The 57,671-nt window shown below is 45.2% G+C and carries 49 protein-coding genes and 1 tRNA gene (1 of these 50 running past the window's edge); 19 read left to right on the top strand and 31 right to left on the bottom strand.

Annotated features, from left to right (window positions below; all coding sequences use genetic code 11):
* Together D0C36_RS16855 and D0C36_RS16850 are read right to left on the bottom strand one after the other, a co-directional pair.
* Positions 1 to 671 carry the 5' end (the start) of a M1 family metallopeptidase gene (locus tag D0C36_RS16855; RefSeq protein ID WP_117392839.1) on the bottom strand. 1,723 nt of this gene lie to the left of the window's left edge, so 671 of the gene's 2,394 nt are visible here — the first part of the coding sequence; it begins with the start codon at positions 669 to 671; its stop codon lies beyond the left edge, outside the window.
* Positions 672 to 703: 32 nt separating this feature from the next.
* On the bottom strand, positions 704 to 1,282 hold the full coding sequence (locus D0C36_RS16850) for a HupE/UreJ family protein (RefSeq protein ID WP_117392838.1): 579 nt from the start codon (positions 1,280 to 1,282) through the stop codon (positions 704 to 706).
* A 55-nt stretch (positions 1,283 to 1,337) separates the two neighbouring features.
* Between D0C36_RS16850 and D0C36_RS16845 the strand changes: the two genes are divergently transcribed.
* A complete protein-coding gene (locus D0C36_RS16845) occupies positions 1,338 to 1,871 on the top strand; it encodes a DUF6702 family protein (RefSeq protein ID WP_147322027.1) in 534 nt (177 codons plus the stop codon).
* Positions 1,872 to 2,343: 472 nt separating this feature from the next.
* Here D0C36_RS16845 and D0C36_RS16840 read toward each other — a convergent pair whose 3' ends face one another.
* Together D0C36_RS16840 and D0C36_RS16835 are read right to left on the bottom strand one after the other, a co-directional pair.
* Complete coding sequence (locus D0C36_RS16840; protein WP_117392836.1) at positions 2,344 to 2,826, bottom strand: Lrp/AsnC family transcriptional regulator; 483 nt, start codon at positions 2,824 to 2,826, stop codon at positions 2,344 to 2,346.
* Between the two features lie 369 nt (positions 2,827 to 3,195).
* Complete coding sequence (locus tag D0C36_RS16835; RefSeq protein WP_117392835.1) at positions 3,196 to 4,053, bottom strand: sigma-70 family RNA polymerase sigma factor; 858 nt, start codon at positions 4,051 to 4,053, stop codon at positions 3,196 to 3,198.
* Between the two features lie 388 nt (positions 4,054 to 4,441).
* Here D0C36_RS16835 and fbp point away from each other — a divergent pair, with 388 nt between their 5' ends.
* The 4 genes from fbp (at position 4,442) to D0C36_RS16815 (ending at position 7,837) form a co-directional block, all read left to right on the top strand.
* The gene (gene fbp, locus D0C36_RS16830; RefSeq protein ID WP_117392834.1) at positions 4,442 to 5,488 is read left to right on the top strand and encodes a class 1 fructose-bisphosphatase; all 1,047 of its coding nucleotides are present in this window, start codon (positions 4,442 to 4,444) and stop codon (positions 5,486 to 5,488) included.
* Between the two features lie 39 nt (positions 5,489 to 5,527).
* A complete protein-coding gene (locus tag D0C36_RS16825) occupies positions 5,528 to 5,914 on the top strand; it encodes an acyl-CoA thioesterase (protein ID WP_117392833.1) in 387 nt (128 codons plus the stop codon).
* A 107-nt stretch (positions 5,915 to 6,021) separates the two neighbouring features.
* Positions 6,022 to 6,840 (top strand): SDR family NAD(P)-dependent oxidoreductase, encoded by an 819-nt coding sequence (locus tag D0C36_RS16820; RefSeq protein WP_117392832.1) that lies wholly within the window; start codon positions 6,022 to 6,024, stop codon positions 6,838 to 6,840.
* Between the two features lie 103 nt (positions 6,841 to 6,943).
* Positions 6,944 to 7,837, top strand: coding sequence for a helix-turn-helix domain-containing protein (locus D0C36_RS16815; RefSeq protein ID WP_117392831.1), 894 nt, complete (start codon positions 6,944 to 6,946; stop codon positions 7,835 to 7,837).
* Between the two features lie 9 nt (positions 7,838 to 7,846).
* Here D0C36_RS16815 and D0C36_RS16810 read toward each other — a convergent pair whose 3' ends face one another.
* Together D0C36_RS16810 and D0C36_RS16805 are read right to left on the bottom strand one after the other, a co-directional pair.
* The gene (locus D0C36_RS16810) at positions 7,847 to 8,290 is read right to left on the bottom strand and encodes a hypothetical protein (protein ID WP_233524513.1); all 444 of its coding nucleotides are present in this window, start codon (positions 8,288 to 8,290) and stop codon (positions 7,847 to 7,849) included.
* Entirely contained in the window at positions 8,280 to 8,846 is a 567-nt protein-coding gene (locus D0C36_RS16805) for a hypothetical protein (protein WP_117392830.1), read from the bottom strand. The genes D0C36_RS16810 and D0C36_RS16805 overlap by 11 nt, the downstream gene beginning before the upstream one ends.
* Before the next feature lie 172 nt (positions 8,847 to 9,018).
* Between D0C36_RS16805 and D0C36_RS16800 the strand changes: the two genes are divergently transcribed.
* Both D0C36_RS16800 and D0C36_RS16795 read left to right on the top strand, forming a co-directional pair.
* A complete protein-coding gene (locus D0C36_RS16800) occupies positions 9,019 to 9,603 on the top strand; it encodes a TetR/AcrR family transcriptional regulator (RefSeq protein WP_117392828.1) in 585 nt (194 codons plus the stop codon).
* 58 nt (positions 9,604 to 9,661) lie between these two features.
* On the top strand, positions 9,662 to 10,720 hold the full coding sequence (locus tag D0C36_RS16795; RefSeq protein WP_117392827.1) for an aldo/keto reductase: 1,059 nt from the start codon (positions 9,662 to 9,664) through the stop codon (positions 10,718 to 10,720).
* A gap of 55 nt (positions 10,721 to 10,775) precedes the next feature.
* Here D0C36_RS16795 and D0C36_RS16790 read toward each other — a convergent pair whose 3' ends face one another.
* Positions 10,776 to 11,315 carry an HD domain-containing protein gene (locus D0C36_RS16790; protein ID WP_117392826.1) on the bottom strand — a complete coding sequence of 180 codons (540 nt, stop codon included), beginning with the start codon at positions 11,313 to 11,315 and terminating at the stop codon, positions 10,776 to 10,778.
* 140 nt (positions 11,316 to 11,455) lie between these two features.
* Here D0C36_RS16790 and D0C36_RS16785 point away from each other — a divergent pair.
* Positions 11,456 to 11,527: transfer RNA gene (locus D0C36_RS16785), tRNA-Arg, on the top strand.
* A gap of 45 nt (positions 11,528 to 11,572) precedes the next feature.
* Here D0C36_RS16785 and D0C36_RS16780 read toward each other — a convergent pair.
* Positions 11,573 to 13,591: a M13 family metallopeptidase gene (locus D0C36_RS16780; protein ID WP_117392825.1), complete on the bottom strand. Its 2,019-nt coding sequence runs from the start codon at positions 13,589 to 13,591 to the stop codon at positions 11,573 to 11,575.
* A gap of 255 nt (positions 13,592 to 13,846) precedes the next feature.
* On the opposite strand from D0C36_RS16780, the gene D0C36_RS16775 reads away from it, so the two are divergent.
* Positions 13,847 to 14,230, top strand: a complete 384-nt coding sequence (locus D0C36_RS16775) for a response regulator (protein ID WP_117392824.1) — start codon at positions 13,847 to 13,849, stop codon at positions 14,228 to 14,230.
* A 3-nt stretch (positions 14,231 to 14,233) separates the two neighbouring features.
* Here the strand turns inward: D0C36_RS16775 and D0C36_RS16770 are convergent, their stop codons facing one another.
* Entirely contained in the window at positions 14,234 to 15,256 is a 1,023-nt protein-coding gene (locus tag D0C36_RS16770) for a class I fructose-bisphosphate aldolase (RefSeq protein WP_117392823.1), read from the bottom strand.
* 157 nt (positions 15,257 to 15,413) lie between these two features.
* Between D0C36_RS16770 and D0C36_RS16765 the strand changes: the two genes are divergently transcribed.
* Positions 15,414 to 17,441, top strand: a complete 2,028-nt coding sequence (locus tag D0C36_RS16765; protein ID WP_117392822.1) for a beta-L-arabinofuranosidase domain-containing protein — start codon at positions 15,414 to 15,416, stop codon at positions 17,439 to 17,441.
* 55 nt (positions 17,442 to 17,496) lie between these two features.
* Here D0C36_RS16765 and D0C36_RS16760 read toward each other — a convergent pair whose 3' ends face one another.
* From D0C36_RS16760 to D0C36_RS16735, 6 genes are all read right to left on the bottom strand, one after another.
* On the bottom strand, positions 17,497 to 17,940 hold the full coding sequence (locus D0C36_RS16760) for a carboxymuconolactone decarboxylase family protein (RefSeq protein WP_117392821.1): 444 nt from the start codon (positions 17,938 to 17,940) through the stop codon (positions 17,497 to 17,499).
* Between the two features lie 205 nt (positions 17,941 to 18,145).
* Positions 18,146 to 18,718, bottom strand: a complete 573-nt coding sequence (locus tag D0C36_RS16755; protein WP_233524512.1) for a Crp/Fnr family transcriptional regulator — start codon at positions 18,716 to 18,718, stop codon at positions 18,146 to 18,148.
* Positions 18,719 to 19,114: a hypothetical protein gene (locus D0C36_RS16750; protein WP_117392820.1), complete on the bottom strand. Its 396-nt coding sequence runs from the start codon at positions 19,112 to 19,114 to the stop codon at positions 18,719 to 18,721.
* 174 nt (positions 19,115 to 19,288) lie between these two features.
* Positions 19,289 to 20,230 carry a sugar phosphate isomerase/epimerase family protein gene (locus tag D0C36_RS16745; RefSeq protein WP_117393592.1) on the bottom strand — a complete coding sequence of 314 codons (942 nt, stop codon included), beginning with the start codon at positions 20,228 to 20,230 and terminating at the stop codon, positions 19,289 to 19,291.
* An 84-nt stretch (positions 20,231 to 20,314) separates the two neighbouring features.
* Positions 20,315 to 21,520, bottom strand: a complete 1,206-nt coding sequence (locus D0C36_RS16740; protein WP_117392819.1) for a GAF domain-containing sensor histidine kinase — start codon at positions 21,518 to 21,520, stop codon at positions 20,315 to 20,317.
* 224 nt (positions 21,521 to 21,744) lie between these two features.
* Complete coding sequence (locus D0C36_RS16735; protein WP_199502052.1) at positions 21,745 to 22,134, bottom strand: plastocyanin/azurin family copper-binding protein; 390 nt, start codon at positions 22,132 to 22,134, stop codon at positions 21,745 to 21,747.
* Between the two features lie 290 nt (positions 22,135 to 22,424).
* Here D0C36_RS16735 and D0C36_RS16730 point away from each other — a divergent pair, with 290 nt between their 5' ends.
* Positions 22,425 to 23,084: a phosphatase PAP2-related protein gene (locus D0C36_RS16730; RefSeq protein ID WP_199502051.1), complete on the top strand. Its 660-nt coding sequence runs from the start codon at positions 22,425 to 22,427 to the stop codon at positions 23,082 to 23,084.
* A 77-nt stretch (positions 23,085 to 23,161) separates the two neighbouring features.
* The gene (locus D0C36_RS16725) at positions 23,162 to 24,280 is read left to right on the top strand and encodes a twin-arginine translocation signal domain-containing protein (protein WP_117392818.1); all 1,119 of its coding nucleotides are present in this window, start codon (positions 23,162 to 23,164) and stop codon (positions 24,278 to 24,280) included.
* Between the two features lie 653 nt (positions 24,281 to 24,933).
* Here the strand turns inward: D0C36_RS16725 and D0C36_RS16720 are convergent.
* The 11 genes from D0C36_RS16720 to D0C36_RS16670 form a co-directional block, all read right to left on the bottom strand.
* Positions 24,934 to 26,967 (bottom strand): glycoside hydrolase family 65 protein, encoded by a 2,034-nt coding sequence (locus D0C36_RS16720; RefSeq protein ID WP_117392817.1) that lies wholly within the window; start codon positions 26,965 to 26,967, stop codon positions 24,934 to 24,936.
* Positions 26,968 to 26,978: 11 nt separating this feature from the next.
* Positions 26,979 to 28,307, bottom strand: a complete 1,329-nt coding sequence (locus D0C36_RS16715) for a vanadium-dependent haloperoxidase (protein WP_117392816.1) — start codon at positions 28,305 to 28,307, stop codon at positions 26,979 to 26,981.
* A gap of 47 nt (positions 28,308 to 28,354) precedes the next feature.
* Positions 28,355 to 31,675 carry a VCBS repeat-containing protein gene (locus D0C36_RS16710; RefSeq protein WP_117392815.1) on the bottom strand — a complete coding sequence of 1,107 codons (3,321 nt, stop codon included), beginning with the start codon at positions 31,673 to 31,675 and terminating at the stop codon, positions 28,355 to 28,357.
* An 18-nt stretch (positions 31,676 to 31,693) separates the two neighbouring features.
* A complete protein-coding gene (locus D0C36_RS16705) occupies positions 31,694 to 32,614 on the bottom strand; it encodes a hypothetical protein (RefSeq protein WP_117392814.1) in 921 nt (306 codons plus the stop codon).
* Positions 32,615 to 32,700: 86 nt separating this feature from the next.
* Positions 32,701 to 34,257, bottom strand: coding sequence for a RagB/SusD family nutrient uptake outer membrane protein (locus D0C36_RS16700; RefSeq protein ID WP_117392813.1), 1,557 nt, complete (start codon positions 34,255 to 34,257; stop codon positions 32,701 to 32,703).
* A gap of 22 nt (positions 34,258 to 34,279) precedes the next feature.
* Positions 34,280 to 37,198: a SusC/RagA family TonB-linked outer membrane protein gene (locus D0C36_RS16695; protein ID WP_117392812.1), complete on the bottom strand. Its 2,919-nt coding sequence runs from the start codon at positions 37,196 to 37,198 to the stop codon at positions 34,280 to 34,282.
* A 462-nt stretch (positions 37,199 to 37,660) separates the two neighbouring features.
* Entirely contained in the window at positions 37,661 to 39,280 is a 1,620-nt protein-coding gene (locus D0C36_RS16690; protein WP_117392811.1) for a DUF6377 domain-containing protein, read from the bottom strand.
* A 220-nt stretch (positions 39,281 to 39,500) separates the two neighbouring features.
* Entirely contained in the window at positions 39,501 to 39,872 is a 372-nt protein-coding gene (locus tag D0C36_RS16685; protein WP_117392810.1) for a hypothetical protein, read from the bottom strand.
* A gap of 121 nt (positions 39,873 to 39,993) precedes the next feature.
* Positions 39,994 to 42,456 carry a glycoside hydrolase family 31 protein gene (locus tag D0C36_RS16680; RefSeq protein WP_117392809.1) on the bottom strand — a complete coding sequence of 821 codons (2,463 nt, stop codon included), beginning with the start codon at positions 42,454 to 42,456 and terminating at the stop codon, positions 39,994 to 39,996.
* 325 nt (positions 42,457 to 42,781) lie between these two features.
* Positions 42,782 to 43,309, bottom strand: coding sequence for an adenine phosphoribosyltransferase (locus D0C36_RS16675; protein WP_117392808.1), 528 nt, complete (start codon positions 43,307 to 43,309; stop codon positions 42,782 to 42,784).
* Positions 43,306 to 44,133 (bottom strand): helix-hairpin-helix domain-containing protein, encoded by an 828-nt coding sequence (locus tag D0C36_RS16670; RefSeq protein WP_117392807.1) that lies wholly within the window; start codon positions 44,131 to 44,133, stop codon positions 43,306 to 43,308. Before D0C36_RS16670 ends, D0C36_RS16675 begins: the two co-directional genes overlap by 4 nt.
* Before the next feature lie 69 nt (positions 44,134 to 44,202).
* On the opposite strand from D0C36_RS16670, the gene D0C36_RS16665 reads away from it, so the two are divergent.
* Complete coding sequence (locus tag D0C36_RS16665) at positions 44,203 to 45,957, top strand: lysophospholipid acyltransferase family protein (protein ID WP_117392806.1); 1,755 nt, start codon at positions 44,203 to 44,205, stop codon at positions 45,955 to 45,957.
* 351 nt (positions 45,958 to 46,308) lie between these two features.
* On the opposite strand, the gene D0C36_RS16660 is transcribed toward D0C36_RS16665, so the two are convergent.
* On the bottom strand, positions 46,309 to 47,442 hold the full coding sequence (locus D0C36_RS16660; protein ID WP_117392805.1) for an acyltransferase family protein: 1,134 nt from the start codon (positions 47,440 to 47,442) through the stop codon (positions 46,309 to 46,311).
* Between the two features lie 150 nt (positions 47,443 to 47,592).
* Between D0C36_RS16660 and D0C36_RS16655 the strand changes: the two genes are divergently transcribed.
* The gene (locus D0C36_RS16655) at positions 47,593 to 47,865 is read left to right on the top strand and encodes a hypothetical protein (protein ID WP_117392804.1); all 273 of its coding nucleotides are present in this window, start codon (positions 47,593 to 47,595) and stop codon (positions 47,863 to 47,865) included.
* Complete coding sequence (locus D0C36_RS16650) at positions 47,862 to 48,623, top strand: MBL fold metallo-hydrolase (protein ID WP_117392803.1); 762 nt, start codon at positions 47,862 to 47,864, stop codon at positions 48,621 to 48,623. Before D0C36_RS16655 ends, D0C36_RS16650 begins: the two co-directional genes overlap by 4 nt.
* Before the next feature lies 1 nt (position 48,624).
* Here the strand turns inward: D0C36_RS16650 and D0C36_RS16645 are convergent, their stop codons facing one another.
* Positions 48,625 to 49,083 carry a hypothetical protein gene (locus D0C36_RS16645; protein ID WP_117392802.1) on the bottom strand — a complete coding sequence of 153 codons (459 nt, stop codon included), beginning with the start codon at positions 49,081 to 49,083 and terminating at the stop codon, positions 48,625 to 48,627.
* Between the two features lie 132 nt (positions 49,084 to 49,215).
* On the opposite strand from D0C36_RS16645, the gene D0C36_RS16640 reads away from it, so the two are divergent.
* From D0C36_RS16640 to D0C36_RS16630, 3 genes are read left to right on the top strand one after another with little or no spacing between them, the layout of a single operon-like run.
* A complete protein-coding gene (locus D0C36_RS16640; RefSeq protein WP_117392801.1) occupies positions 49,216 to 50,511 on the top strand; it encodes an alkaline phosphatase family protein in 1,296 nt (431 codons plus the stop codon).
* On the top strand, positions 50,508 to 51,011 hold the full coding sequence (locus D0C36_RS16635) for a hypothetical protein (protein WP_117392800.1): 504 nt from the start codon (positions 50,508 to 50,510) through the stop codon (positions 51,009 to 51,011). The genes D0C36_RS16640 and D0C36_RS16635 overlap by 4 nt, the downstream gene beginning before the upstream one ends.
* A gap of 40 nt (positions 51,012 to 51,051) precedes the next feature.
* Positions 51,052 to 51,570 carry a hypothetical protein gene (locus D0C36_RS16630; RefSeq protein ID WP_117392799.1) on the top strand — a complete coding sequence of 173 codons (519 nt, stop codon included), beginning with the start codon at positions 51,052 to 51,054 and terminating at the stop codon, positions 51,568 to 51,570.
* Here the strand turns inward: D0C36_RS16630 and D0C36_RS16625 are convergent.
* The 3 genes from D0C36_RS16625 to D0C36_RS16615 all read right to left on the bottom strand — a co-directional run bounded on the left by D0C36_RS16625 (position 51,558) and on the right by D0C36_RS16615 (position 57,003).
* The gene (locus D0C36_RS16625; RefSeq protein ID WP_158557137.1) at positions 51,558 to 53,408 is read right to left on the bottom strand and encodes a DUF2961 domain-containing protein; all 1,851 of its coding nucleotides are present in this window, start codon (positions 53,406 to 53,408) and stop codon (positions 51,558 to 51,560) included. The genes D0C36_RS16630 and D0C36_RS16625 overlap by 13 nt on opposite strands.
* A gap of 7 nt (positions 53,409 to 53,415) precedes the next feature.
* A complete protein-coding gene (locus D0C36_RS16620) occupies positions 53,416 to 55,473 on the bottom strand; it encodes a hypothetical protein (protein ID WP_117392797.1) in 2,058 nt (685 codons plus the stop codon).
* A gap of 132 nt (positions 55,474 to 55,605) precedes the next feature.
* Positions 55,606 to 57,003, bottom strand: coding sequence for a helix-turn-helix domain-containing protein (locus D0C36_RS16615; protein ID WP_158557136.1), 1,398 nt, complete (start codon positions 57,001 to 57,003; stop codon positions 55,606 to 55,608).
* A gap of 179 nt (positions 57,004 to 57,182) precedes the next feature.
* On the opposite strand from D0C36_RS16615, the gene D0C36_RS16610 reads away from it, so the two are divergent.
* Complete coding sequence (locus D0C36_RS16610; RefSeq protein ID WP_117392795.1) at positions 57,183 to 57,578, top strand: helix-turn-helix domain-containing protein; 396 nt, start codon at positions 57,183 to 57,185, stop codon at positions 57,576 to 57,578.
* The last annotated feature ends 93 nt before the right edge of the window (positions 57,579 to 57,671 follow it).

Below are 57,671 nucleotides of genomic sequence, written 5' to 3'. Positions count from 1 at the left end.
AGGCGTGGGTACCACTGCGTCATGGTGAACAGGTAGTTACCATCCTCAGGGAAATACTCATAACCACCACGACCACCAACGGTCATGCGGTCAGATATTTTATAGTTCCAGTCAACAGTGAATACAAACTGCGCGCCCGGTTTTAGCGGAGCAGGCAGATCAACACGCATCATGGTTTTGTTGATGGTGTAGTTTAGCTTTTTGCCGGTGGCATCAACCAAACGGGTAATGTTATCGCCAAGACCGTTATCATAATCACCTGCACGTACTTCGGTTTTATCAACACCTTGCGTAGTGCTTGCCTTTGGCATGGTTGAACTGGTTTGGTAGCCGCTGTTACGTTGGCTGCTGTGCTCGTTCTCGTCCAATTGTAACCATATATAGGTTAATGGATCGGGCGAGTTGTTGAAATAGGTAACCGTTTCAGTACCGGTAAGCTTCAGATTTTTCTCATCAAGCTCGCACTTAATGTTGTAATCTGCACGTTGCTGCCAGTATTTAGCGCCGGGTGCACCGCTGGCTGTACGTTGTTCGTTAGGTGTACTAAGGATAGTGCCTAACTGCTCAAACTTATTACCGTGGTTACTGCCGGGGTTGTTTTGTATATCCTGCGCAATTGCTGCACCGGCTACACTCACCGTAAGTAGAAAGCTGGTAAATATTCGCTTCATGTTTGTATGTGGGTTAATGGATCAAATTTAAACTAAAAAGGCAACCTTTCAAGGGCCATTTGTACTGATAATGCAAATACACCGGCCGAGATAAAAAACACCCAGTCGCGGCGGGCGGTACGTAATATATTGATGAACAGCGCGGCTAACACCAATATAATGGCTACCACCACTATCTGCCCTGCCTCGAGGCCCAGGTTAAAGCCCAATAGCCCCCAGCCTATGCTTTGGTCTTTAGCCAGCATAATGCGGATACTGTTGGCAAAACCCATCCCGTGTATCAGCCCGAACAATAAGGCAAGCCAGTAATTTACATTAACGCTGCCGTTCTTTTTATTTACGCGCCAAAGGTTGTTAATAGCCGTAAGAAAAATGGTGCAAGGGATCAGGAACTCTACCCATTTGCTTGGGAACCTTATCACATCCAAAACACTTAAAGCCAGCGTAAGCGAGTGCCCGATGGTGAAGGCGGTAACCAGTATCAGTACCTGTTTTATATTACTAAAAGTATAAACCGACGCCAGCGCCAGTATAAACAGCTGATGGTCTAAGGCATCAGTACTGATAATGTGTTTCCATCCCAGCCCGAAATAAAAACCAATATCAGACATAATAAATCTTGAATGAAACCGTAAATTTAGCAGCTTTTAGCTATAAATGAACGCCATGGCCGCTATGACCTCTTTTTTAGGCAAATCTCTATTATATTGTTACATACTTGTTACACCGCTGTTTGTTAAAGCACCGGCAAAGGCAAATTTCCACCCGCTGCATGTTAGCACCAGCGATATCAGCTTTAACAGCACCGATAAACAGATGGAAGTAATATGTACCATTTTTACCGATGATTTTGAGTTGGCGCTGGAGAAACAGTTTCATACCAAAACAGATCTTAGTCGCGAGGATATGCACAAGGCAATGGATGAGCTGGTAAAAAAATACATTAATGCTCATCTGCAGTTAAAAGCCAATGCCACCGCCCTACCGCTCAATTACCTCGGCTTTGAGATCAATCGCGAAGCGGTAAATGTATACCTTGAATCGGGTAAGATAGCGCAGCCTAAAAGTATTGATGCGCAGGTAACCCTATTGCAAAGCCTGTATGATGACCAGCTGAACATTGTGCACATGACAGTGAACGGAAAGCGTAAGAGTACAAGGCTGGATGCGCCGGCGAAAGTGGTGAGCCAGACGTTTTAGAAGTTATCATATCTCCACGCGTCATTGCGAGGTACGAAGCAATCTCCCTTTTAGCATTTCATTAGGAATGGCAGTGAGTAATATGGATCGTCAGTGGATGTTACTTTCTTTTTTCCGCTAAAAAGAAAGTAACCAAAGAAAAAACTCGCGACTTGGTAACGCGCTATAACGGTTCTGCGTTAGCAATGCCTGTGCTATCCGCACGTTACACTATGTCGCATTTTTCGGTGGCGTTGGGTTCGTCACTGTTGTTATTTATATCCGCCTGTCATGCTGAGTAACGAAGCATCCTTAGCTGTACAGAGAACGCGATTAGATTCTTCGCTACGCTCAGAATGACAAAACATCACAATACAATCTGTCATTTCGAACGAGGAACGAGGAGAAATCCTGTTATTAATGCTAAGCTGAACTTACAGCTTAACAAGATTTCTCTTCGCTGACGCTCATTCGAAATGACATCCCTGTAGTATCACTTCCCTTTCGGCATCGTTATGGGGAAACTTGTTTCCCGTTTAGCTTCCTTCAACACAAACGTACTTTGCACCGATCCTAACGGCACTACGTTAAAAAGCTTCTTCATCAAAAAATCGTGGTAGGTATCCAGGTCTTTTACAGCTACACGCAGGAAAAAATCAAACCCGCCCGACATCTGGTAGCACTCCAGCACTTCTTCAAAAGTTATCACTTCCTCAACAAAATGGTTAAGGTTCTCGGCCGAGTGGTCGCGCAACTGCACCTGGGTAAAAGCCATCAGGCCGCGGTCAATCTTTTTATGATCAAGGATGGCTACATAGCCTTTGATGTAGCCTTGCTCCTGTAGTTTTTTAATGCGCTCGTAAATTGGCGTGGGCGTTTTATTGAGCCTTTCGCCAATTTCTTTGTTCGTAAGTCGGGCATTTTCCTGTAAAAGCTGCAGTATACGGATGTCGGTACTATCGAGTGAATTAAGCATGGGCAAAAATTTTATTCTAAAAGAAGACAATTCCGCCGCTATGGCCTGGAATAATTTTCCATTAAGATAGGTGTTTAAAGATTAAACATCCAAATTTATAAAATATTGCAGAACACATCGCTTTTAACTGCACCTTTGCACCACTCAATCAGATGGGAGTAGTTAACCCAATGGCCTGATAAGAGTTGATTAAGCTTTTAGCTTAAAAGAGTTAGTTTTAGTTTAGTAAATAGTTTAGTTAGTTAGACAAAGGGCTGCCACGACAAAACGTGACAGCCCTTTTCTTTTTTACTCAAATACCATCCACAAAAAAAGGCTGCTGCAACCACGCAGCAACCTTCCAGTATAGTTCAGATCAGTTAGTTTCTCTTAATAAAACAGCGCCATTTTGCGCGATGCCAGCTCGGTGAGTTTGCTCATGCCCGAGTTTTTTAACTGGCGCACCCGCTCTGATGAGATACCAAAGTTGAGTGCGATATCAATAGGTGTTAAGCTATAATCGCCTTTTAGGCCAAAGCTCAGCTCAATAACCGCACGCTCTTTATGGCTCAGTTGCGACATCAGTTGTTCAACATAATAAGTGCGCGATTCGGTTGCCATATCGCCAAAATCAACTTCTTCAGCGTTTGTTAAACGGTCTGATAGGGTAAAGTCGCTATCGTCGCCACCTATCGGGGTATCCATGCTAACGGTACGGCCGCTGTGCATTACCGAATCTTTTACTTTATTGGCGGGCACCTGCATGCATTCGGCCAGTTCTTCGGGGCGCGGGTCGCGTTGCAGTTCCTGTTCCAAAGCGCTTTCGTATTTGCGCATTTTGGTAAGCATATTGATATGATTATCGGGCAAACGCACGGTGCGGGTTTGCTGCGAAATGGCATCCATTATTGCCTGGCGGATGTACCATACCGCAAACGAGATAAACTTAAAGCCCTTGGTTTCATCAAAACGATGGGCGGCCACAATAAGGCCGGTATTGCCCTCGCTAATCAGATCGGCCAGCGGCAGGCCCTGGTGCTGGTATTTTTTTGCTACCGAAACCACAAAGCGCAGGTTAGCTTTCACCAGGCGCTCCATAGCAGCTTTATCCCCCTGTTTAATTTTGCGGGCAAGCAGCACTTCTTCTTCAACGTTAATCAGGTCTACCTTAGCAATATCTTTAAGGTAGCTCTCCACCACTTGCGATGAACGATCGGTAATCGTTTGAGTGATCTCCAGGTTTCTCATAAAAAATATCTATTTAAATGTACCGCCATTGGGTTAGCGTATACCGTTATCAAATAGTTAATTAGGTGATTGGTTAAAATCAAATGTCAGCATCAGCAGAAACACATGCTACTAAACTCTTAAACTTTGGATGATTAACCTGTTTATATGGCCTTTTCGAAATATTTTTCCAAAACATTTACCATTTCAATCTAAAAACAGAAAAAAAATCTTTGCAAGCTTATAAAAAAGGCTACAAAAGCATAAATTTTCGATACACTAAGCATCACAACAGCCAAAATTATCCTCAATTCAAAATCACTCATACAAACTTGTTTACAAGCGTTTAATATCCCTAAGTTTAACCAACACCAGGTTAAATAATATTGTATTTTATACACTAAGCATCATGAACGAGGTAAAAACATTAGGGCAGTTTATTATAGAAAAGCAGGCCGATTTCCCCTATGCTAAAGGCGAGCTATCGCGGCTGCTGCGCGATATTGGCATTGCCGCCAAAATTGTGAACCGCGAAGTGAACAAAGCAGGCCTTATGGATATACTTGGCCAGACAGGAAGCACCAATATACAAGGCGAGCACCAGCAAAAGCTGGATATATTTGCTAACGGGCAATTCATAAAAGCCCTTACCAGCGGTGGCGAGTGCTGTATTGTAGCATCGGAAGAGAACGAGGACATTATTGTTATAGATTCGCCTGTTGCACATAACGCTAAATATATTGTGGCAATAGACCCTTTAGACGGCTCATCAAACATTGATGTGAACGTAGCAGTGGGCAGCATTTTCTCCATCTACAGAAAGATAAATACCGATGCACCTGCTACTATTGTTGATGTTTGCCAGCCAGGCAAGCAACAGGTTGCGGCAGGATATGTTGTTTACGGCTCATCTACCATGTTGGTGTATACTACGGGCAAAGGTGTTAACGGCTTTACACTTGATCCGTCTATAGGCGAATTCTGCCTCTCGCACCCTAACATGCGTATCCCGGCTGACGGGTGCATCTACTCGGTTAACGAAGGCAATTATGTACATTTCCCAAAAGGCGTTAAGCAATATATTAAATATTGCCAGGTTGAGGATAGCACTACAAACAGGCCATACACTTCGCGCTACATTGGCTCTATGGTGGCCGATCTGCACCGTAATCTGATAAAAGGCGGCATATTCATTTACCCGGTTACGGCCCATGCACCGCAAGGCAAACTTCGTCTTGTTTATGAGTGTAACCCCATGGCCTTTATTGTAGAACAGGCAGGCGGCAAAGCAACTGATGGCCTAAACCGCATCATGGAATTGCCGGTGACAGAGTTACACCAGCGCTCGCCCATATTCATCGGCTCAAAAAATATGGTTGATATGGCCGAACGTTTTATGCATGATGCAGGCATACTATCTTTTGCAGAAGCAGAGCCCTTGTTAAGTGCGGGGTAAGATAACAGCATTCTGTTTACTAATACCTACCTTTACTGGATGACCATCGAAGAACGCATTAACGCCTCAGAGACCCGTATATTCAAAACTGTATTCCCCAACACCACCAACCACTACGATACGCTTTTTGGCGGCACGGCCATGCACATGATGGATGAAGTTGCCTTTATAGCTGCCACCCGTTTTAGCCGCCAGGTAATGGTAACCGTTAGCAGCGACAGGATAGATTTTAAAAAGCCCATACCGGCAGGTACCATTGTTGAACTGATAGGCCGTGTTAGTGAAGTAGGAAATACCAGTTTAAAAGTTAACGTTGACATTTTTGTAGAACAGATGTACGCCGAAGGCCGCGAGCTGGCCATACACGGCAGCTTTACTTTTGTGGCTATTGATGAGCATAAAAAACCGGTGCGCATTATTAAATAACACCACATCACGGCGCTTTCCTTAAAATGTATCTGCATTGCCTTGTTTTGTGCAAACCGCTTTGCGCAAATCGCCCCACTTTTGGATCAACAAAAAGATTCAAAAAAATGGCAAAGACAATTTTTATAACAGGCGCTTCACGTGGTTTTGGAAAACTATGGGCCGAAGCATTTTTAAAACGCGGCGATAATGTTGTAGCAACTGCACGCGACACCAACACATTAAATGATCTTACTGCAGCCTACGGCGATAAAATATTGGCCCTGCAGTTGGATGTAAATAACCGTGCTGATGTTTTCGCGGCTATTGAAAAAGCTACCCAAAAATTCGGCAGCATTGATACGTTGATCAACAACGCAGGTTACGGACTCTTTGGCGCTATTGAAGAAACTACCGAGGCCGAAGCCCGCGCACAAATTGAGACCAATGTTTTTGGTTTGCTATGGGTAACCCAAGCTGTTTTACCGGTAATGCGTAAACAAGGCCATGGCCATATCATCCAGCTATCGAGCGTAGTGGGTGTAGCAACCCTTCCCATCCTCGGTGTTTACAACGCATCAAAATTTGCGGTTGAAGGTTTAAGTGAGACTTTGGCTACCGAGGTTAAAGGTTTCGGCATTAACGTGACTATCCTTGAGCCAAACGGTTTTGCTACCGATTGGGCCGGCGCATCTGCAGCAAGCACTACCCCTATGGATGTTTACCAGCCGGTAAGAGATGCTTTCCAGGCCGGCTTAACCGACGATATTTTTGGTGTGCCCGAAGCCACTACCGATGCCGTATTAAAACTGGTTGATGCAGAAAATCCGCCGCTACGCTTATTCTTAGGTAAGATAGCCCTGCCTTGGGTTAAACAGGTATATGCCGACAGACTGGCTACCTGGGAAGAATGGAACGACGTTTCAGTTGCCGCCCATGGTAAATAATATTTGTTGATGAGTGATGATGCAGGGGCGGTAGTTGTGCGCCCCTGCATTTTTATAATTGCGTGACCGTGAATTATTTATTTAGCTCTAATTTTAACATATCATGAAACATTATAAAAGCCTGATTGACCTTAGCCGCATGGCTGGTGCCCCTGCCCCGCGCATCCCTTTAATGAATATTGTGGAATGCAACAAGGTATGCTCATTGGGCGAGGAAGAGTTTACCGGCGATTTTTACATGATAGGCCTTAAGCGCTTTGTATCGGGTATGTTTTTGTACGGGCGTACAAGGTATGATCATGATAACGGCTCCATGTCGTTCATAAAACCGCGGCAAGCTTTGGCTTTAAATAAGCTGGAGTTTGAGGAGAACGGCTTCCTGATATTCATCCACGAGGACTACCTTACCGGCCACGCCTTGTATAACGACATAAAAAAATACGGCTTTTTTGAATACGACGCCAACGAGGCCCTGCACCTGTCGCCACAGGAAGAGCAAACCATGTGGGACCTGTACCGCAAAATAGAAGCCGAGTACAACAATAACCACGATGAGTACAGCCGCGATATTATCCTTGGCCATGTAGATACCATCCTTAAATATTCGCAGCGTTTTTACAAGCGCCAGTTCATCAACAGGCAAAACCTGTCGGGTAATACGGTGTCTAAGTTTAACGATGCCTTATCTGCGTATTTTGATAATGGCTGGCTGCAGGAGAAAGGCTTGCCTTCAGTAAAACAGATGGCCACGCAGCTCAACATCTCACCGGGCTACCTCAGCGATCTGCTTAAACAAGAAACCGGCAAAACTGCTATCGAACTCATCCACCTTTTCCTGGTATCCGAAGCGAAGAACCTGCTGAAAGGATCTGACGATAATATTGCCGAAGTGGCTTATAAGCTCGGTTTTGAGAACCTACCCTATTTTTCCAGGCTGTTTAAACGCGAAGTGGGCTTAAGCCCGGTGCAATTTAAACGGAGCACAGTATTGAATTAAGCACAGTTGTTACCTGCGCGAGAAAATCATCTTCTTGATCTGCTGAAAGCCACTGGTTAGTTTCCCCTTGATATTAAGGAAAGGCAAACTAAGCACCACAAGTACCGATATGGATGCTGCTGTACCCAAGGCACCGCCGTAACCGTTAAAGAACTTACTGGTATTTAAGTAGATGATACTGAAAACCAGTGCGGCCATGCTTAGCCGTAAATAACCCGAAAGCAGCTTTGCCGACACCATGCCAATAAACGAACCGCCTATAAATACCACCGGTATATTTTTCACCAGCGCAGGGCTCAGAATATGCGGGAACACCGTAAAGAAACACGCAACCAATAACGATAAGCCTGCAGATGAACGCACAGGGCCTTGCTTTAAACGCTCGTTAACGTAGAAGGTTAAGTTGGCTGCTATTACCGCCGTGCATATCAAAACAATGTTATTAATCGGCATAGCTGCTAATTAAAAATAAAACCACCGTAGCAATTACCACACCCGAAAAAGCCACCAGCCCCAGCCTGCCACCCATACCATTGAACAGGCTTTTGGAGAGCACCAGCCCTATGGCCGCAAAAACACTCGCCGCCAGCACAAACAGAAAACCATTAGCCACCTTAAGGTTTGACATGCCAATGAATGCCCCGCAGTAAACAGCAGGTGGCAAATGCTTCAAATAATCAGATCGTTTATTAATGGCGGGGACAAAAGATGCTGTTGTACCCACAATACCCGCGGCAATTACCGGGCCCAGGCCAAGCGTATGGTTTAACCAGTAAGAAGTTATGGCACCTATCGGGATCCATACCGCTACAAATACGTTCTCGTACAAATGATCATCGTGATGCAGGGGGGCGCGAAAATGGGCTACGGCCACCAGCACCAACAGTACAATAATGGTGATGCTTATCCAGCCTACATGCCGGTTTTCCTTAAATATCATGAACAGGAAAAGCGCCTGTATCACAGTAAGGATGATCCACGAAATACGGCGGTTAAGCTTACGTAGCATCAGTTATCTGTATTTTTTTGAGCCGCAAAGGTAAATATCGCACATTAAATCGCCACCCTCAATTTTAAATATCCGCCCACAGGCGGGTTTTATCTTCATTACAATGTCAATTAGTATTTTTATTATTGTACTAAATAGTACATAATAATAAGTTTGTATAAAATAATTACCAATGGCAGGCAGGCCCAGAATATATAACGACGAAAACATTATCGATAAAGCGATAGAAGTTTTCAGAGGTAAGTGCTTTGATGCAGCATCTACTGATGAGCTTTTGGCTGCCATGGGCATTGGTAAAGGTAGTTTCTACCTCAACTTTAAAGGCGGTAAAGAAGAACTTTATCAGCGCAGCCTAAAACGTTTCGCCGAAAACCTCAACCGCAAGATGGAAGCCGAGATGGAGAGATCAGGCGACGCCATGGGTTATATAAAAAACCTGTTCTTAAAAATGGCTAACATCCCATCGGCACAAAAAGACAGGGGCTGTTACTATGGCGATGCGCTTGTACAACTTTCTGCAAAAGATAAGGCAAATAAAGAATTGGCTGTTTACCTGCTTAAAGACCTTCACCGCATATTTACCAGCGCCGTAAAAAGCGGCCAGGAACAGGGCAAAGTGGCGAAAGATAAAGACCCCGAAACTTTGGGCTGGTATCTTATCAACTTCTGGAATGGCATCCACATCACCAAACGCATGGAGAAATCGCCTGAAATACTGAAGAGTATCATCGAGGGCAATTTTAAACTTTTAGAATAAACATTTTTTTTAATCAATATTGTACCATTTAGTACAATATTAAAAATCAACACATATCATGAACTACAAAATTTTTGGAAGCAGATCGGGTCTCAGAGTATCAGAGTTAGCCTTAGGCGCAGGTACGTTTGGCACCCGTTGGGGTTATGGCGCACAGCCTGATGAAGCAAAAAAAATATTTGACAGATACATTGACCTGGGCGGCAATTTTATTGATACGGCAGATGGTTACCAATTTGGCGAATCGGAAGAATTGCTGGGCCAGATGATAGGCGATAAACGCAACCAGATAGTGCTGGGCACCAAATATACCGGCGGCGGCAAAGAACTGCTTACAACCGGCAACAGCCGCAAAAACATGGTACAATCTGTAGAAGCCAGTTTGAAACGTTTAAAAACAGATTATATTGATGTGTATTGGGTTCACCACTCTGACGGACAAACGCCGACCGAAGAAATTATGCGCGGCCTGGACGACCTGGTGAGGGCGGGCAAGATAGTTTACGGTGCGTTCTCCAACTTCCCTGCGTGGCGTATTGCCAATGCTTCGTTGATGGCCGATCTTAAAAACTTTGCCCCGCTTATTGCCATCCAGATAGAGTATAACCTGATAGAACGCAGTGCCGACAGGGAACTGTTGCCTATGGCCGAAGCACATGGCTTGGGCGTAGCATTTTGGTCGCCAGTAGCGGGGGGCAGTCTAACGGGCAAATACCGTAACCAGGCAAACCAACAAAACACGCGCAAGCAGGAATGGAACGGCTTCTTGTTAAAAGATGAAACCGGCGAACGCGAAACCGCTATATTAGATACCCTGGAACAAATAGCCGGCGATGTGAATGCCAAAGTTGGCCACGTAGCATTAGCCTGGCTGCGCCAAAAGCATCAGCATACAAGCCTGTCAACAGTTACCATTCTGGGAGCTAAGAATGTTCAACAATTAGATGATAACGTGGCATCGCTTAACGTAAAACTAACCGATGAACAAATGGAAAGGCTTAACCAGGTAAGCCAGATAGCATTAGGTTCTCCGCATCAAATGATAGCAGAAACCCAAGCCAAGATGTTGTTTGGTGCAGCATCGGGCCTGGTAGAATTAAAGCATCCGGTTGCTTAAGCAAATTAACAATGGTCTTGTTCTGGTATTTAACAACCAGAACAAGACCATCAATTTATATATAAGCCTGATAGTCGGTCAGCTTTTGGTGTAAACGCTGCTCCAGGTAAGCATTTGCGCCTTTTAATTCGGTTAAGATCAATTCCGCTTCTTTCAGATAAGCCTCTTTCTTTGGCTTATCCCAATGCTTTGGCGGTTCCTGCAGGTTGGTGATGCGGTCAGCCAGTTTAACTACCCATACTTCTTTGGGGGAATTTTTGATGCGGGCTAAACTATCAGCCATGCGGTCGGTTTTGGGTAGTTCTTTGTTCTTGGTGAGGGCTGCAACACCGGCGGCTACCCGGTCGCCAAAGTGCTGTTGTAATTCATCAAAGGTAACATCGGTATCTTCCAGCGTATCATGCAGCAGGGCCAGTTGGATAGTAAAATTTATATCAGCAATAGGTTCAGCAGCATGAGCGGTCAGTATCTCCATAGCCACATTACTTAAATGTACCACATAAGGCAATTGGGTACCGGGAATGGTTTGGTTAATGGCGGCATGTTTGGCAGCCGCAAATTTGATAGCGTGTTGGTAAGTTGATTGCAGATCCATAAATGAGGTTTGGGTGATATAACAATAACGGCTAATAAAGCATAACATTATCCGCAGGAAGCACTTAAGGCGCCGGCCTAAATTATTTACGGCAGCGGCCTGCCAAAGCGAGGGTAAATCAACTATATTTGCAGGCAATTGCACCCGTAGTTCAATGGATAGAATGTCAGATTCCGGTTCTGATGATATGAGTTCGAATCTCGTCGGGTGCACTAATTAAAAAGGCCTTTAACAAATGTTAAAGGCCTTTTTTATATCTACCAGATCCTTACTCGCTGCGCTTCGGTCTTGTAATTCTTTTCGCCGGGCTGCAGGTTAAATGCTTTGTAGAAAGGTGCAAAATTCATCAGCGGCCCGTTAACACGCCACATAGCCGGCGAGTGCGGGTTGGTGTTCACACAGGTGCGCAGGAACGCGTCTCTGGTTTTCACTCTCCATATACGCGCTATCGACAGGAAAAAACGCTGATCGGGTGTAAAGCCGTCAATCTTTTCATTGCCCTTGCCCTGTTCCGTCATTTTGAAAGCATCATAGGCAATAGCCACGCCGCCGTTATCTGCGGTGTTCTCGCCAAGGGTTAAAAGGCCTTTTACATGCACAGTATCCAAAACGGTAAAAGTGCTGTACAGGGCAGCCAACTGCGAGGTTTTGTCTTTAAACTTGCTCAGGTCTTCTTTTGTCCACCAGTTTTTCACGTTGCCGTCTTTATCAAATTGTGCGCCCTGGTCGTCAAAAGCGTGGGTCATTTCGTGGCCTATTACCATGCCTATACCGCCGTAGTTAATGGCATCATCGGCCTCAAAATCAAAGTACGGGTACTGCAAAATACCGGCAGGGAACACGATCTCGTTAACGGGCGGATTATAATAGGCCGTAACAGTTGATGGCGTGGTCATCCATTCGGTTTTATCTACCGATTTCTTCAGTTTATCCAATTCGTGCTGATAGTCGTTACGATTAAGCGACAGCAGATTTTCAAAGTATTGATTTCTGTTGATGGTTACCTTGTTATAATCGCGCCATTTATCAGGATAGCCTATCTTTTTGGTGATAGTGTATAGTTTCTCTTTTGCTTTTTGTTTGGTGCTGTCACTCATCCAATCCAGTTGGTTAATGCGGTTCTCGAACGATTTTTGCAGGTTGTTCACCAAAGCGAGCACGCGCTGTTTGGCAGCTTCATTAAAGTAGCGTTTCACATATAGCTGCCCCAGGGCCATTCCCAGGTTGTTGTCAACACTGGCCACCATCTGCTGCATGCGCGTTTTTTGTTTATCCTCGCCCGATAGTTCTTTATTGAACGCGAAGCTGGCATCCACAAAAGGCTGACTCAGCCTGTCGGCATAATTTTGCAGGGTTGCGGCTTTAAGGTAAGCTTTCCAGTTGCTGATACTCACGGTTTTCAGCATCGTGTTCAGCTTATCGTAATAAGCAGGCTGCGCCATATCTATCGAGTCGGTAGCGGCGCCTATATTTTTCAGGAAGCTAACCCAGCCAATGTTTGCTTGTTTTTTGCTGATCTGCGCAACGGCCATCTTGTTAAAATTTGCGTTAATATCGCGTAGCTCAATGTTAGTTTTGCTGCCGGCAGCTAATTGTTTCTCGATGCCGTAAACCGTTGCTGCTTTGGCCTTAGCTACAGCAGCGTTGCTTCCGGTTAGCTTGAATAGCTTCGTTAGGTAAGCCTGGTAAGCCCGCTGAACGTGCAGCGTGGCCGAATCTGTTTTAAAATAGTAGGTTTTCTCCGGTAAGCCGATGCCCCCCTGGTAAACGTGCGCTATGTTAATAGAACTATTTTTATTATCAGGCGAAATCCCAAAGCTGATCACCGAACGATTACCCGTTTTCATTTCATCAGCCAAAAATTTAAGCAATGCTGGTACGCTGTTTATAGCGTCAATCCGTGCCAGTATAGGTTTAACGGGCGCATAACCGCGGTGGTTAATAGTGGCCATATCCATACCCGAGGCATAAAAATCACCCACCTTTTGCTCAATACTACCAGGGGTATTCTTAGCTTTTGAAACACTATCCAGAATGTTTTGCAGTAAACGTTTTTGCGGGATATTAAGGAACGAGTATGAACCTACACCCGCCTGGTCGTTTGCTATTTTCACGGTATCGTACCATTTGCCGTTCACGTATCGGAAAAAGTTATCTCCGGGCTTAACGGCAGGGTCTAATCCCGGTACATCAACATAAGCTCTCTTTTGGGCTTGTGCCTGGTTGCAAACGCCAAAAAGCAGAACGGCAGAACAAATGGCTAACAGTTTTTTCATGCCTTAAAGGTAATAAACATCTTTTTTAATGGCTTAAAGCCAATCAGATAATATTATTTCAGGATGAGCATCAATAGTTAATTATTATTTAACTATTAATATATTTGAAATCTAATGAATTAATTTTACCTTTATCATGTATGGTTTAAGGACCTGATCCCGGTCAATTTGCGAAGATGGGCATTAGCATCGTTCTTCCGCGTGACTTCATCGCTTTCAGCTTTTTGAGCAAACCACCATACTGAAGGCGTTTCCATGAGTAAAATTTTGTTATTGGACGATAACCCTGATATAGTTGGGGTTGTTGAAGAAGTACTTTCTTACGAAAACCATACGGTTAAAAGCACCCAAAAAAGTGAGGGGTTTCTCGCTATTGCCCAGCAATTTAAGCCAGATGTGATCATGATGGATTTTAAGCTGGATGACGGCGATGGCGGCGAACTTTGCCGCAGCCTAAAAGAACATCCTACGCTTAAATACATCCCTGTCATCATCTTTACCGCCTATAACAAACCAGGGCTTGATTATAAAAGTGAATACGGCTGCGACGGTTTTATAGCAAAACCATTCGATATCGATGTAATGTTAAAAACCATTAATGAAGTAATATCACCCAAAAGCGAAGCATTTAGCGCTTAACCATTATTCCGTCTCCATATCCGGCGTGTACTCTCCCCTGCGGGCCAGGTTGTTCAAACGCGCACGGTTTACCAACAGCTTTTGCGCTTCGGCAACATTGGCATCATTACCGGCCCATTTATCTAATGCAGGTTGTTGTATAGCCCTTGAGAAAGAGAAGGTTAAAGCCCATGGCATTACATTATCATATTGTACATGCATGGCATTAAGGCGTTCGGTAGCCAGTTCGGCTTCTTGCCCGCCCGATAGGAAAGCTATGCCCGGAACAGCGGCAGGTACTGTACGCAGAAAACACTGTACGGTAGCATCGGCAATTTCTTTAGCACTTGTTTGGTTAGCAGCTTTTAAGCCGGGCAGTATCATGTTAGGCTTTAAAATCATGCCTTCAAAAGCAACGTTTTGCTCATAAAGGGCATTGAATACAGCATGCAAAACTTCGGTAGTTACCTCAAGGCAGCGCTGTAATGAGTGGTCGCCATCCATTAAAACTTCGGGCTCAACAATAGGTACAATACCTGCCTGCTGGCAAAGCGATGCATACCGGGCCAACGTAAAGGCGTTAGCCTTTATAGCGGCTGTGCTTGGTGTTTTCTCGGTTATAGAGATCACGGCACGCCATTTGGCAAACAGCAGGCCTTGCTCATGGTAAGCTTTTAAACGGTCAGCAAGTCCGTCCAGTCCTTCGGTGATAGTTTCACCTGGAAAACCATCAAAGCCTACTGTTCCTTCATCTACCTTAATGCCCGGCACTATCCCCTGCTCTTTCAGCACATCCAAAAACAGGCGGCCATCATCAGTTTTCTGGTGAATGGTCTCATCAAATAAAATAGCCCCGCTGATGTACTCGCCCAGGCCGGGCGCCGTAACGATGAGCTGGCGGTACTTACGGCGATATTCCTCAGTAAGCGGAATGCCCAGCGGCTCAAAACGTTTATTGGCTGTAGGAATGCTCTCGTCCATGGCCAGCAGGCCTTTATCAGGAGCCATCAATCGGCTGGCGGTGTTTTTCAGTTCGGCTAAGTTCATTTTTTGGTAGATGAATTACGCTAAAGAAACGATGCTGACGCCGCCTTGTTTTAGTGTTAACATATTATAACATTTTCTTACAATGTAAAGACGTATTGCTTTTAACTGTCGGTTTGACTATTATTGTGTCATCCAATTAAGCTAAAACCATTTACAAATGAGACTGAAGTTTATCCTGCTCCTTGCGCTGGCAGCGTGCGGCCTTACAGCATCGGCACAAAACAATAACTCAAGTGCTGCTTATGTGCAGGCCAAAGCGCCGCTTCGCCAAAACCCTTACATCGAGTTGCCCCTGGGTGCCATTAAGCCGCAAGGCTGGATGCGCGAAATGCTGGTACGTGCCAAAAACGGTGCAACCGGTAACCTCGATAAACTTTACCCATTAGTAATGGGCAAACGCAACGGCTGGCTTGGCGGCGACGGCGACCGCTGGGAACGCGGCCCGTACTGGATAGATGGCTTGCTGCCGCTGGCCTACATCCTGCAGGATAAAGAATTGATAGCTAAAGTAAAGCCCTGGATAGAGTGGAGTATAAAAACCCAACGCCCTGACGGTTACTTTGGCCCGGCAAATGATCTTGGGCCCGAGCGCGGCATACAACGCGATAACGCGCAGGACTGGTGGCCAAAAATGGTGATGCTAAAGGTATTGCAGCAATATTACTCGGCCACGGGCGATAAACGCATCATTAAACTGATGACCAATTACTTTAAGTACCAGTTAAAGGAACTACCAACCAAACCTTTAGACCACTGGACATTTTGGGCACGTTACCGTGGCGGCGATAACCTGGCCATGGTTTACTGGTTGTATAATATTACCGGTGATAAGTTTTTATTAGACCTGGGCGAACTGCTCCACAAACAGACGTTCGATTATACCAACGCTTTCCTGAACACCGACCTGCTATCTACAGATTACAGCATCCACGGGGTTAACCTTGCCGAGGGCATGAAAGAGCCTATTGTTTACTATCAGCACCATCCCGAGGCACGTTATGCTGATGCCATGACCAAGGCTTTTAAAGACCTGCGCAAGTTTGACGAATCGGTACCCGGATTGTTTGGCGGTGATGAATCATTGCACGGTAACAACCCAACGCAAGGCTCGGAGCTTTGTACTGCCGTAGAGATGATGTACACACTGGAGAACGGCCTGGCCATAAGCGGAGATGTTAGCTATGCGGATCATTTGGAACGTATTGCCTTTAACGCCCTGCCTACCCAGATAAACGAAGATTATACCACGCACCAATACTTTCAGCAGGCTAACCAGGTGATGCTTACCCGCCAAACCCGCAATTTTGACGTTAACCACGATGGTACCGATCTTTGCTACGGCCTTTTGACCGGCTATCCCTGCTGCACATCGAACATGCACCAGGGCTGGCCAAAATTTGTGCAGAACCTTTGGTACGCCACACCCGATAAAGGCGTAGCCGCACTGGTATATACCGCCAGCGAGGTAGATGCTTATGTGGCGGATAACCAAAAGGTAAACATCAAAGAAGAAACGAATTACCCATTTGATGAGCATATTAAATTCACTGTAAACTTTGCTAAGAAAGGTACATCGGCAGTATTTCCGCTCCATTTGCGTGTACCAAAATGGTGTGCCGTTGCCAGCGTAAAAGTGAACGGAGCTGAAGTACAACAGGGCAAAGCCGGCGAAATTGTAAAACTGAACCGTACCTGGAAAAGCGGCGATGTGGTAGAGCTAACCCTGCCCATGCACATTTTTAAAAATACCTGGTACGAGAACTCTATGTCGGTTGAGCGCGGGCCTATTGTTTATGCTTTGAAGATAGGTGAGCAGGAAAAACAGGTAACCAACACCAAAGACCCGCAGGAGTACGGCGATACCTACCTTGAAGTGCGCCCCACCACCCCGTGGAACTACGGCTTGATCCGCACCGATGACGACAAACTTGCAGGTGCCTACAAAGTGGAGAACGTAAAACCGGCAGGCAATTTTCCTTGGACACAGGCGGCCGCCCCTATCCAGATCAAAACAAAAGGCAGGCGTATCCCAACCTGGCAGTTATATAATGAAATGGCCGGCCCGCAACCCTACGGCAATATCTGGAACTTTGTAACCGACAAACAAGAGGAAGAACTCACTTTGATACCCTACGGTTGTACAAGGCTGAGGATCTCATTATTCCCCGTGATAGACAAGAAATAAACAGAAAAGGCTCCCGTTTATGCGGGAGCCTTTTTACTTACAATAATAAGCTAAATTACTTCTGCAAAGCAGGTTGCATGTGCGTGCTGATGGCGATGCGGTTCCAGGCGTTGATAACAACCGCCGCTGCAATTGCTTTGCCTACATAATCATCACCCAAAACCTCGACAGCTTTGTTGTAGGTAGCTTCAGATACGCCACCTTTGCTTATCAGTGTCACCTCTTCGGTAAGGGCTAAAATGGCCTGTTCTTTCTCGTCGAAGAACGGGGTATCTCTCCAGGCGTTAAGGGTGTAGATACGTTGCTCGGTCTCACCTAATTTACGGGCATCACGGCTATGCATATCCAAACAGTACGCGCAACCATTTATCTGCGAAGCGCGGAGCTTTATCAATTCATAGTGAATTGGCTCAATACCGCTATCTTTAACCGCATTCTCTAAACCTAACATAGCTTTGTATACTTCGGGTTGTGTTTTAAACAGATTTACTCTTTTCATGGCTTTATTTGTTTGATTTGTTATCACAAAGTTGCACACAAACAAGCCCTCAAAAAATGAACTAAGGTTAAGAAAAAGCCTGGAAGAGAGTCAAGAGATAAGAGTCAAGAACCAAGATTTACCTTGCATATTTATTTGCGAACAAACATCAGAATTTTCTTCTGTCTTGATTCTTGATTCTAATATCTTGATTCTAATGTTGATTCTATCCTTTCGCTCTTATCCTACTCAAAAACTGTGGCGTAAAACCAAGGTATGATGCCAGCATGTATTGGGGTATGCGCTGTACAAAGCCGGGGAACAGGCTAATGAAGTAGCGGTAGCGTTCTTCGTCGGTTTGGTTAAAGATGAAGCCTATGCGGCGCTGCGAGGCAACAAAGGCGCGCTGCATCATTATCCTGAAATAGGTTTCCAGCGCAGGTATTTCTGCCAGCAGCCTGTCTTTATCTTTGGCGGGCAGTAACAGCACTTCACTGGCCTCAATGGTTTGGATATAGGTAGTGGCGGGCACGTTGTTCACCAGGCTGTCGTGGTCGGCCATCCACCAGTTTTCAAGGGCAAACTGCACTATCTGTTCGTTCAGTTTGGCGTTTACGTAGTATTGGCGCAGCAGTCCGCTCAGCACAAAATACTCGCCTTTGCAGTGTTTGCCCGGCTCCAGTATGATCTCTTTCTTTCTAAATTTGAGCAACTGAAGGCTGTCGCAAAGCAAAATTTCCTCATCGGGCGTGAGCTTTACATGGCGGTTTATGTGGGCTATAAGCTGCGGGTAGATCATTTACGGCAGTTTAAACCAAAAGCGGAAGGCAACATTTTCGCCGGCTTGTGTCTGGTCGGTTATGGCTTCGCCGTCAACCTTTACAATGGTGTGCAGGGTGCTCTTAAGTGCTCTTTTTGGTAATTTGGCATCTATTGTAACTTTGAGTTCTTTACCGGATTTAATGGTGAAAGTTTTATCGAACTTACCCGTAAGCGATTCTTCGAAGTATTGAACATTATCGGCGCCTATGTAATACATTTTAGCTTTACCGCCTGGGGCAACCTCGGTGATATACTGTACCTGGTAAGTATCTTTTTTAGGGATACGAAGCTCACCGCGGTTCATGTGGTAAATGGTTTTACTGCAACCGGTGGCAAATAAAACAATAGCTAAAAGGTATAGGAGTTTTTTCATGTGCCGAAGATAAATAAAAAAGCCATGCTGATATAGTTAGCATGGCTTTTTAGCGTTTCACGTCGTTGCGAGGTACGAAGCAATCTCTTGAAGCAAATCCGGAATGCAAGGCGTTAACCTGTCCTAAAGAGATTGCTTCGTACCTCGCAATGACGCGTGGGTGAATACTTTTTCTTACTTCAGCGCATCCGCAGCATAGGCGCGGCATTTTTTAACTTCGGCAACGGCATCAGAGCCGGCCGGGATATTGTATTCCAACTCAATAGTAGCCGGGAATTTATATTTGTTTTTCTTCATCAGCTGCAGTACCTCTTTTATTGGGGTATCGCCCTCGCCCCATGGTGCATTAGGGCCATCGTGGAACTTGCGGTCTTTGATGTGCATGCTGGTAATGCGGTCGTGGTATTTCTCGATGAACGGCACAGGGCTGCTGCTGGTACCTGATGCGTAATGGCCGATATCCAAATTGATGCCGTTATATTTAGATTGGCTTAAGGCGGTATCCCACAGTGTAGGTGTAGCTTGCGTATGTGCGTGGTAACCTACCATCATTTTGTGTTTGGCAGCCAGGTCGCCAAGGCGTTTGGTTTGGGCCTCATCTGGCAGCTCAACCGTAACATGATTAGCGCCAAGAGCTTTACCTGCATTAAAAGCGTAATCTATCTCGGCATCAGTATTTTTAGCGCCAAGGGCATTGGGTTTCCAGGCGTAGATGGTAACACCTGCATCGTTATACATTTTGCGCAGCTCTTTAAACTTATCCATAGATACAGATGCGCGCCACTCAGCCAGTTTAGGGGCAAAATCCTGCCAGCTTTGTGAAGCATCCCGTTTTGGCGCACCGGCGTAGGCCTCGGCAGCATCGCCCATCAATTCAATAGCGTTAATGTTGGTATCGATGCAGTATTTAAGCAAGTCTTCGGCAGTGCCCGGCATGCTGCGGAACGAGTAAGTGATAACCCCTATTTGTACGCCGTTAATAACCGAGTTTGGTTTAGCCCAGGCACCGGCAACCAATGATGCCGCTTTGCCCGCTTTTGAGGCTAACAATAAACCACCCGCTGCAAATGCACCGGTAGCAATAAAGCGGCGCCTGCTTAAATGTTGTTTTTCCATGAAATGTGTTTTGTGAGATTTAATAATCTGGTTTACACCAAAGTTATTAAAATAAAGCATCCGCCAAAACGTGTATTAAAAGTGTTACTTCGCATGCGCCTGTGGCAGCAGGATCTCAAAACTGGCCCCGTTACCGGCCTCAGAATAAATATTCATGCTGCCTTTTAATGATTCTACCAGATGTTTCACCAGCGCCAGCCCGAAGCCATAGCCCTGCTCGCCACCCGTGCCATCAGTTGATCTTGCCGTTCCGCTCAGTATCTTTTCAATAGCTTCCCGGCTAAGGCCTACACCGGTATCTGAAACGTTTACCTGCAGTATATTTTCCGTAGTGCCTTGCTTCAAACTAAGATCAACCGAGATCTTGCCATGGGGCGGGGTAAACTTCATGGCATTTGAGATGAGGTTACCGATGATCTGCAACAATTTATTGCGCGAGAACGGAATATTGGCCGAATCAATAGAGGTATTGATGGTAAAACCAATACCCTTGGTACGTGCCTGCGGAGTATATAACTGCTCCAGTTTTTCTTTTAATACCAGCAGGTTAAACTCGTCACTTTTCAGTTCACGTCTGGGGTTATCAACGGTAAGTATCTCATCGGCCAATTCCAGTAATGAGCGACCGCTGCGTTGTATCAGGTTAATAAACTCCAGCACCTCATCCAGTTCGTTCTCGTGCCCCTGGTCGCTTATTACCTGCGCCAGGCCAATTATCCCGCCCAACGGACCGCGGATATCATGTGCTACTTTCTTTTTAGTTTCGTTGGCTTCCTGCAGTTTACTTTTAAGCCCGCTAATGATCTTGTGGGCACGCAGGCGGTTCACTATCTCGTTAGCGATGATCTTCAGTAGCTCAACCTTCTCGGGCGGTAAGGCTCTTGCATCTTTATCCAATACACATAAAGCACCAAGATTATTACCATCCTCAGTCCGCAGCGGAACGCCGAAATAATAACGCAGTTTGGGTTCATCGGTTACATAACCTTTATCTTTAAAACGATCATCGGCAGCAAGGTCCTGCACTTCAAAAGGGTCATCGCCTAAGATAGTATACTGGCAAACAGTTTCTTCGCGGGGAGTGGGTTCGGTTTCCAAACCGTGGTTAGTGATACTCCACTGGGTAAAAGAATCGATAAGGTTTACCAGCGAGATCTCGGTACCGGCAACTTTGGCGGCCAGTTTGGCCAGATCTTTAAAACTATCCTGAAAGCTGGTATAATCGAGGTCGTAATCGGAAAGTTCTAAAACCCTCTCCATTTCGTTATGTGGTATCGGCTGCTGTTGCATGGTATAATTTAGATGTCTCTAATTTCTGTTATTGGCCGGTATTTCAAAATACCCTTACCAACAAAAACATTATTTTTTTGCGTAAAGTTTGCCTTTGGGCATAATAGAGAGTTGAGCAATAACAATACCAGCAGCAAAATGAGGTGATAACCTCAAATAAAAGAAGCCCCTTGCGGGGCTTCACACTATCCAATATAACACATCCTAATCAACGTATTCTCCTATTAGTCGGTAACTATTACCTTGGCATTTACCATGTTGCTGTGGAAGGTACAGTGGTAGGTAAATGTGCCCGTTGCAGCAAATGATTTGCTGAACTTAGCACCGGTAGCAAGGCTGCCGCTATCAAACGCACCGGCATCTTCGGTAGCGGTGTGCGGTGCCGAATCGCTGTTTGTCCAGGTTACACTCTCGCCTTTTTTAATGGTAATGGTAGCCGGCGAAAAGGCAAAATCTTTAATACTTACTGCATTGGTACCACCAGTTGGGTTTGTTGGGTTGGTGGGGTTAGTTGGGTCGGTAGGCGTAGGGTCGCTTTTTGATTTTGAGCATGCCGCAATAGCAATTACAATTACAGCGAACATCATGGTGATGCCTAAAACGTACTTTTTCATATCAAATGTATTTGGTGTTGTTTTGATATGATTACGCTGGCATGGTTAAGGATGGTTGCCTGAGGAGCAAAAAAAAGTTGACTCACCCCCTGCCCCTCTCTGAAGAAGCCCCACCCAAACCCTCCCCGGGAGGGAGGGCTTAAAGAAGAATGTTTTAAAGTCTCCCCTATTGGGGGGGGGGGGGAGATTTAGAGGGGGCTCAAATATGACACTAACCTCAACTTTATATTAAAATAACCCCTAATTAATACTGATGCTTTTTTTAACTTTGCGCTCCTTTAATTTATATAGTGGTAACGAAACGGAAAAGGACAATTAAAGAAGCTTGGGTAGCTGCCCTGCAATCGCCAAAAAAGCGCGATAAATTGCTTATAGGCTCGGCTATTATTGCTGTAATGCTGTTGGGCATGCCGTTCTTTTTCAACTATATCCAAAACCGCCAGGGCGCTTTACTTAACGATTGGGTGCTGGAGCATCTCCCGGCTCATGATGTTTCTCCTTACATTTTTACGCTGATATGGGGCATGGGCCTGCTCATCCTTATAAGAGCTATGTATAACCCGGTTATCTATATCAACTACGTATGGTCGCTGATATTTATTAACCTTACCCGGATGCTCACCATCCTGTTTATTTCCTTAGATCCGCCAAAAGGGCTTATTCACTTGATAGACCCACTTACAAGTGTTTTTTACGGCAACACCGATATCACCCGCGATCTGTTCTTCTCGGGCCACACCTCAACCATGGTGCTGATATTTCTTTGTTTAGAAAAACGTAACGACAAGATACTGGCCTTTATCTCAGCAGCTATCGTGATGGTTTTACTGCTGGTACAACATATCCATTACACGGTTGATGTGGTGGTTGCGCCCGTTGCCGTTTACATTATCTACAGGCTGGTTCGCCGCATTTTTAAGATAGACCGCCTAACCAACTTAGAAGATTAACTTCCGGTTATTTCATTTTAAACTTGTGTAAACAGGCAATACCTGTATTTTTGGGTTGATACCAATCATACCTGTTTATGACTACCCATAACCCACGCAGAAACTTCCTTAAAACCGCTGCCATTGCCACCGTTGCTGCAACTGCAGCACCTGCTGCCAAAGGTTTCACCATATTACATAAAGACAAACCCGCCGACGAGCAATTGATAGGCCACAACGGTTTTACCTACAAGGTTGATAAGAGCTGGGCTAAGATAAGCGTAAACAATACCCCGCTGGCTAACTGCCACGAGATGGTGCAGGACAGCAAAGGCCGCCTCATAATGCTGGGCGATCATACACATAACAACGTGCTTATTTTTGATAAATCGGGCAAGTTGCTTGATTATTGGGGCACATCGCTACCAGGCGGTCACGGACTCACCATCAGCAAAGAGGGCGGTGAAGATTTTCTATTACTAACAGATTGCGGCTGGGCTTTAGACCGCACGGGCAACACCTACGGGCAGGCAGGACAGGTTTTAAAGACCACCACGGATGGTAAGCTGATTTTCGCTATAGGCCACCCGCGTACCATTGGTATTTATAAGGATGATGAACCTTTTAAACCTACCGAAACGGCCGTTGCCCCTAACGGTGATATTTATGTGGCCGATGGTTATGGTTCAGATTATATTATCCAATACGATGCAAAGGGTAAGTATATCCGTCACTTCGGCGGGCACCACAACAGCAATCCCGACCATAACCTGCGCAATGCTCACGGCATAACCGTTGATACCCGCGATAAGAATAACCCTACCCTGATATGCACATCCCGCGAGGAAAATTGCTTTAAGTTATTCACCATGGATGGCAAATTCATTAAACGCATAGATATGCCGGGCATGTACGTTTGCCGTGCCGTGATAAACGACAGCAACATTTACGCCGGTGTATGCTGGTCAAAAAATGCCGAAGGAAAGCAGTTTGACGGCTCGGGCTTTGTTACTATTCTGGATAAGGATAACAGAGTGATCTCTAACCCGGGTGGTATGGCACCGGTTTACAAGAACGGTGTACTACAGCAAACCCTGCAAGCCAAAAATGCCACCTTTATGCACGGCCATGATGTATGCATTGACGAAGATAAAAGCATCTATGTTTGCCAGTGGAATGCCAACCATACCGCGCCGGTGAAGCTGACGCGGGTGTAGCCTTGGATCGCTTTATTATCAGCATTCCATTAGGAATGTTGGTGATTGATATGAGCCGTCAGTGGATGTTACTTTCTTTTTTTCCGCTAAAAAGAAAGTAACCAAAGAAAAAACTCGCGACTTGGTAACGCGCTACAATGTTTCTGCTTTAGCAATACAGTGCTATCCGCACGTTACGCTATGTCGCATTTTTCCGGGAGCGTCCCGTCCGTGCTTTTTCTTTCCATTTTGCGCGTCAGCAAAAAAGCTTCGGACAAAAGCGGGCGGAACAATGGTGGCCTCGTGCGTGGTAAGGGCATAGCAATACTTGCCTGAAGCGATGGCCAGATGCGAACGAAGTTGCGGCAAGATTTTGCAGCCCGTGGTTCCGACCGATTTGCAGGGAAAAGGCCTTGTGCGAAAAGAAGCCTCTTTGCTGTATGATTTTTTGTTACTTTTTCATCAAGGAAAAAGTAATAGGCCCCTGCGGCTATGAGCAGACTGACGTTAACTTTTCACACAGACTTTTCCTAAAGAGATTGCTTCGTTCCTCGCAATGACGCTTGGGATTAGCATCGGGATTAAACAAGTAGAGACGCGGGGTATCGCGTCTCTACAATATCTGTAAATACTGACAAAATCCTGTCAGTCACCTTAGACCAGTGTTTATTTCCTCATTTCACCTTATAAGTTTTCTTCTCAACCCCTACGCCGGTAATTTTTAACGATTTCCAGTTAGATGGCAGTGCGCTTTTTATCTGAGTGATCCCTGTCGGGGTAATGTCCAGCCCGCCGAAGCCCATTAGCATAGCCTGGATAATGCCGCCTGCACCTGTAGCAAAATACGGATTAGTGCCACCCTTGGTCTCCGCTATCACACGGAACGGCGGGTTAAGGTTTGGCTCGTATGCATCCTTAAACCAGTGGTAAGCTTTCTGGCCGTTGCCGAGGCGAGCGTATAACAATGCGAATACACCCTGGGTCATGGCTGGTGTGCCTTCGTTAGGTACTCGGGTTTCGTAGTATTCCAGGTCGCGTTTTATTTGGGCAGGGTCGGTAATGGTTTTAAGCGGATAAGCCAGCAGGTTCACATCGGCTTGTTTAATACCTTCGCCTTTGTATTGGGTATGCTCTTGCGTAACGCCGTTGCTCATTTTAAGGATCGGGATATTGTTGGCTACATGTACCCAATCGCTATCGGCCTGCAGGCCCAATATCTGCGCAGCAGCAGTGGCATTCATCAGATTAGCTTTGGCAGCAGCGTTAGTGAATGCGTTGTTATCGATATTCTCGGCCCATTCATCGGCAGCTACTACGTTTTTGATATCGTAATGACCGGCACCGTTGCGTTCTACCCTGCTTGCCCAGAAATCGGCCGTGGCAGATAGCAACGGCCAGCCGCGATCGCGCAGCCATTGTTTATCCTGCGTAACGCAGTAATACAACCATGCAGCGTTGGCCACATCGGCACTGATGTGGTGCTCAAACGGACCGCTCAAAGCCCAAACAGGCGTTTCCTCTACCCCACTGTCGGCACTTTCCCACGGGAACATTGCGCCCTTATAACCGTGCGAGAAAGCATTTTTGCGGGCATTCTCCAAACGCTCAAAACGGTACTCCACCATTGATTTCGCTATCTCAGGATGCAGCACCAGCATGGCGGGGTACATCCAAAGGTCGGTATCCCAAAATACGTGGCCGTTGTAACCTAAGCCCGATAAGCCCATGGGTGATGGCGACAAAGCCGTTCCGGCACGCGAGAACGAATACAGGTGATACAGCATGCTGTGTACATCCTGCTGGGCTTGTGCATCGCCTTCGATCTGGATGTCACTTTTCCAAAGATCATCCCAAGCCTTATTATGGAACTGGATGAGCCTGTCTTTTCCTTCCAGCTTGGCGAAGATGGTTAAACGCTCGGCTTCATTCAGCGGGTCGGCATGGTGGGCCGAGGTGATGGATGAACCGGTAACACCATACTTGTAGGTTTGCCCGGCGCTCATGGCCTTGCTGAATTTCATCAGGTGCATGTTGTTGTCCCACATCTCGTGAATAACGCGCGGCTCTTTACCATGCTCCTCGTTAAATAAAAATGATGTTGATGCACAAAGCTGCAGTTTACCCGTAGGCGATTTTGCGGTTGAGGTGAGCAGGCTGATGGTAACATGCGGGCGGTCTATCTCGTTGTAATAGTTCTGCACTTCTTTCAATGCATCCGGTGCTTCCATTACGCTGGCAGCGGTAATGTTGATGGCCTTTTTGGCGGTGATGCTTACATCAGTTAAAACGGTAAACGGCAGCTGGCGCAGCGAGTAATACGTGTATTTGATGGTTGCTTTATCGCCATAATCAAAAGTGGTGGTCATGGCGGCGTGCTGCATATCCAGTTCCTGGCGGTAGTTGCTTACCATTTTGCCATCGAGGCGCTTACCATCCACTTCAAGGTACATATTCAACAGGTTAAAGCTGTTGAGGAAATTGCTAACACGGCCACGGCCATAAAGGTCATACGCACCGGCCAGCACTACGTTCTTCACCTTAAAAGGCTCGGGAGACGATACAATGCCTATCATGCCGTTGGCAACGGTGATGCCGTAATAGTTGTTAGGGTCTATCTTATCTGCTTTTATCACCCAGGGGCTAACGTTTTGTGCGTACACACCTGCGGCTAAGGCCATGCCGCTAAGCAAAGCAAAAAATCTTTTCATATAAGGTTAGTTTACTTGATCTTCAGTTGTAATTTTTGGTTCACCAGGTCGCCAATTTTTATACCTGTTTGGGTACCAATACCGCAGGCTATTTTGTAGTGGATACCACCATATACGCGCGACATTGAGGCTTCCTTAGCCGCATCCCTAAATGACTTGAATGACCGTGCAGGAATCCCAAATTCAGTCTCAGATGAATCGGTATAAGGCTTATTATCGCCAAAGCTATCAGTCAAAGTCTCGGCCGCAGCTGCTGAGATAACCGCGTGCCCACTGATATACTCAGGGAATGGTGGTGTTTGGATATGCGGTTTCCAGTTAGGATCGATCAGTTTGTTGATCACCGTTTCGGGGCGCACGCTGTTGGCTTTATATTTTACGTACCAGCAGTTGATAAAAGCATCAAACAAAGCAATCGACGCTTTGGTATAAGCGGCAACCGTAGTATTAAAATCCGCCTTTGCCATTTTGGAACCGATGCCGGCAATGTTCATCCAGTGCCCTGCGGGACCAAACTTTTTGGTAGCAAACTGGGCATGACCTATCACATTCAGCTTAAAGGCGTTATCATCCCAAAAATCGGCCATGTGGGTTTGGTCGGCGGTGAGGCTGTCAACTTTGCCTTTTACGTACATTACGTTTTTATAGAACACACTGTTCTTATCTGTCATGTTATATGCCGGTGGCTCGGGTGCAGGTATTTGTGAAGCCGAATCCAGCGCCATCGGGCGGATCTCGCCCCAGTGCGGCTCAAGCGCTTGTGCGTACATGGGTGGAGTAGGGATCCAGCGGCCATCCTTGCGTACCACATTGTATTTACTGGCCGATCGGGTGGCGGCGTAGTTATCCTTTTTGCTCCATTTCATGATGGCTTTGGCAACCGTATCAGAGTATGCTATCGAGTTTTCGAACACTTCAGAGGGCATGCCTGCATCTTTAATTTTGTTCTTCAACTCATCCACATATTTGAACATGCTTCCTTCGGGGAAGGTAACAGCGTTGCCCACGTAGCAGAACGAGAGTAAAGAAGCAAAATGGAAATCTATCTCCTTACCTTTCTCCGGCTTTGGCATGGCGGGCATGTGTTTTATCTGGCCTGCTAATGAGCGGTAATGCTCAGGGTCGCCGGCGGCGATAACCTCATAGGCGGCAATATTGGCGTATACATAGTTGCGCGATGCAATTACCGGCGGGAAGTTATTTTCCAGCACAATATCATTCAACCGTTTTACGGTAACACGGTAAAGTTCAGGGTCGTTGGTAACCTTTTTATAGTCAGCGTTTTTGCATGATGCAAATAGCAGTATCGAGGCGGCAAATAGTATCAGGAAACGTTTCATAGCTACAGGGTTTTAACCTTTTCTATATTGGCGTTATTAAATTCAGTTCATTTGGTAACCAGCATGAGTTTGCCATCATAAGTAACGGCAATAAAGCACGTACCTGTGGTTGTTTTGTACGGATAAATGCGGGTTAATTCCTGCGAGTTCAGCAGATCATTCAACCAATACTCCGGCTTAGCGAATTGCTTTGTGGCTTTATCGTAATGCGTTGTAACCAAACCTAAAGCATCATACCGGCCCTCGTAAGGCGGCACCTGCCAAAAGTTGCCACTCAGCAAAATATCCCCTTGTTTGTTGTTCAGCGGTAATATGTTACGTACAGGGGCTTGCTGATACAAGTATGGCAGAGCCACAGCTGCTTTTGCGTTCAGCACGTTGCTCATGAACATGGTGCTGAACTGGTTGGCTTCCATCCTACCCTCGTCTGATAGCTTATCTTTAAAGATCTCATCGGTGGTTTTATCGGCCATTTTCTGGTAACTCAAAAACTCTTTTTTAATAAATGGCAGCTCCATCTCCAGATCATTCTTAGGCCTGAATGGATAGTACTTGCCCTGATAAAAATAAGACAGGATCAAATCGTTCTTTTCATTCTTATCCAGGTCGGTATTGTAGGCATACAGCGGCTGCTGCGGGTTAACGTTGTATTTGTTATTAAGTCCCCAGTTGCCTGCCAGCAGGTCGGCTTTGCCGTCGCCGTCAATATCCGTTACCATGGCGCTTTGCCACCAGCCTTTTTGTGCATCTACAACAGGATTGGCTTGTTTAACCAGCTTCTTATTCTCGTTCAGGAAGATCTGCACCGGCCGCCACTCGGCAGTGATCACTACATCCTGTTTACCATCGCCATTTACATCAGCGGCGTTAACACTGGTGATGTGTTTTATTGAGGTGATATCCTTGTAGGCGTCTTTTGGCGCTAAGGTAAAATTGCCGCCTCTTGTGTTCAGCAACACTACAGATTCGGCTTCGGCAGTGTAATTTTCAAAGTTTATTCCGTTCACTAATAACAGATCTTGCAAGCCATCGCCATTAAAATCATAGGTAAATAAGGCCGAAGGTTGCACGGTAACCATCGGCAAGGCCTTCGCCTCGAACTTGAAATTGCCTTTGTTAATATACAACCTCGGCTGCTTGCGTTTGCTCACATCAACAAAAGGGTTATCAGTGCTTAGCACCACAATATCCTGCAGGCCGTCGCCGTTTACGTCCAGCCAGCGGGCATCAACATCGGCCAGATCTTTTGAGGCCGCAAATGCATCAACCACAACTTTTATAAAAGTGCCATCCCTGGTGCCTGCCAGCAGGTATTTCTCTTCGCCGGCTATGCCGCCAACGTAAATATCATCAATACCATCATTGTTCGCATCGGCAACTGCAATAGCGGGTACATGCGGCATGTAGCCGTGCGGCAGCAAGCCATAGTGATTAAAATCAAGCGATTCGGATGGCTTAACGCTGCCGAGTGTATCAGCCTTAACATCAACATAGGTAAACTGCTTATCCTTGCTGATAAACTGGTTTATCACAACTCCTATATCTGCGGTTGTTTGCGTATTTTCTTTTTTGTACCCGATAACAGATTTCTTACCTGTTGTAAAATCTTTCACCAACTGGTATGAGTTATCGGGCCATATCACCAGCATCTCTACCGGTTTATCCCCTTTTGGGAAAGTGAACAACAGGTTGCTTTGCTGGGTGCTTGCGTAGGCCGTGCTGGTTTGTATCTCCTGGTGATCTACCTGTTTTTGCGAGCGTACAAAAAATTTAGCACCTATGGCATCGGGATTTTGTTTGGTGTATTTGGTGCTCAGTTTTATGTATGATGGTTTGGCCTCTTTGGCATTCTCCATCGTCATGTTTTGGTAAATGAATGCGGGCTCATCCATGTTGTTGGTTACCAGTTCAAGGTCGCCATCGTTATCCAGATCTACAGCCACGGTACCTGATGACATGGACGGATCAACCATATCGTTACCATCAGATATATCGTCAAATTTCAGTGTATCATTACCATGGTAAAGGTAGCTGTGTACCTTACCGCCTGGCATCAGGTTTATTTTTTCGCTATCAAAAAAACGGCTGGTTTTAAAATCCCCGGCTACACTTGGGTCGTTAAGATATTTAAGGTAATCGATATCATTCAACCGCTTTTTTATCCCGTTTGAAAAAAACAGGTCTTTGTACCCATCCATGTCAAAATCCTGCATAATAGGCGACCATGTCCAGTCTGTAGCCGATACACCTGCATACAGGCCTATATCCACAAACTTTTTGCCGTTGCCCACATTTAGCTGCAGGCAGTTTTTTGTGTATTGATAATGATAGCCCGATAGCACCTGCTGGTTATTAATATCCAGCGATTCGCCCATTACAGTTGATTTAAGGGCCGCTAACTCCCCGGGGAGCATATCGGTGCTAAGCACATCAAGGTGGCCATCTTTATTTATATCGCCAATGGTGTTACCCATACTGTAAAGACTGGTATGGCCAAAAGCACTTTTCAGCTCTTCTTTAAAAGTGCCGTTGTGCTGGTTGATGTAGTAATAATCCTGCTCAAAAAAATCGTTACTAACGTAGATATCATCCCAACCGTCGTTATTAAGATCGCCTATACTTACGCCGAGGCCGTAACCGATGGCAGATGAGTAGATGCCCGAGCCGTCGGTAACGTCAGTAAACCTGCCGCCATCGTTTCTGAAGAGGTGGTCACCCGCTTTTTTATCAACTACCAAACGCTGGGTGGCATCGCCATAAGAGTTGTTATCATGCACTGATGAAGTAAGCAGGAACATATCCAGGTCGCCATCCTTATCATAATCAAAGAAACAGGCTTGTGTAGAAAAACCTTCAAAATCCAGCCCATATTTAGCAGCAGATTCGGTAAAGGTCATGTCGCCATTGTTGATGTACAATTGGTTTTTACCGGTAAACCCTTTATAGCCGCTTACTACTGATACGTATATATCTTTAAAACCATCGCCATTAATGTCAACCACGGTAACGCCGGTTTTCCAACTACCGGTGCCTGCAAGGCCGGCTTTTTTGGTAACATCTTCAAACTTAAGGTTGCCTTTATTTAAATAGAGCTTATTCTCTCCTTCGTTTGATACGAAGTAAAGGTCTTCCAGTCCGTCGTTATTAAAATCGGCAGAAGCTACGCCCGCACCATTGTAGAAGTACAGGTAATCGAGAATATTGAACGAAGCGCCTTCGGTGTTTTTGTTTACAAACTTTACGTTGCTGCCATCAGCGGGCAGCTTTTTAAATATACTAACCTTGCTTTTCTTAGGGTTGCAGGCGCTAAAAAAAGTAAGGCAAATAATCAGGGTGAAACAAGCACTAACCGGTATTCTGAAAGACATTTTTATTGGTATAACTCTTTAAACATACGGAACTATCACCTGCATATCAACAATAGTTTCATCATTGGCCGGTAACTGGTTATTTATAAATGTTTCATAGGGTTTTGTTTGCTGGTGCATGTTATGATCTGCCATGTAAAGGTACAGTGCGCGGTAAAGCTGTTGCCGGTCTTTATACTTACCTTTAAACGTACCCGCCAGCACTTTACTGCCGGGCATTTGCATGTATTGCACCGCGCTATCTGCATGTCTTTCGCCTTGAATGGCGATGCCAAGTATTAAACTGGTAGAATCTTTTATAGCAGAAACATACTGCAAACGCAACTCGCCCGTTTTTAACTTTAGTTTAGCTGCAACATTTTTAAGGTAATTAAGCGTTGCGATATTATCAGGACATACGCTGTCGGTTAGATACTTGCCATCTTTTACAATCAAAAACTGATCTTTAGTAGTTTGCAGTTTCATTGCAAATCCGTAATAAGACAACGGATCTTCAAGGTAATTCTTAAGATCATCGATAAAAGTTTCATCACCATCGCCCCCGGCTATTGCCTGTAGATAACCTAATAATTTATAATGCCGGCTGATGATCATATCCGTAACATTCATTTTCGGATTTGCAGTTACCACACACTGAAAGGAACCTGCCCCTTTGTTACCGGTTATATTAACATTAAAAGCTGCTAAACCTATGGTTCTTAATTCAATTTTAGACGACCGACCTTTGATCTTAAAATTATTTACACTATCACCTTGTACGCTGGCACGCTCCGTTTTTAAATAAGGATACCATTTAGCCCAGTTTTGGGCTTTAGCCAGGCCCTGGTAAACGTTAAAGTATGACGAATTGATGGTTAGTTGCCGGGTTTGTACAACAGGGATAAGGGCTAATGCGGCTGCCAAAAATAATATACCCGCAGGTATAAGCCATTTCTTCATGTAGCAATATAGAAAACGATATAAAAAGAAAACGTGCTATAGTTTAGTTTAAAACTAAATATAGCACGTTTAACTTCTAATTGGTATTAGTTACCCGGGTAACCTGGGTTTTGTTTCAACTTGTTGTTGGTGATCAACTGCTGTTGCGGGATCGGATAAATAAAGGTGTGTTTATCCGGATCTGCTGTTTTCTTTGGCTCTCTTGCGCCGGTGAAATATGGCAGGTTGTCAGCAACCTCAAACCTGATAAGGTCGTTACGGCGCCATCCTTCCCAAGCCATTTCAAAGCCGCGCTCATCAAGTAAACGTTGAGGTGTAAGCTGTGCAGCTGTTAAAGGAGTAGTTAAACCTGCTCTGCTTCTTACTTGATTTACAAGCGTAACTGCAGGGCCTGTTTGTCCTAAGCGCAATAATGCTTCTGCTTTCATTAGTAAAGCATCACCAAACCTGAATATTACACCATCGTTGCTAACATCGCCTTGGGTGCCTGCCTGCGGAGCGTATTTTATACCACGGGCACCTGCAAATTTAAATGCAGTAGCAGGGTTGCTCAGGTCGGTAAAATCGGGGTTTAAAATTACATTAACACCGGTGCTTTGGTCTTTTAACAATTCGCCGTTAGAGCGGTACTGCTGGCCGTAAGCCCACATTTTTTTCCTGGCATCGTTATCTGCAAATTTATTGAAAAACGCAGGTGGCGCACAGAAACCGTTATAAGGTGTATTGGTTAGATCATAAGTGTAAATGTTGTTATAATTTAACGTGTACATCTCAATACTGTTACCACCAATATTGATGTTATCAAAAGGCACAACAAAGATATTCTCTGGCGAGCCTTCGTTTAATGTAGCAAAATTTGATAAGAAATCACTTGATAACGAGTATCTGCCAGAATTGATCACTTTATCTAATGCATCACTGGCTTTTTGCCATTCGGCAGTGCCGGTGTAAACCTGTGCATTAAGGTATAGTTTTGCCAAAAGCATGTAGCCACCCCATTTTGTCATGTGGCCATAAGAGGCGTTCATACCTGTAGCAGGCTCATCAAGTTTTTCAACGTTATCCAATATGTCTTTAACCAAAAAGTCATAAACTTCTTTACGGGTAGACTGGGTGATCTTGGTAGGGTCGGTATTAAAGTCGGTTACCAATGGTACGTTACCAAACATGTCCATAAACATGAAGTAGTAATATGCCCTAAGCACTTTTATCTCGGCAATAGATTTTTCGTAGTTAGCAGGCTTTTGCGCATCAGGGAGTGTTGCCAGCGTGCTTAATACCAGGTTACATTTACCAATACCATTGCTCAGGTCTTTCCAACCATTGTTAATATTATCAATAGTGTAGTCAAAGGTGTGTAACCATATTGATTGCCATTTACCACCGTCAAACCAGTCGTTACCCCTGGTTGGTACTACCAACTCATCGCTTGATGCTTCGTTGTTTTGGAACACCGCATTAGCCGGGATCTGTGTCATTGGTGTATAGGCTTGCGCTACAAACGCATTAAGCTGCTGTGGCGTTTTAAAGTAGTCTACAGGCAATACCTGGTTGTGAACCGGGCTATCCAGCTTTGTACAGCCGGAGATTATTGCCGCCGCCGCGCACAAAGCAGGTAGTATATATGATAATTTCTTTTTCATCTTTTTTGTATTTATGTCAGTATTATTTGAATGATACGTTAGCACCTAATACGAATGCCCTTGTTTTAGGATATGATGGTATAGTACCAACGTTACCATCAACGTAGTGAGAAACCGGTGCAACCTCAGGGTCTAAACCTTTGTATTTAGTGATAACAAAGATGTTATTACCGGCAAGGTAAAGCCTAAGGTTAGATATACCTTTTATGTTTTTAAAGGTGTAACCCAACGAAGCATTATCTAAACGCAGGTAAGAAGCATTTTCTAAGAACCTATCAGACGAACGTACATCTGTGTTGCCGCTGGTAAGCGCATCCTTTGTTACGTTATTATCCGGTAAACGAGATAACGTTGTAAAAATAAGCTGCGGGTTATTATACACTTTCTGACCGTAAACACCTCTGAAGAAGAAACTTAAGCTCCAGTTATTGTAGTTAAATGTGTTGCCTATACCGTAGTTAAACTTAGGGTTAGGGTCAATGTAACGGAAATCAGAACTTAACTGAGATTCGCCTTTATCATTTACACCTTCAAAATGTTGCAGGTAAAATACATCAATAGGGTACCCCGGTTTAAGGTATGTTAAAAATACTGAACTTAAACCACGGCCCGATGCAGATGAACTAATGATCTGGTCTGAAGACAAGTTAAAGCCATTATAAGAGCCTGATAGGCTGGTTATCTTGGTTTTGTTAAAGGTTATCTGTCCGTTCATGGTCCAGCTAAAGTTTGTGCCTTTAACTACCTGGCCGGTAAGGGCGATCTCTAAACCTTTATTGGTTAATGAACCTACGTTTGCGTAAATGTTATCCACAAAGAACGGTGGCGTAGGTACAAGATACCTGTAAAGCATTTTGTTTGTTTTATCGTTGTAATAGTTAATATCACCCGATAAACGGTTGTTAAATAAAGAGAAATCTAAACCAATGTTTCTACCAACACGTTCTTCCCATTGCAGGTCGCTGTTTGGGTTTTGTATGAAGGTATAAGTAGAAGGGTATTGGAATGAGCTACCACCATCAAAATATTTCTGACCGGCACCATATAAGGTAATGTTTTGGTAAGGATCCAAAGCGCTTGAGTTACCCACTTTACCGTAACCTAAACGTAATTTGATATCATCTACCCAGCTAACATTGTTTAACAGGTCTTTTTTGAAACGGTAAGCTACGTTAACAGCCGGGAAGGTACCATACTGACTGTTTCTACCAAATTTATCAGAACCATCACGACGTACAGACGCTGTTAAATAAAACCTGTTATCGTAGTTGTAGTTTAAACGCGCCAGGTAAGAGATGATCTTGTACTCGGTTTTAGAAGATGTGATCTTGTTTCTTGATGCATCACCACCTTGTAAAACGTTGTCTAAGTTCTCTGGTACAAGGTAGTTATAGCCTTGTGCTTCAAAACTCTCATCCTGGAAATCATTAAACTCATATACTGCAGTTGCAGATATATTGTGTTTACCAAACGACTCATTGTAATCAATGTGTGCATTGCTTTGGTACGAAGTTTTGTTATAGCTCTGCTGACGTGCTGTATTCAGGTTACCTTCGTTTGTAAATGTTGGCTGAAAATAATGCGTTAAAGTATTATCATGGATGTAAATACCGGTAGCACCTATCTTTAACGATGGCAAAAGGTTGTAATTAGCAGAGAAGTTACCTAACGTTTGGTAAGTTGTACCTTTGTTGTAAGTTTCAAGCAAGTGGTACAATGGGTTAGCCAGGTCAAAATCTTTAAAAGAGTTATTGTAAGTACCATCAGCATTATAAATTGGCTGAGTAGGTGGCGTATTGAAAATGTAACGCTCTGTTACCGCTCGATCGGTAAGCTGATCGCGGTAAACCGTAGTATTTGACAGGTTTAATGATAAAACTAATTTATCATTAAGCGCTTTTTGATCAGCATTGAACCTAAAGCCCAATTGCTTCCTGCCATTGTTTTTGATAGTACCTTCTTGTAAAGAATAGTTTACCGAACCACGATAGCTAAAGCCATTTGCACCGCCAGATACTGCAATGTTATTGTTATGCGTAAGTGCAGTGCGGGTTATAGCACGTTGCCAGTCTACATCACCACCTTTTAAATACTTGCTTTGATCTACGCCCGGGATATCTTTAATAGCGTTTGCATATTCAGTTGCGTTTAAAAGATCGTAGTATTTAGATTGATTAGAGATACCTACGAAACCAGCATAATCAATTTGTGCACGACCCTGACGGCCTTTTTTAGTAGTTACCAAAATAACACCGTTTGCACCACGAGAACCGTAGATAGAAGTTGCAGATGCATCTTTTAATACGTCATAAGATTCGATATCTTCCGGAGAAAGGTTTTGGAACTGCGAGTTACCGGTAGTAGCAACACCATCAATTACAAATAAAGGGTTTTGGTTACCAGAGATAGAAGTTTGCCCGCGGATAGAGATACCGGCATCCTCGCTGTTAGGGTTACCACCTTGCTGGGTGATATTAACACCCGCAACTTTACCCTGAATTTGGGTTAATGGGTTAATAACCGCGCCCTGGTTGAAATCTTTTGAGCTAATGCTTTCAACCGCACCGGTTACGTCCTTTTTACGTTGAGAACCGTAACCCACACTTACTACAACAACTTCGCTAAGTGCCGTAGAGGTAGATTGTAATGAAACGTTTACAGGAGCACCGCCTGTAGCAGCAACTTCCTGAGGGGTGTAACCCACAAATGAGAACACCAGGGTAGCACCGTTTGCAGGTACTGATAATTTGAATTGCCCGTTCGCGTCGGTGTTGGTACCAACCTGCGAACCTTTGACAACAACGGATACACCCGGCAATGCTGAGCCGTCTTTTGCATCTGAAACCTTACCTGTAACGGTTTTGTTCTGCGCCATCAACGGCTGAACAAACAAACAGGTAAGAGCAAAAAAACATAAGGTGAGTAAGTGTTTAAATTGCATAGTTTGTGGTTTAATTAATAATTGGTTATATAAAGTTCTTTGTATACGGATTGCTCTTGAAAGTTCACATCATACACCGCAAAACTTACCGGTCGCACCGGGGGTATTTCACGTTCTGCCAGGTACGCCCGGCTTAATAAGTTCTAAAAATTATATTGGTTATATTGGTTTATAATCTGCTATGCAGCGTGCGAAAAAAGTATGTGCTAAAAGCTTTTTACTTATTAAAACACTTTTTCTCTATACAAAGATGTGCGTCCTTCGCGGCATTCCCTACTACTTTATATCGTTTCAAAAAAAATATAAAGTTTTTAAATACTATTTTTTTGATTATCAAATACTTAACAATTAAAAATCACTTAAAAATATAAGTCAATTTAAGGCTTTTAAGCCTTTTTTACATCAAAAAACAGGTTTAAATAGTTCTTAAAGTATCACAAATGATACAATTTCTCATGGCTTTTATTCAACCGTGTCAACTGCCTTTATATCCATTATACGCTGCTCAAAAAGCTCGGGATTTTTAGCCTTGGCTTTAATGCGCATTTTATAAACATATATGGTATTAACAGAGTACTCCAGTATTTTGGCAATGGTCTCGTTATCGTTTATGCCCATCCGTATAAGGGCAAATATCCGCAGGTCGGTATTCAGCACTTCGTGTTCATGGGGCCATATCTGGTCTTTCTCTTCAAACTGTGAGTTGAACACTGCTATAAAATTAGGGAATATCTTCAGGAAGATATGATCAAAGCTGTGATATAGCACTTCGCGCTCCTTTTTGATGTTCACCGCGTTGATTATCGCCCTGATATCATCATACTTTTTAATGGAGAGTTTGGTATCAACAGACATCTTCAACTTTTCGAGGTTGAGGATATACCCCGAGATGATCTTAAAGAACTGGCCAATATACTCTTCTTTAATACGTGCATCCTCAAGCAACTGGTTATTAACGCCTTTAAGCTGAATGTTTTGTTGCTCAATGATGCTTTCCTTGTGCTTAAGCTTGTTCAACTGCTTGTATATCATCACCAGAAAAATGATCACCAGTGATGCCAGGGCGGTAATGGCGCCTAAATATATAAGTATAGTACGCTTTTCGTTTTCAGAATGGTTCAGTTCCTCAGCAGCCAAAACGGGCAGTATAGCGCCTATCTGGATCTTGCGCTGGCGTGCACCGTAAAAATCGGCATCGGCCTTGGCTATTTGTATAAACTCGTAGGCATCTTTTACGTTGCCGGTTTTGTAAAGCTGTTCTGCCAGGGTATAAAGGGCCACCGTTTCGCGGGTGGATGATTTGATATCGGCAATTGCCGAGTGCATCAACATATCTATCCCCTCTTCTTTTTTACCCTCGTTTATATCGGCCACACCTAAAGAGCAGGCTATCATGGCGCGCAGGTGCATAGATATAGGTGCATCCGGTGCCATCAGTTTGTTCAGCTCTTTTGATCCGTTGAGGTTATCGTTCTCATTAATAAGCTTTAAGCCGTAGTAATAGATATAATCTGCCGAACCCGGTTTAGAGACGCTAAGCGCAGAGTCGGTATAGGCAATACTTGCACGGGTGTAACCCGGGCTGTAGTACCTGTCGCTGTTATATTTGGCCAGGTCGCCGTTGCAGCGCAGCATAATAAAATAGTACTCTTTACGCATGCTATCATTAAGCGCCTTTGAGTTTACCTGGTGCATAGCTTCAAATGCATCCTTAAACATACCCGATGACAGCAGGATAAAGCCCAGCTTGGTTTGGCTGTAGTTTATCAACTTTACATCTTTCATGGCGGCACTTATCTCTTTCAGCTTGTTCACGTAAACATAAGCCGAATCATACTGATAGGCTTTATATTCTTCGTAAAGTTTAAGGGTAATATTGTATTGCTTCGCATAATCAGTACGCGGGATGGCGTGCTGTTGCCTTTTTAGCTCTTGTATCCTTTGCTTCTTTGCATTTTCGTAAATATTCTTGCGGCCTATTTCTGCCTTTAAAGCGGTTAACAGGCTATCAGAGTCTTCAGCAAACACTACAGCAGGACACAACAAAACCAATATAAACAATACCCGGAGCAACACTTTCATAAATTGGCTAAAACAGAATCGATCAGTAATGTAAAATTGTGGTTCAGGGGTACAACCTTAACAATCGTAATATTAAGAATTATAGTTCGGATTAAAATTGGGCAGGGCACTTTTGTTAAAAACTTAATAAAAAAGCCCGCATCTTAAAAATAAGATACGGGCCAACGTATACGTTAACGCAGTTTTATTAAAAACCTGCGGAATTTAGCAGGCTAATGCTTTAGTGGCACACGGCACCCTTAGTGTATGGGCCGCCTGTTACGGTGCCATCCTGCGCGCAAACGCTTGTTGATTGCCCAACATCTAAGTGCTGCCTGCGCAAAGTACCATCACATTCTCTCCACTCGTATGTGGTGCTGAAACCCTGGTTGGTTGTTAGCGTGTAAGTGTAGCAAGTTACCAGCGGCGCAGCGGCCTGCTCTGTTACGGCAGGTTTACCTGCATCGGCAGATACGGCAGCCAGTACAGGCTTTTGCACCTCTGCTTTTTGCACAGCGTAATTTTTTGCTGCAGGCACTTTTGCGGTTTGGGCTTGTGCCATGCCCACAAAAGCGCATAGCATCACAACAAGTGATAAAAGGTTCCTTTTCATAATAAATAGATTTAATTGGTTTATAAGTAAATATACTTAACCTATTTATTAATAATTACCTTTTGAGATATTTATTTTCTTAACAGATGTTCATTCTTACTAAACTACAACCATTAGTTAATTAATAAGTGATACTAAACGCATCGCTGTTATTTTTAAACGTGATGCTGTTCACCTTCTCCCCTTCTACAGGGTTTGAAAAACCGGTAGGATCAAACCTTGAGATAGGCACCATCAGCGACTGGAAATCTTTCTTAGCCTGCAGCGCTTTGCCATTCACCTTCACCGGCATACCGTTATCGCCAAAACCGTGCAATACCAGTTTCACATTGCTGAACTTTGATTTAGCAGAACCTTCTACCTTACCGAAGCTGATAGCTTTCTTAGCCGGGTTATAACTGATATCGCGTTTATAGTAATCGCCTTTCTCGTAATCGAACGATGCTCCGTCATCCTCGTAGTAAACGAATTTATTATTTACGCTGCCTTTGTACACGTGCAGGTAAAGCGTATCGCTTGGTGCTTCGGTAGTATTCTGGATCTGCGATTGCATTGGGATAATACTGCTCTCTTTTACATAAACAGGCAGTTTAGATATCCCCAGATCAAGGGCTATCTTCTGATTACCTTGCTGCACATTGCCATTATACAGGTCATACCATTTACCTGCCGGGAAATAAAGCTTACCGTAATTGGTCACCCCATCAAACGGAAACACCAGGAACGCTTTACCGAACATATATTGGTTCTCGTACAAACCATTATACACGTTCTCATCGTGCGTATAGTCAATGGTCAGCGAGCGCATGATAGGGCTACCTGTCTGACTGGCATCATAAAAGCTTGAGTACAGGTAAGGCAGCAAACGGTAACGAAGATTAATGTAGTTGCGTGTTATCTCCAGTACTTCTTCGCCATAAGCCCAAGGCTCTGATGCTTTTGAGTTGATGCCCGAGTGGTTACGCATGTACGGGTTAAACGCGCCTATCTGCATCCAGCGGGCGTATAATGATGGCGATGCACCACCGGTAAAACCACCTATATCCATCCCTGCAAACGGCACACCACTTAGGCCCAAACTGTTCATCAGGCGTACGCCTAACAGCATGTGATCGTTCTCGGCGCGGTTGTCACCCGTCCAGATGGCGGCATAGCGTTGCAGACCTGCGTAGCCGGAGCGGGTTAAGATAAACGGTCGCTTATTCTCGCGCGCTGCCTTGTAGCCCTCATAGCTCGAGCGGATCATCTCCAAACCATAAACATTATGGATCTGCGGATGCGCCGCACCTTTACCTTCAAAACTGAACAGAATATTATCCGGAGATTTTTGTCCCCAGGTGCTGAACTCGTTCATATCATTCCATATCCCGCTTACACCTTCTGCTGCATATTTCTTTAGCTCGTTACCCCACCATGCACGGCCTTTAGGATCCGTAAAATCGGGGAAGTGGCACCAGCCCGGCCAAACCTGGCCTGTGTAGTAAGTGCCATCGGGGTATTTGGCAAAAATATCTTCTTTAACACCGCGCTCATAAACGCCGTAGCCTTTCTCTTCTTTAATGCCCGGGTCAACTATCAGGGTTACCTTAAAGCCCATGTCGCCAAGCTTTTTGGTCATGGCTTTCGGGTCAGGGAAACGCTTCTCGTCCCAGGTAAACACCTTGTATTTATCCATGTAGTGGATATCAAGAGTAATACCATCAGCAGGGATCTTTTTCTCGCGAAGGGTCTCGGCAATGCGCATCACCTCAGCTTCAGGATAGTAGCTGTAGCGGTTTTGCTGGTAACCCAAACTCCACAGCGGCGGCAGTTTCATTAATCCGGTAAGGGAAGTATATGATTTAATGATATCCGCAATGTGCGTGTGGTAGATGAAATAGTAATTCATCTCACCGCCTTTGGCACCAAATGATGAGAAACGGTTGTTGCTGGCGCCGAAGTTAAAATCGCTTTGCCAGGTGTTATCAAAAAAGATCCCGTAGTTAACATTATGGTGTACACCTATGTAGAAGGGAATGGTTGAATAAATGGGATCCTGCCCTGTGGTATAAGCGTAAGTATCGCTGTTCCAGTGCGTGTAGGCATTCCCTTTCCTATCCAGTGGACCAGTCTTTTCGCCCAGGCCTATAAAATGCTCGTTATCCTGCATGTGTTTATAGGTGGTGACAGATTCATTTACCCATGATGTGGTAAGGCCGGTCTCATCCTGGTTGATCACCTCGCCATTCAGTGTACTGAAGGTAACCTGGTAAGGGCTTTTTTTGATATTAACTTTCAGCGAATCGGTTGTGATGTTGATCTCGCTGTCGGTTTGGTTAACGGTTACCTTGGTTTTAACAGGTTTACCTATAACGGCGTACGAGAAATCGTCGGCAAGCTTTTGCTTGTCCATGCGTACACGTACAATATTGGGGCTGTACACCTGCAGTTTTACAAAAGCATTTTCTGTAGTGATATCTACATCCTGGCCGTTAACGGCTACGGCGGTTACTTTGCCAGTTTGTTTTACACCATTTTGGGCATACAGCAGTTGCGCCGGGGCAATAAAAGTTAAGGCGAGGGCTAATAAGCGGGTTAGTTTCATCTTAAAAAGGGGTACCCGACATTTGAGTGTGCCGGAATAATTGGTTTTCAGCGGATGAAATTAAAACAGAAACACGGCTTACGCTACCGATATTAACGGCCTCCGGATTTTTATAAAGCAAAAACCCGTTTATTGGTGAAATAAGCGGGTTTTCATATCAATATCGGTACAAAAATATAAGCTGTAATATAGACGGGGTAAGGGTTTACAAGCATCGAATTTAACTCACCCCGACATCGCTTTCGCTCGTCGACCCTCTCTTCGCTACGCGAAAAGAAGGTAAATTTGAAGTCCTTCTTCTTTGGGGAGAGGCTTATTTACGCGCTCAATAATCTGCCAGTATAATGATGTTATCATTAATAGGTTCAATTTTTTCGCGGCCATTCAAAAAGCTCAGGCCTACTACAAAGCTGAAACCGGCTACTTCGCCGCCCATGTCTTTGATCAATTCGCTGGTGGCGGTAACGGTGCCGCCTGTAGCCAGCAGGTCATCATGGATCAGGATACGGTCGCCGGGGTTGAAGGCATCGGTGTGGATCTCGATAGTTGCGGTGCCGTACTCCAGTTCGTAGATCTTTTGGTTTACGGTATAAGGTAATTTACCCGCCTTGCGTACCGGTATAAACGGGATGCCTAAGCGCGTTGCCAACGTCAGCCCAAACAAAAACCCACGACTTTCAACACCGGCAATAGCGTCGATCTTCATTTCCTTCACCTGCTCCATAAAAGCCTCGGTAATGTTGTGGCATAGCTCGGGATCCTTAAGTATCGGGGTGATGTCTTTAAAGATGATGCCCGGCTTTGGAAAATCGTGAATATCGCGGATGGCGTCCTTAATTTGCTGCTCTATCATTTGAAAACTAAATAGGGTTCAATTTTACGCAAAATTTGGGCATCTATTATGGCAATATTTGCTAAATCATCCATACCGGCGTAATTACCATGCTCTTTACGGTATTCAATAATGGCATTCACCTGCTTGTAATTAAGGTACGGCATTAGGCGAAGTTGATCAAAGGTGATGGTATTGATATCTATCTTACGGATACGCCTGGCATCCACCCTCACCTGCTCTTTTATCTCCGCATATTTTACGTAATCCAACCCAAATACTTCTTTCAGCTGTTCTTTATTCACAAAGCCGCCCAAACGCTCACGGTAATAGATAATACGTTTAGCAAACGCGGGGCCAATACCTTCTATCTTAGTAAGTTGTGCAGAATCGGCGCTGTTCAATTCAATAACCTTTGCCGGTTCTGTTTTATTTTTATCGATAATGATGAACGGGGCCAGTCGGGCATAATCCACCTTGGTTAGTCCGTAGATCTTTTGCAGGTCATCCGCTTTGCGGAAACGGCCGCCTTTAGCTGTATAGTTTTTAATGATCTGTGCCTGTTTAGCTGTGAGGCCCAGCTTTTGCCAGTCAGCATCGGAAGCCTTATTGGGATCAAATTTAAATAAAGCACCTGTGGTGATTGTTGTTTCAGGCTGAGGATTAGCTTTTTCCAATTGCGCTACAGCGGCAGCAAAAGCCTTCTCATTTATTGTAGTATCTTTGTGTAGCCTTTGATAAACGTATGGCGCTGCTAAAACCAGCGCTATCACCAGCAGCAGAACAACTAAACCATTCCACTCTTTTTTGGTGATGGAAAAATGTTCTTTTAGCTGTTTTTTCATGCTTGAGATAAGGCTATTGAGGCGTTAAATTAGTAATTTTAATACGTTTTTAAGCGTTACACGATACAAATGAAAATAATAACCACCGAAGAGTTTGCCAAAGCCACCAAACTGGATAAGCTTAAAATGCCCGGGCTTGCAGCGCTGTTGATGGAAGTGATGAAGATAAACCAGGTGAACGACCTGTTTGCCCAGGCCCAGCCCAAACAAGGCCCCGAATTTGTGGACGCCATTTTAGAAGGCTGCGGCATTACCGTTGATTTTGACGAAAGCGAACTGAAACACCTGCCTAAAGACGGCGCCTTTATCGCCATAGCCAACCACCCCTACGGCGGTATTGAGGGCATGGTACTGTTAAAAATGCTTACCATGGCAAGGCCCGATGCGAAGCTGATGGCCAACTTTATATTAAAGAAGATCCCCAACCTGGCCGAATACTTTGTGGCAGTAAACCCCTTTGAGAATGTTGAGCATTCATCAAGCATCAGCGGGTTAAAAACCACACTGGAGTTGCTTAACAACGGCACGCCGATAGGTATTTTCCCTGCCGGCGAGGTATCGACCTTTAAAGTTGAAAAACGCGAAGTTACCGACCGCCTGTGGCATCCGGTTGTGGGCAAGATCATCGCTAAGGCAAAAGTGCCGGTTGTACCTATCTATTTCCATGGCAACAACGGCTTGCTGTTTAACCTGCTGAGCATGATACACCCTACCCTGCGTACGGCCAAACTGCCATCAGAGTTGTTCAATAAGCAGGGGCACACCATTAAGCTGCGTATTGGCAAGCCCATAAAGTTTAATGACATACCGGATAACAACAACAGCGGTAAGATACTCAACTACCTGCGCGCCAAAACCTACGCCTTAGGTGCCGGTTTAGATGAGGAGAAAAAGATCTTTAACCCGCGTAACCTGTTCAAGATAAAGAAACTTCCAGAAGCCATTGTGCCTGAGACAGCTGCCGATAAACTGGAGAAAGAGGTGGAACCGCTGCGCGAGAATTACCGCGTTTGGGTAGAGAAAAACTACGAAGTATTCATCACCCCTACCTCAGAGATACCTTGCATTATTCGCGAGATAGGCCGATTGCGTGAAATCACGTTCCGCGAGGTTGGCGAGGGCACCAACAAAGAAACCGACCTGGATGAGTACGATATTTATTATCACCACCTGTTCATCTGGGATACCGAAGGTAAAGCCATTGTAGGTGCCTACCGCATTGGCCTCGGCGATGAGATCTTCTACAGCGTAGGTAAAAAAGGCTTCTACATTAACGAGTTGTTTAAGCTAAAAGAACAATTTACCCCAGTACTGAAGAAAAGCCTTGAGCTTGGCCGCTCATGGATCCGTAAGGAGTACCAGATGAAGCCCTTGCCATTGTTCCTGTTGTGGAAAGGTATTTTAAAATACGTGATTGACAACCCACGCTATCGCTATTTGCTTGGCCCAGTGAGCATCAGCAATAGTTTCTCAACTTTCAGCAAATCACTTATTGTAGATTACATTAACCGTAACCACTTTGACCACGATATGGCGCAGTTGGTTAAGCCCCGTAAGAAATTTAAGGTTGATTTTGAGAACATTGATACTGATGCCCTGCTTGCCGCCGGCGACTCGTTCAAAGGCCTGGATGCACTGATATCTGAAGTGGAGACCCACAGCATGAAGATCCCTGTGCTGCTTCGCCAGTACATTGGCCTCAATGCCAAGATCATCAGCTTCAACATCGACCCTAAGTTTGCCGATTGCCTTGACGGATTCCTGGTATTAGACCTGCAAAAAGTACCGCAGGATATGCTGGAGAAGTTGGGTAAGAACCTGTAACATGATTTATTGGGAGACGCCATACTTTGCGTCGCCCGCTGATAAGAAAAGGCGATGTATCTGCATCGCCTTTTCTTTTATTAAATATGTCATTGCGAGGAGCGGCAGCCACGTGGCAATCTCATAGGCAGGTTAGTGATCTTGTCCTATGAGATTGCCGCGCTATCGCTCGCAATGACATGTTGGTGAGTTTATTTAAAAACCCTGTCATTTCGAGCGAGCAGCAGGGGGCCTGTGCGTAGGGGCGACGAGAAATCTTGTTAGATAAAACAAGCGGGGCTCAGCACTAATAGCATGATTTCTCCTCGCTGTTGCTCGTTCGAAATAACATGGTGGTATGAACAGGACAGCCTACACCCTTATATAAACCTTATTCTTATCCAACACCTTACCTACGCACCAGCAAACCAGCATATAGCTAATAGCAAACAGCAATGAGCCGATAGCGCCGGGGGCTATTTTCTGGTAAAACACATTGTTTATCCATCCGTAGAAATTAGTGTTGCCCATCGGGATCATCCAGAAGGCAATAACCAGTATCTCCGATAGGATATAGATAGCCAGCGGGTTTTTACCTACGGTGGTGAAGAATGATGTCCAGTTGCCTGCGTTGTTGTTGCGTACCTCTACAATATATATCAATGCAGAGATGATCACCATATCCAAACCGGTTGTTAGCAGCGTAAACGGACTTGTCCAAAGCTTTTTGCCAATCGGGAATACCATACCCCAGAACAGCGCCAGGAAGATGAACAGTGCGCCCATCAGCGTTAAGCGGGCAATGGTCTCGTAGCCTTTGCCTTTTTCTTGTATAAATTTACCTGCATAGTAACCTACAATTACGTTAACTATGGCGGGCAACGTACTCAGGATACCTTCAGGATCAAAAGCAGTGCCTTCGCCGTGGTACAGGTGCAGGTCGCCTAAAACATATTTATCAAGGTAAGTACCTGCGTTAGTGAGCATGCCGTAAGGTGCAGCAGTATCACCGTAAGCCAACAGCAGCAGCCAGTAACCTACCAACAAAAAGCCGCTGATGATAAATACCCAGGTGCGGTTCTTCACAAAATAAATTATAAGCGATGCAAAAATATAGCAAAGGCCAATGCGCTGCAGCACGCCCATTACACGTGTACCACTTATAGGGCGCAACACCCAGCCATCTTTAGCATGATCAACAAACGGGAACCAATACATAATAAACCCTATGAAAAAGATGAGCAGCCCGCGCTTTAGTATGCGGTATAAAACCTGGCCGGTGCTCAGGGTATCAAACTTTTTCATGGTAAAGCTCATGGCATTGCCCACGGCAAATAGGAACGACGGGAACACCAGGTCGGTAGGTGTAAACCCGAACCAGGCGGCGTGCTCCAAAGGCGAAAAGGGTGCTGCCCCACTGCCGGGTGTGTTAACAATGATCATGAAACAGATGGTCATTCCGCGGAAAACGTCCAGCGAAAGGAACCTTTCGGGTTTTTGGCTCATATTGGTGGGTGCAATAATTTAAAAATCAGGAAATAATAAATTGATAACCCCAATATATGAATTAAAATTTCGTGCAAGCAAATACTTTATAAATTATTTTAAAAAGTATTTTAAACCCTATCTGTAACCAAATGTTATTATTTTTGAAAGATGCTCACCATGACCAACCATACGCTCGAGAAATTGGAGCTACTGCTGAAAAGCAGCGGCTACAAGGTGAGGTATGAGAAAGGCAATTTTAAAACCGGCGCTTGCCTACTGCAAAATAGCAAGGTGGTGATGGTAAATAAGTTTGCCAATCTGGAAAGCAAAATTGCCGCCGTGGCCGAGCTGGCCCGCACGGTTGAGATAGATTATAACCTGCTTGATGAAAAACAGGCTGCATTTTTACACCAGTTAAAACAAACCCAACTGCAGCTGTGACCATCACTTTCTTAGGAACCGGAACCTCGCAGGGCGTACCCGTTATTGCCTGCACTTGCGACGTATGCTTATCAACAGATAAGCACGATAAACGCCTGCGCACTTCTATTTTGATAGAAGCCGAGGACAAGACCATCGTAATTGATTCCGGGCCCGATTTCAGATACCAGATGCTACGCGAGCATGTAATGAAACTGGATGCCATTGTTTTCACACATGAGCATAAAGATCATGTGGCAGGCATGGATGATATCCGCGCGTTTAACTATAAGCAGCAGGCTGCCATTGATATTTATGCTACCGAACGCGTGCAACAGGGTTTAAGGCGCGAATTCTCGTACATCTTCGATTCTTTTAAATACCCCGGCATCCCGCAGGTGGATATGCACACCATAGATCTGGAACCTTTTGATATTGGCAGCGTACACTTTACCCCTATCGAGGTGATGCACTATAAATTGCCTGTACTGGGTTTCAGGATAAAGGATTTTACCTACATCACGGATGCAAAAACGGTAACGGATGAAGAGAAAGAGAAGATCCGCGGCAGCAAAATACTGGTGATCAACGCCCTGCAGAAAGAAACCCATATCTCGCACTTTACTTTAGATGAGGCCATTGCCTTTGCGCAGGATATTGGTGCCGAGAGAACCTATTTTACCCATATCAGCCATCGTTTGGGTAAATATGCCGATGTAAACCCGCAACTTCCGGAGGGTATTGAGCTGGCTTATGATGGCCTCAAGATCGAGATCTGATCTACTGCAGCTTCAAATAAATAATGTCATTCAAAATAGCCGGGTAAGGATTCTTGGCATCGGGCTTATGTACCTGCAACCGCCCACGTATAACCATTTGGGTGTTATTGAAATTCTGGTATTCACCATTGTGCATCTCAAAAAAGCCCGTGTGGGTTTTAGGTGCGTACAAAGGGCAATCGGGCGAGAAGTTTATCCAGATAGCATGTTTGGGGTCATGCTCAGTAAAAGTGCTGTCGTTTACCAGGGCAGATAGTTGCTTGCCTTGTTTATAGGTACCCCCTACCTCAACAAACTTACCATCGTAAAATCTCAGGCTATCCATAAAATTTTTGTAGCTAACCTTTTTATACATTACATCGGTAAAGCAATTGCTGGTGTACACCTGTGGTTGATGCTTACTGCAGGCAGCAAGTATCAGCACAAATAGTATCAACATCAGGGTGTAGCCAGGGCGCATATTCTAAGATACATCATTTATGCGTTTAAACTTTAGCCGTAATAACACTGTTACGCATAAACCTGCAACAATTACGTTAGGTTACATTATCTTAACCTGCGCTGTGTAATTTTGTACCATTAGCCCTTTACAATGAAAAAGTATAGCTTATTCCTGCTGGCCCTGCTGGCGTTTTTAAATTGTTCCGCACAATCTGTTGTTGATACCGTACAAAAAGTTACCCCCGGCCGCAAAAACAGCACTGCGCAGCAAAAGAAACCTTATGTGATATTGATATCTGCCGATGGTTTCCGTTATGATTTCGCCAAAAAATACCATGCAGATAACTTGCTGCGCCTTGCCGATGAAGGTGTAGCCGCATCATCTATGATCCCATCGTTCCCGTCGGTGACGTTCCCTAACCACTACGCCATTGTGAGCGGTTTGTACCCATCACACTCGGGCCTGGTTAACAACACATTTTATGATCGCAAGCGTAATGACCGTTATGCCATGGGCAATAAAGATAAAGTTGCCGATGGTACCTGGTACGGCGGTGCACCGCTTTGGGTACGTGCCGAGCAGCAAAAAATGCTATCAGCCAGTTTTTACTGGGTAGCTTCAGAAGCGGCCATACAAGGCGTGCGCCCCACCTATTATTATGCTTATAATGAGCGTATCGACATCCATAACCGCATACAGGCCGTGGTTGATTGGCTGAACATGCCTGCCGAAGAACGCCCGCATTTTATTACATTCTATTTCCCGCAGGTGGACCATGCCGCGCATAAATTTGGCCCGGAATCGCCTGAGGTAGAGCATGAGGTGCATTTTGTAGACTCGGCGGTTAACGAGCTGCAAAAGGCTGTTAAAACTACGGGATTAAAAGATGTGAACTTTGTTTTCGTATCAGACCACGGCATGGCCAGGGTTGATAACGAGAATCCGCTAAGCATACCTGCAGCTATCGACACCTCAAAATATGTTATCTCGGGCGATGGTATCCTGGTTGAGCTTTATGCAAAAAACAAAGGCGATGTAAATGCTACCTATGATGCCTTAAAGAAAGAAGCTAAGGATTACGATGTTTATCTTAAAACCAACATGCCCGCCCACATGCATTACGGCGCTGCCGACGACTGGCACGACCGCATTGGCGACATCCTGCTGATACCGCATTTCCCGAAAGTGTTTAACCTGTGGAAAACCAAAAAGAATATTAATCCCGGCTGGCATGGTTATGACCCTGCTGCGGTGAAAGATATGCACGCAACGTTTTACGCATGGGGACCAGCCTTTAAAAAACACTTAAATATTGTACCTTTCCAAAATGTATCGGTATTTAACCTCGTAAGCGAGATTTTGGGTATTACCCATACCGATAAAATTGACGGAACCAATGACCTGGCCCGTGAAGTGCTTATCAAACAAACCAAAAAACGTAAATGAAGCTTTCGCTGAGAATTTTCCTGCTGCTTGTACTGCCTTTTGCGGCATCGGCACAAAACCCGGATGTGGTAAAAAAACATGCACAGATCGTAGCTAATGCCCTGTTAACAGGCGATTACCAAACCGTGGTTGCTAATACTTATCCAAAAGCCGTTGAGCTTGCCGGTGGCAAAACAAAAATGCTGCAGATGATATCAACAGGTTTATCGCAAATGAAACAGCAGGGTTTTGCTTTTGAAAAAGTATCTATAGGCACGCCGGGCAAATTTTACAAAGCGGGCAAAGAGATCCATTGCCTTGTACCCGAAACCATTATCATGAAAATGAAAGAAGGCCGTTTCCAGGGTAACAGCAACCTGCTGGCCGTAAGCAGCGACCAAGGCAAAAGCTGGACCTTCCTTGATCTTAACAACGGCTCAATAAACGCAGTTGACCAGTTATTCCCAAACTTTAATCATAGCCTGGTAATACCTAAGCCGCAAAAACCGGTTAAACTTTAACAATACTGAAGCGTCAAATCATCAAAAAAAACGTTACTTAATGATGAGGCTCTGCTGCCTTTGTGCTATAATTTTCTTTTCCGTTGTTGCCCGCGCGCAGGATACCGCCGTTGTAAAACGCCTGGCCAACCGCTTTGCCAAAGCTACTTTTAATGGTGATGCCAAAACCGTTTTAGATTTCAGCTATCCGGCGCTGATCAAACTCTCCGGCGGGCGCGAAGCCATGGAGAAAATGATAACCGAGCGCATTGCCGAACTAAAAGGCCGCGGCGTAATGAAGTTTGACGGCTGGGTAAACTCGCCCGGGCCATTCTATACCGCAGGTAACCAGATCCATGTGCTTTTTCCCGAAACCGTGGTAATGCGCATGATAAACGGGCGATACATCAGCCACTCATACTTACTGGGTATATCTGAAGATAACGGCAAAAGCTGGACGTTTATGGATGTGGGCAACATGCCGGCAAACGTATTGCAGCGCTTGTTGCCCCAAACAGACCCGGCCATGAAAATACCGCCGCCAACGCAGCCTTCCTTCTTCCCCGATCAGTCGCAGTAGCTGAAGGCTTTGTAACTGTACTCCGTCCAGTTTTTGTAGCCGGGCAGGTGTTCCAGTTTAATATTCAGCTTGCTTTTGCCTTTAGTGTAAGCGGCAGGGATCTCAAAATCGGTATCAATCCAAATGGCATCGTAGTTATTTTTAACAATAACCCATGGGCGCTCTGTAACCGGTTTACCATCAACCCAAACCCTTACCCCCTGCCGGTTGGTATGCGTGGTAAGTACTCGTAACCTTACACCCTTGTTCTTCTTGTCAATCGCTACCCTGAAAATACTGCTTTTATCGAATGATTTACCGGTATGGGTTTCTGTAATATCATGTATACGTTTACCGGGATAAGCGCCTGTGGTGCTACCCTGCCAGGTTTGGCCGGCAATTTTGTACAGGTGTTTTTGTTCGGATACTTTGTTGCCGATGTTTAGTTCATCTGTTTGTTTAAGCGAAGGTTTGGCCCCCTCGTAATACCATACCAGGCTGGCGATATAGAAATTCTCCCAGCTTTCAAACTCCATATCAAAAGCCTGCTCGTAGGCAATTACATCGGGGTAGTGCATGCGGTAATAGCAATCGTTACCTACGCAGCCGTGGGTTGGGTAGCTGTTGTACTTGTTCTTCCACCATGCATTGTTGGCATAATCTTCCTCGCCGGTGCCCCATATATCCGGAAACTTACGGTTATCTATATAATACACCTCATCGCCCTCGCAGGCATGGCCACCTTTGGGCATGCGCTTTGCCATACCTATAACATGGCCGCGGCCCTCTGTTTTTAAACAGGTGTAGCTTTTGCCGGGTTTATCCACCTCGTTGGCATAAGCGCAGAAATAGCCACATTGCGCCTGCGGATAGGCTTTAGTGTTGTACTGCACTTCTACCTCAATATCCTTCATCACCTCTCCGGTTTGGTTCACCAGCTCAATACGGGCAGCTTTCCAAAATGGCATAGGGAAATAGCAGTAGCCATTGTTATCTGTTGTACCCACGCCCAAAGCTTTCAAGTCGCCGCCATTATCAACCGAACCGAAGAACCATTTAAGCGGCGCATCTACATAAGGTTTATCGCGACCGTCCCAGTACATTTTTATGCGCAGGCCTTTATCAGGAGAATAATTTTTAATTTTTATGGATGCGATGTACCCCGCGCCGTTGTATTTAAATATGTCTGCCGAGTTACCGCCCGCCAGGTCAAGTTTCTGTGTTTTGCTGATGTTGCCCGCTGCAGGTTTAGGATCATCCTGCGGATTGTTCCACATTTTCTCCATAGCGCGGTAATCTTCTTTCCCTGTCCACGAGATTGCCCCCTCAAGCGTGGTATAGGTATGGTAACCTATATTATAGAATGGCCTAAAGTTGCCCTCGCGCACTATTTTGATCGATTTACGGAACGATATGGGCATGTAGCTCCACCAGGCCAGGTAATTATCTCCCGCACCTGAGCCTACCTGAGGCTTATCGCGCAACGGCTTTTTATTGTGAAAAGCATTAAAGGTTTGATTAATGCGCGGCACCTTCTCGCCATCAATATATATTTTAATTCGGTTGGTATCGCCTATGTTTCCTGTCGACCAAATCCTGTAGATAGTCCCCGGCCCTTTTATATCGGCAAGCACGGCACCGCTATCCTTCTGGGTGTACAGCCAGTGGCCAAAATCCTTAAACTGATCTTCGGCCGGATCAGTGCTGGAGTATTGGTAGGTTTGGGTGCCAGTTTTGTAATAAGGCAGATCCGCAAAGGTTTGGGCAAAGGCCAAGCCCCTTTTTTGGTGCTGCGCCGATGCCTGATGTATACAGCATACAAGCAATATTGCTGCTATTAGTTGTTTGATATTTCTCATGACCGCCTTATTTATAGGTAACATTTACTTTGGTTTTGGCATTAATGAACGCGATGCCCGGCCTCACGGCGTAACGTTTTGGGGCACCCTGCACCGTTACGTTCAGCACGTTCTTTTTATATTCCCAACTGATGTTGCCCGCCTTGGTATGGAAATTTTTGATGCTCATGCTCTCTTTTAACCAGCTTGCCGGTACGCCTGCGCCAATTACAAATTCAAAATCATCGCCTTTGGCCTCGTTTACGTAAACCAGCATATCCAATTGCAGCAGCAGCATTTCTGATGCCGTCCAGTAATGCGGGGTAATGTATTTGGGTTTGAGCCAGCCGCGGTAGTTCTCCCACTGCCGAAAGGTATTTTCTTCTCCATCGCCTTCCCAATAGGTATATAAGCCGGGTGAACACTGGTTATTCCAGAAATAGTGCAGGGTTTGCCATACGCGGTCGGTACGGTCAAGAAAGAGCCATTGGTGTGCTTCGGCAGCGGAGAAATATGTCCACAGCGGGCGATCTTTTGGTGAGTCACCTGTGCCCCACTCGGCGGCATGCTTCTCCTCTATCTTTTTGCGGAACAGTTCATTGCCCTTATTGGTGATCCATGACGGCCACACGCTGATCATAAAATTTCGCTCGTTCTCATATTTCTGCTTACCGAAACCTTCCGTCCAGGCGGCTTTAACTTCTGCGGCTTTCTTCAGGCATGAATCGGCCAGGGCGGTTTCACCAAACTTGGCAGCCAGGCGCGATGCCTGCACCAGTCCGCGGTATGATATAGCGTTGATATACAGCACCGGGAAATGGTTATCCATGGTACCTACGATGAGCCCCTCGCTGAATGGGCGGGCTATCAGTTGCCTGCGTTTAACATCATGCTCAATATGCGGTGCTAGCGGGCCAATAAAATCTTTATAGATCTCGGTTTTGGCATTACGCATCTCGTCTATCAGTTTCAGTTTACGCTTAATGTGTGGCCACACGTATTGGTAGTACGCCGGATCATTAATGAGATAAGCCACCTCGGTTAACGCATTTATCGCCGAGCCCGGCGCATCGCCCTCGGCACCAAAGCCGCCGAAGAAGTCGTTCTCGGCAAAGTAGCGGGAGAGCTCACGTGCGGTTTCCAGATGGCCGCTTTTGGCCATGGCTACCAATGAATAAGCGCCATCACGTTCCCAGGCAAGGGGATAGTTGACCGGTTCACCAGGGCCCGTTTGCCTGCCTATGTAACCCATCATCAGGTTACTTACCTGCGCCTGCAGCGAGCGCTCAAAAGCCTTATCGGGCAACTGCATGCCAAACTGCTGTATGGTGCGGCTGTATGGCAGCGGACTGTTAAACTGCGGCTTGGTATCGTTTATCTTTAAGCCAAAAGGTGTGTTACCCATGTTTAACCTTGCAAAGGCCCAGCCATCGCCGTTGTACATAGTGGTTTGCTCGGGGATGTCTTTCTGCAATTCGCCGGCAGCTTCGTTGCCCACGGTAACGCTTTTAGGATCGCCGGTGAGGGTGATAATATAGCGGTGGTTGATGAGCAAGCGGTCGCCTTCCCAGGTGGCGGTGGTAAGTGGCCCGCCCGCCGGGCCAACACTACGGGTTACTACACTGTACTGATAATCCTGCTGGCCGTTATTCTTAAAACTAAACTCCCACCGACCGGCCTCAAGGTAGGTCCAACTGCAGGTATAATAAGGCGTAACCGTTTCTACCGATGGGATGCTGTTGTTATTTTTATATACATAAGCCTGTTTAATTTTATCCATGGCGATATCATCACTGGTCGCAATAAGCTTCTTATTTTTATCATACACCCAAATAGATACACCAAAACTACCCGGGCCGGGGCTAAAGCTGCCGCCGGGCTCTTCATAGCCTTTTTGCGCCAGTGGGCTACCTGGTTCGGCTATCAGGATATGGCCATCGCCGCGGGGCCATGGGTCCTGGGGGCGTTTGGCCTGCTCAAGCAGGGTAATTTGCCGTTGATTAATGAGTTGTTGGGCTTGTAAGCCCCCGGTAACAATTTGCAGGCTGCACAGTGCGGCCAGTGTACGCAGGTAAAAAGGTTTCATAATTGGTTTATATAGCTGCAGATTTAGGGTGATCTGCTTAGGCTAAATGTAAACCGGGGATGGGCTAAAGGCTATGCAACAAAAGTCGCAAAGCCACCAAAAAACGACTTTAGTATTACAACAAAAGTCGTTTCAAATGCTGTTGCGATAAGCAGAGGGCGCTTTAGAAGTTACGGCTTTAAAGTTTTTGTTAAAATTCTGCAACGAGCTATAGCCTACTTTAAAGGCAATTTCGGAGACCGAGAGGCGCGTGCTTTGCAACAGCTCAACCGCTTTATCTACCCGGCATTTGTTGATGTAATAGATCAAATGCATGCCGGTTTCTTTGTTAAATAACGAGCTAAGGTACTTCTCCGTAATAAAAACCTGCGCTGCAATTTGCTGCCGCGATAATTCGGGATCATGGTAGTGCTGCTGAATAAACGCCATGGCCTTGCGGGTGATCTCGCTGTATTTAGGTTCGACGGTTGGCGTTTGAGCCGTAGCCCCGGCAAGCTTATTATTTCTTTTCCTTCGATAAACTATCAAACTAACACCCGACACTACAGCAAGAATGAGCCAATACATCCGGGCATTATTACTTTCCTTATAAAGGATGAGGTTTGTCCACTCGCTGGTATTATCGTTCGATTCGGGGTTGGTGCCGCTTAGGCTGGTGCGGAAGGCCTCGTCGAGCTTGGCGTCCTTATCGTACAGCTGTATATCAAAGCCGATGGTTTGGTTGGGATGGGGTTTATAATTCAGTTCGGCCCAGGGGATGGCTACCGAGATGCTGTAGCCCTCATCGGTATCCTCATTATTATTCAACGTGCCTCGGGGTGTTACTTTTACGCGGGTTTGCTTGCCCCAATTGGTAAAAAAGTTCTTTTGCGCATCCCACCGGTTGCCTATGTATTTGCCGGCTACATCAATTAGTAATTCATAATCATCCTCGTGTTTCCACTCGGAGCGGTCGTGGTTCATATCAAGGCCAATCTCAATGCAATCCGAATCCCACAGTGTACGCAGATAGCTTTTGGTTTGGAACAGACTGATATAGCCAGGCTGCACATAGTTGAGGTTAGCATCTTTTATATCAAAATCAAAATAAAGCGAATCGCTGTCCCAACGGCTGGTAAAGTTTAAACGGTTATTATTGGCAGTATAAGTGTATCGCCGCGGTTTGGTTTTCCCAAAGGATGAACTAAATGTGGTTTCGTTATAGGCGCTGTGCCGGTCTAACAATACCGGCACGCCCGATTCATCGTATTTGCTACTAAGCACCTCGCATTTGCCACCATGGTAAACTTTGGCTTTTACGTAGAATATGCCATCATTAAAATCATTAAGGGTGATCACCATCGATAACGAAGCGTCTGACCGCCGCCGCAGCACATTGCCTGAATTGTATAATACCTCAAATACCACGGAATCGGGCGCGGCATCATGTTTATCAGCCAACACCTGCAGCTTAATGTAGTTTTTAGCCGCAATGCTGAATGGCTCGGGCGCAATTATCTTATATGCAGCGGCTTTGAAGGCCACCGTCATTAGCAGAAAAATAAATAGAGACTTTAAACGCATAGAATACCTCAGCGCATTAATATACTCAATGCGAGGCACAAATGCATCCTGCTGCAGGTGGCGAAACAGCAAACAATCTTAGCTTTACATGACTTTTATTTGTATCTTAATTACGTAATTTGTTTAAAAAGCTGTCCGCGTACACTATGCCCACTCCCATCCCAAAGAAAATATTCAGCCGCAGGCACGAGATCTTTGCCGAGTTCCTGCGCGAGCTGGACAAGCACCTCGACGATGTTTTGAGTGAGCGCCGCAGCGATATGTTCGAGATACGCGACCTGGCAGAGATACTGCACATCCATCCCACGCATTTAACCAATACCATTAAACAGCTTACCGGCAAATCGCCCTGCTGGTATTTTGAGGATAAGCTGATGGCCATTGCCAAAGGCATGCTGGAACAAAATATCCCCGTAAAAGAAATTGCCTTTAAACTCACTTTTGATCCATCCAACTTTACCAAATTCTTTAAACGCTTTGAAGGGGTTACACCCAAGGAGTATAAAGAGAGGATAGCGGCTGGGTTTGAATTGGCAGGATAGTAGCTCTTCGTTAGGAATGGCAATGAGTAATATGAGTCGTCAGTGGATGTTACTTTCTTTTTTTCCGCTAAAAAGAAAGTAACCAAAGAAAAA

It is taken from the genome of Mucilaginibacter conchicola (assembly GCF_003432115.1).
Taxonomy (GTDB): domain Bacteria; phylum Bacteroidota; class Bacteroidia; order Sphingobacteriales; family Sphingobacteriaceae; genus Mucilaginibacter; species Mucilaginibacter conchicola.
The sequence above is the reverse complement of the archived record's forward strand: the minus strand, read 5'-3'. Positions and strand labels throughout refer to the sequence as shown.

What these genes read in the sequence shown, in the direction of transcription:
- D0C36_RS16740 (WP_117392819.1), bottom strand. Translation starts at nt 21,520, where the DNA reads ATGCAACAGCAGCCGATACCACATAACGAAATGGAGAGGGTTTTAGAA.
- D0C36_RS16755 (WP_233524512.1), bottom strand. Translation starts at nt 18,718, where the DNA reads ATGATCTACCCGCAGCTTATAGCCCACATAAACCGCCATGTAAAGCTC.
- D0C36_RS16695 (WP_117392812.1), bottom strand. Translation starts at nt 37,198, where the DNA reads ATGCAATTTAAACACTTACTCACCTTATGTTTTTTTGCTCTTACCTGT.
- D0C36_RS16805 (WP_117392830.1), bottom strand. Translation starts at nt 8,846, where the DNA reads ATGCTACGTAAGCTTAACCGCCGTATTTCGTGGATCATCCTTACTGTG.
- D0C36_RS16750 (WP_117392820.1), bottom strand. Translation starts at nt 19,114, where the DNA reads ATGAAAAAACTCCTATACCTTTTAGCTATTGTTTTATTTGCCACCGGT.
- D0C36_RS16725 (WP_117392818.1), top strand. Translation starts at nt 23,162, where the DNA reads ATGACTACCCATAACCCACGCAGAAACTTCCTTAAAACCGCTGCCATT.
- D0C36_RS16705 (WP_117392814.1), bottom strand. Translation starts at nt 32,614, where the DNA reads ATGAAGAAATGGCTTATACCTGCGGGTATATTATTTTTGGCAGCCGCA.
- D0C36_RS16845 (WP_147322027.1), top strand. Translation starts at nt 1,338, where the DNA reads ATGGCCGCTATGACCTCTTTTTTAGGCAAATCTCTATTATATTGTTAC.
- D0C36_RS16630 (WP_117392799.1), top strand. Translation starts at nt 51,052, where the DNA reads ATGATGAGGCTCTGCTGCCTTTGTGCTATAATTTTCTTTTCCGTTGTT.
- D0C36_RS16645 (WP_117392802.1), bottom strand. Translation starts at nt 49,083, where the DNA reads ATGCGCCCTGGCTACACCCTGATGTTGATACTATTTGTGCTGATACTT.
- D0C36_RS16685 (WP_117392810.1), bottom strand. Translation starts at nt 39,872, where the DNA reads ATGAAAAGGAACCTTTTATCACTTGTTGTGATGCTATGCGCTTTTGTG.
- D0C36_RS16850 (WP_117392838.1), bottom strand. Translation starts at nt 1,282, where the DNA reads ATGTCTGATATTGGTTTTTATTTCGGGCTGGGATGGAAACACATTATC.
- D0C36_RS16615 (WP_158557136.1), bottom strand. Translation starts at nt 57,003, where the DNA reads ATGACGGTGGCCTTCAAAGCCGCTGCATATAAGATAATTGCGCCCGAG.
- D0C36_RS16760 (WP_117392821.1), bottom strand. Translation starts at nt 17,940, where the DNA reads ATGAAAAGAGTAAATCTGTTTAAAACACAACCCGAAGTATACAAAGCT.
- D0C36_RS16790 (WP_117392826.1), bottom strand. Translation starts at nt 11,315, where the DNA reads ATGGATCTGCAATCAACTTACCAACACGCTATCAAATTTGCGGCTGCC.
- D0C36_RS16660 (WP_117392805.1), bottom strand. Translation starts at nt 47,442, where the DNA reads ATGAGCCAAAAACCCGAAAGGTTCCTTTCGCTGGACGTTTTCCGCGGA.
- D0C36_RS16770 (WP_117392823.1), bottom strand. Translation starts at nt 15,256, where the DNA reads ATGAACTTAGCCGAACTGAAAAACACCGCCAGCCGATTGATGGCTCCT.
- D0C36_RS16835 (WP_117392835.1), bottom strand. Translation starts at nt 4,053, where the DNA reads ATGAGAAACCTGGAGATCACTCAAACGATTACCGATCGTTCATCGCAA.
- D0C36_RS16655 (WP_117392804.1), top strand. Translation starts at nt 47,593, where the DNA reads ATGCTCACCATGACCAACCATACGCTCGAGAAATTGGAGCTACTGCTG.
- D0C36_RS16640 (WP_117392801.1), top strand. Translation starts at nt 49,216, where the DNA reads ATGAAAAAGTATAGCTTATTCCTGCTGGCCCTGCTGGCGTTTTTAAAT.
- D0C36_RS16820 (WP_117392832.1), top strand. Translation starts at nt 6,022, where the DNA reads ATGGCAAAGACAATTTTTATAACAGGCGCTTCACGTGGTTTTGGAAAA.
- D0C36_RS16635 (WP_117392800.1), top strand. Translation starts at nt 50,508, where the DNA reads ATGAAGCTTTCGCTGAGAATTTTCCTGCTGCTTGTACTGCCTTTTGCG.
- D0C36_RS16840 (WP_117392836.1), bottom strand. Translation starts at nt 2,826, where the DNA reads ATGCTTAATTCACTCGATAGTACCGACATCCGTATACTGCAGCTTTTA.
- D0C36_RS16780 (WP_117392825.1), bottom strand. Translation starts at nt 13,591, where the DNA reads ATGAAAAAACTGTTAGCCATTTGTTCTGCCGTTCTGCTTTTTGGCGTT.
- D0C36_RS16800 (WP_117392828.1), top strand. Translation starts at nt 9,019, where the DNA reads ATGGCAGGCAGGCCCAGAATATATAACGACGAAAACATTATCGATAAA.
- D0C36_RS16745 (WP_117393592.1), bottom strand. Translation starts at nt 20,230, where the DNA reads ATGGAAAAACAACATTTAAGCAGGCGCCGCTTTATTGCTACCGGTGCA.
- D0C36_RS16625 (WP_158557137.1), bottom strand. Translation starts at nt 53,408, where the DNA reads ATGAGAAATATCAAACAACTAATAGCAGCAATATTGCTTGTATGCTGT.
- D0C36_RS16690 (WP_117392811.1), bottom strand. Translation starts at nt 39,280, where the DNA reads ATGAAAGTGTTGCTCCGGGTATTGTTTATATTGGTTTTGTTGTGTCCT.
- D0C36_RS16735 (WP_199502052.1), bottom strand. Translation starts at nt 22,134, where the DNA reads ATGAAAAAGTACGTTTTAGGCATCACCATGATGTTCGCTGTAATTGTA.
- D0C36_RS16670 (WP_117392807.1), bottom strand. Translation starts at nt 44,133, where the DNA reads ATGAAAAAACAGCTAAAAGAACATTTTTCCATCACCAAAAAAGAGTGG.
- D0C36_RS16620 (WP_117392797.1), bottom strand. Translation starts at nt 55,473, where the DNA reads ATGAAACCTTTTTACCTGCGTACACTGGCCGCACTGTGCAGCCTGCAA.
- D0C36_RS16700 (WP_117392813.1), bottom strand. Translation starts at nt 34,257, where the DNA reads ATGAAAAAGAAATTATCATATATACTACCTGCTTTGTGCGCGGCGGCG.
- D0C36_RS16795 (WP_117392827.1), top strand. Translation starts at nt 9,662, where the DNA reads ATGAACTACAAAATTTTTGGAAGCAGATCGGGTCTCAGAGTATCAGAG.
- D0C36_RS16680 (WP_117392809.1), bottom strand. Translation starts at nt 42,456, where the DNA reads ATGAAACTAACCCGCTTATTAGCCCTCGCCTTAACTTTTATTGCCCCG.
- D0C36_RS16710 (WP_117392815.1), bottom strand. Translation starts at nt 31,675, where the DNA reads ATGTCTTTCAGAATACCGGTTAGTGCTTGTTTCACCCTGATTATTTGC.
- D0C36_RS16765 (WP_117392822.1), top strand. Translation starts at nt 15,414, where the DNA reads ATGAGACTGAAGTTTATCCTGCTCCTTGCGCTGGCAGCGTGCGGCCTT.
- D0C36_RS16810 (WP_233524513.1), bottom strand. Translation starts at nt 8,290, where the DNA reads ATGCCGATTAATAACATTGTTTTGATATGCACGGCGGTAATAGCAGCC.
- D0C36_RS16715 (WP_117392816.1), bottom strand. Translation starts at nt 28,307, where the DNA reads ATGAAACGTTTCCTGATACTATTTGCCGCCTCGATACTGCTATTTGCA.
- D0C36_RS16815 (WP_117392831.1), top strand. Translation starts at nt 6,944, where the DNA reads ATGAAACATTATAAAAGCCTGATTGACCTTAGCCGCATGGCTGGTGCC.
- D0C36_RS16775 (WP_117392824.1), top strand. Translation starts at nt 13,847, where the DNA reads ATGAGTAAAATTTTGTTATTGGACGATAACCCTGATATAGTTGGGGTT.
- D0C36_RS16720 (WP_117392817.1), bottom strand. Translation starts at nt 26,967, where the DNA reads ATGAAAAGATTTTTTGCTTTGCTTAGCGGCATGGCCTTAGCCGCAGGT.
- D0C36_RS16610 (WP_117392795.1), top strand. Translation starts at nt 57,183, where the DNA reads ATGCCCACTCCCATCCCAAAGAAAATATTCAGCCGCAGGCACGAGATC.
- fbp (WP_117392834.1), top strand. Translation starts at nt 4,442, where the DNA reads ATGAACGAGGTAAAAACATTAGGGCAGTTTATTATAGAAAAGCAGGCC.
- D0C36_RS16825 (WP_117392833.1), top strand. Translation starts at nt 5,528, where the DNA reads ATGACCATCGAAGAACGCATTAACGCCTCAGAGACCCGTATATTCAAA.
- D0C36_RS16665 (WP_117392806.1), top strand. Translation starts at nt 44,203, where the DNA reads ATGAAAATAATAACCACCGAAGAGTTTGCCAAAGCCACCAAACTGGAT.
- D0C36_RS16675 (WP_117392808.1), bottom strand. Translation starts at nt 43,309, where the DNA reads ATGATAGAGCAGCAAATTAAGGACGCCATCCGCGATATTCACGATTTT.